We start from the raw sequence: 57671 nt of genomic DNA on the forward strand, positions 1-57671 counted from the left end.
ACGCGGAGGGTAATCCGCTTACCGATCAGAAGCGCTGGGAGCGCGATGTTGAAGTCAAATACGTGGTGCAAAGCGGCTCGATGAAAGACCTGTCACTGCGTTTGCGTCAGGCCACGACCCGCGCCACAGCGTTCGAGTCCGATCTGGAAGAAGTGCGGGTGATCGTCGAATACCCACTGGCGATTCTCTGAGTTTCATGAGCGATCAGATTCACCTTTAGAAGCTCCTTGCTCCTTTGGAAAGAGGTGAATTTTTTGGCGTCCTTCGGGGCGCCTTTTTTTATTCTGTGAAACACGAAAAACCTGTAGGAGCTGCCGAAGGCTGCGATCTTTTGATCTTGAAAGACACAACCAAAAGATCGCAGCCTGCGGCAGCTCCTACAAGTTTTGGCGATAGATCGGTTATCTGTTGAGCGAATTTGATCTAAGAAAACTGCACCACCCTGTCAGGTCTGACAGGTTACACCGCCAGTCTTTACCGCTAGCGTTAACCCGCCGGGCATCCTATCGATGCCACCCATCTGGCAGGGAGATTCACTGATATGGCCGTCGCCACCTCCATCATCGCTTACATACGTTTCACGGCCAGACGCAACGGCGGTTCGCTATGAGTGAGCAACCGCAGCAACAGTCAACGATGCAGATCAACACTCCCTCCCTGCCCAAAATGGGCGGAGCCATTCAAAGCATCGGCAAGGGTTGGGGCGGCGTCGGCACCACCGGCGCGGCATCGCTTGAATTGCCCCTGCCGATTTCCCCCGGCCGTGGTTTTGCCCCGGCGCTGGGGCTGGGTTACAGCAGTGATGTCGGCAACAGCCCGTTCGGCATCGGCTGGCACCTGACGGCCAACGCCATCACCTTGCGCACAACCAAGGGTGTTCCGGCCTACACCGGCAACGATATTGTCACCGGCCCCGGCGGCGATATGTGGATGCCCGAGCGCAGTGACGGCGACGGCAGCGTCATCTCCAGAAACGTCATGCGCTACATCGGCATCGATCTGGGCGTACAGCATAAGGTGGTGCGCTATTGGCCGAGAGTTGAAGGGGCTTTCAGCCTCATCGAGCACTGGTCAACCGCCACCGACGCCAGCGGGTTCTGGCTGATTCACGGTGCCGATGGCAGCCTGCATATCTACGGCAAAACTCCCGACTCACGCCGAGCCGACCCGGCCGATCCATTGCGCGTGGGCGCGTGGATGATCGACGAAAGCCTTAACCCTCGCGGCGAGCACCTCGTCTACCAATACAAAGCGGAAACTGACGCCCCCGCCCCGCCGCAACTGCGCGACTACCGTGCGCAGCGCTACCTCAAGTGCGTGTATTACGGCAACGCCAAGGCCCATCCGCACCTGTACGCTTGGGTCACCGACAGCTGGAAAGCCGAGCAATGGCACTTCCATTTACTGTTCGATTACGGCGAACGCAGCACTACCCTGGAAACCGCCCCCACCTACGCAGAAACACAGCCGTGGCCCGTACGCAGCGATCCCTTCTGGAATTACAGCTACGGCTTTGAACTGGGCACCCAGCGCCTGTGCCGGCAAGTGCTGATGTTTCATCACTTCCCCAAAGAACTCGGCGATACGCCCGTGCTGGTGCAGCGCCTGTTGCTCGAGCACCGGGCCAACCCGCTCGGCTACAACCATCTGACCGCCGCGCACATTCAAGCGTATGACGCACTCGGTCAGGTCGAAAGTCGCCCGCCCATGGAGTTCGGCTACAACGCTTGCGAGCTCGACCCCAAACATCCGGGCTGGACACAGTTTCCCGACATGCCCGGACTCAATGACGGCCAGTTCTATCAACTGGTCGACTTGTATGGCGAAGGCCTGCCGGGGGTGCTGTGTCGTTATGATCAAGCGTGGTATTACCGCGAACCATTGCGCTGCGGCAGTGGCGGCGACGACGTCTGCTACAGCGACTGGAAACGGCTGGAAAACATTCCGGTGGCCGACAGCAGCAAAGCGATTCACCAATCGCTGACCGACCTGACGGGCGACGGCAAGCTCGACTGGGTGATCGCCATGCCCGGTATGCACGGCTTTTTCACCCTTGGCCCGGATCGCGACTGGTCAAACTACGTTCCCTTCAAGGCGTTCCCCAACGAATTCCTGCATTCAATGTCACGCCTGACTGATCTGGTCGGCGACGGCCTCAGCGACCTCGCACTGATCGGCACCAACAGCGTGCGTCTGTATGCCAATCGCCGCGAGCACGGGTTCGCCGACGGCGTCGACGTGCCTCATCGTTATAAATTGCCCGACGGTGACGACGATGAGCTGCCGTCATTGCTGCATACGCAAACCGAAGTGGTCGCGTTCGCCGACATGCTCGGCAGTGGCCAGCAGCATCTGGTGCGCATTCGCCACAACGAAGTCAAAGTCTGGCCGAATCTGGGGCGCGGGCGCTTCGGCAAAGGTTTCGTGCTGTGCGCGCTGCCGTTCACCTACACCGAGTTCAATGCGGCACAGGTTCTGTTGGCCGATCTCGACGGCTCCGGCGCGGCGGATCTGATCTACCTGGAACCCAAGCGTCTGCGTGTGTTCATGAACCACGCCGGTAGTGGATTCGAGCAAAGCAGTGTCGACCTGCCGTGGCCCGAAGGCGTGCTTTACGACCGACTTACCCAGGTCAGCACCGCCGACCTGCAAGGGCTGGGTTGCTCAAGCCTGATCGTGACGGTGCCGTACATGGCCCCTCGACACTGGCGCTACGATTTCGTCAAAGCCAAGCCGTATCTGGTCAACCGCACCTGCAACAACATGGGTTCCAGCAGCGGCGTCACTTACCGCAGTTCGGCGCAGGAATGGCTGGATGAAAAAAACCAGCAACACGCGGCGGGCATCGGAAACCCGATCTCTCAATTGCCCATGGCGCTGCATGTGGTCAAGCAGCAGACCCAGCACGATGACATCACCGGCAACACGCTGACGCAGGGTTTCAGTTATCGCGGCGGTTATTACGACCGCTTCGAGCGCGAGTTTCGTGGCTTTCGCCTGCTCATGCAGACCGATACCGAAGCGACGCAAGCCGAACGCGCAACCGCCGGTTTCACCGCACCGATCCTGAGCAAAACCTGGTTCCACACCGGCGAGGATATCGACCCTTCCCGCGACGGTTATTACACGGGCGACCCGTCTGCGGTGGCCCTGCAACCCACGCTGCTACACGATCACGCGGCGCAACCCATCGAGCCACCAGACGAAGACCTCCAGCGCGAAATTGCTCGCTGCCTGAGCGGCAGAGTCCTGCGCTCGGAGGTCTACGCCGCAGACGACGATCCCGCCACTGCCGTGCCTTACGCTGTTCAGGAAAGCCGCGTCGCCGTGCGCGTGTTGCGGCCCAAAGGTGAGCACAATCCTTACGCGGTGGTGCAGCCGCTTGACCTGGAATCGATCAGTTATCAATACGAGCCAGACATCGCCGATGACCCGCTATGTCAGCACACACTGAACCTGGAATGGGATGAGTACGGCAGCGTCATTCATGGCTTTACCGTGCACTACGCACGGCGCAAAACCTTGAGCGATACACCGCCGTTCAGCGACGAATATCACCAAACCTGGTGGAAGGATGCCCACGACGATGCCCAACAAAAGTGGTACCTGACGCAAACCAAAGCGCTGCACCTTCACCTGCCAAATCCAGAAGCCTGGCGCCTTGGCCTGCCCTATCAGGCGCGCGGCAACGCACTGGTGCTCGACAAATCGGCACTCACCGCCGCCAACATCACCCATGAGTATTTTCTGCGACAAAGCGCCGACGACGGCGCGTGGGCGAAACAATCAGTGCTCACAGGCTTGTCGATGCAGCTCTACATGAACCCCGTCAACAACCTGCCCTTTGCACCCGGCCAAGCGACGTTCGAAGGTTTGCCCGCGCACATAGAAACGGCGGAGCTGGATGCCATCGCCCTTAGCGCCTACGACAAACTCAAGGACGCCGAGGGCAACATGCCCTTCAACCTGAAAGAAAAACTCGAGTCGCCGGAAGTCGGTTACCACATCATGGATCTGTTCCTGCCTGAAGTGAAAAACACCCCACCGACCGATCCGGACGATGCAAAAAATTACCTGTGGTCGGTACGTAAAGGCTTCCCCACCTATCACGCGCTGGATGGTTTTTTTAACATCCAGAAGTATCGCGAAACCCTTAGCCACGGTGAGACCCAGGTCTTTTACGACGACTATTGGTGCCTGACCAATGCCGTCACCCTGCCCGATGGCTGCACCACCCGCACGCTCGATGTGGATTACCGCAGCTTTCTGCCGGCCGCTATAGAAGACGCCAACCGCAATATTCAGGAGGCGCGTTACGACGCATTAGGCCAAGTGTTGGTCACCAGTTTCCACGGCACGGAATTAGGCCTGCCGGTGGGTTTTGATCGACTGGAAACCTACGTCCCGCCTGCCGACCGCGACCCGGCGATCGCCATTGCCGACCCGAAAAAAGCCATCGGCAATTTCGCCAGTGTCGGTTTCAGCGATCCGTTCAGCTGGATGGGGCGCATCTCACGCACCGCACCGCCCTCCCCTGAATGGCAGGCATGGGCCAGACGTGAAGGATTCATCCTGCCCAGCGGCCACTTCTGCGACAGAGCGCGGCAGCATCTCGCCGACGTGCACACCCCAGACGCAAACGAAAAAATCCTCAAGCAACAACTCGACGCCACCCAGCGCGAACCGATACACGCCGTTACGATGTTGGCCGACCGCTACCCCGGTGATCCGGAGATGCAAGTGCGGATCAGCATTGTCTGCTGGGATGGTTTTGGTCGAACGTTGCAAACCAAACAGGAAGTCGAGCCGGGGAAATCGTGGCAAGTCGACGACAACGGTGAATTGATCCTCGACTCGGACGGCAAGCCTGTAGAAGCCGAGGTGCCACGACGCTGGCGTGTCAGTGAGCCGGTTGAATACAACAACAAGGGCGAGACCGTGCGGATCTATCGCCCCTACTTTGCCGATCAGCCGCGCTACATCAATGATCATTCAATGCGCGTGCATGCCTTCCATGATCAGCAGTTTTACGATGCGGCCGGTCGCCCGACCGAAACCATACTGGCGAAAAACATGCTCCAGGGTATTCCGCCGCAAATGAAGCCGTTACGGCGGGAGACGTGGTACTGGATCTGGTGCAACGTGGCGTTTGATGAAAACGATCTGTTTGAGCCGCCGCCGGAACAACCGCGCAAGAAGTTTCCATTCATATGAGTTCAGGGATTGATGCATTTACCCCGAATCTCACTGCCACCGATAGCCGTGGTTTGCCAGTACGGCAGATTGCCTATTGGCGGCAGGATGTCAGCCAGCGTGAAGCGCGAGCCACGATTCAGCAGCATGACGCTGTTGGTCGCCTGGTGGCGCAGCGGGATCCGCGGTTGATGGCGGATGCTTCGGCACCGGCCAATCTTGTGTCGATTTATTCGCTGTCCGGGAAGGTATTGAGCACGGTCAGTGTGGATGCCGGCTGGCGGCTCAGCTTGTCGGGTGAAGCGGATCAAGCGTTGTTGGGATGGGATGTTCGGGGGAGTCAGCGCTGGACGGAGTATGACGACCAAATCCGGCCAATCGCGGCGTTTGAGCACGCAGTTGATGCTGGTTTTTTGTGTGCCGAGCGTTTTGCCTATGGCAGCGACAATCCGGCATTTTCCGCGCGAAACCAGTGCGGGCAACTGATTCGCCACGACGATCCCTCAGGTACGCAATTGTTCGAGCAGTTCGGTTTGGCGGGTGAAGTTTTACAGCAGACACGTCATTTTTTGCAGACGCTGGAATCCCCCGACTGGCCGGAGCCCTTTGCCGAGCGTGACACGTTGCTTGAACCCGGTGCCGGGTTCACGGCCCGCGCACGGTTTAACCCGCTGGGCGAGGCCATCGGACAAACCGACGCCAAAGGTAACCGGCAGATGATCAGCCACGCTGTCGACGGCCTGTTGCACGAGGTTCGTTTGCAACTGGCAAAGGACGTCGCGCCGAAGGTATTGGTCAGCGCTATCCAGTACAACGCCCTCGGTCAGACTGTGCGGGAAACGGCCGGCAACGGCGTGATCACCTCGCTGGAATACGCCGCTGAGGATGGTCGTCTGAACCGGCTTCAAAGCAAACGTGGTAACGACGCTCTGCAAGATTTGCGTTACGTCTACGACCCAGTCGGCAACGTGCTCAGCATCGAAGACGCCGCCCTGCCCGTTCGCTACTTTGCTAATCAGCGGGTTGAGCCGGTTAATCGCTACGTTTACGACAGCCTCTTTCAGCTGATCAACGCGACGGGATGGGAGGCTGGCGGTTCTAATCAAGGCCCGACATTTTCGCGGTTTGACGATCCGGCGTCGTCCGCCAACTACACCCAAAACTACCGCTATGACCGTGGCGGTAATTTGCTGGAGTTGACTCATGACGGTTCGCAAAGTCACGGTCATCGACTGGTGGCGGCTGCGCAGAGCAATCGGTGTTTGCCGGTGATCAATGGCGTGGAACCGAGCGAAGAGGACTTTCGCAACAGCTTTGATAGCAGCGGCAATTTGCTCAACCTGCGACCGGGGCAATCTCTACGCTGGGATCTGCGCAACCAATTGCGCGAAGTCAGACCCGTGGCGAATGACCGTGAGCGTTACGTTTACGGCGCCGACGGTATGCGCGTTCGTAAAGTGCGCTCTGTGCAAACTAACGCCCGAACGCTGATTTCGGAAGTTCGTTATCTGCCAGGTCTGGAGTTACGCACCCACAGCGGAACGGGGGAAGCGTTGCAGGTGATCACCGTTCAAGCCGGACGCAGCAGCGTGCGGGTTTTGCATTGGGAATCCGAGCCGCCGAAAGACATCGGCAACGATCAATACCGCTACAGCCTCAATGATCATCTCGGTTCCTGCGCCCTCGAACTGGACAGCTCAGGCGACATCATCAGCCAGGAGCGCTATCACCCGTTTGGCACGACCGCGTGGTTTGCCGGGCGCGGTGAAGTTGAGGCGAGTTACAAAACCGTGCGTTATTCGGGGCAAGAGCGGGATACCACGGGGCTTTATTATTATGGTTTCAGGTGTTACGCGCCGTGGTTGCAGCGATGGCTGAATCCGGATCCAGCAAAAACAGTTGACGGGCTGAATCTTTATTTATTCGCAAAGAGCAATCCCTCCAGCGGGTATGACTATCAGGGACTGGTGTATATCGGAAAAGGCGACGATATTGAAAACGAGGTACTCAAAGAAGGATCCTATTCAATCAAATACAGAGGAAACAGTGACGCGCTTAAATCAGGCAATACAGAGTTCGCGCAAACGAATGAAGCCGCGATGGAGCTGAGCATTCATCTTATACAAAGAAGCATCAACGAGTTAGAGGCAAAACAAACACAAAAGCTAACTCGTTTTTTAAGAGGAAAAAATGCAAAAGACCACCCAAATTATTTAATCAAAGAAACGGCAAATACAGCTCTAAATATCTACAGAACTACGCATCAAGAAGCACTCCGGTACCAGAAAACAGGAGATCGACACGACCAAATCGTGTACCTGGCAGGCGAGTCGGATCAATTGAAACCTAGTGCACTCACCAACCCCCGAGATCCACATGGACGAATTTTCGTGACAGAAGAGTTTGCGCAGAGGAACATAATCGGAAAGGCCTTTACTTTCATCCACGAGCTAACTCATCTTGCCGAAGATACACCGGATCATTTCCCCTACCCTGTCCACTTCAGTAAATTTGTTTCAAACAAAGAAGCACAGCTTGAGATCGCCAACCTGAAAAAAGTGTCTGACAGCGTTCATAACATTAAAAGAAATGACTTCAACACCCTTGAAGATTTTGAGCCTCACCAGATAACTAATGCCGACACATTAGCAATGTATCCACTTCTACAACTGAAAGACTCCGAAGTTAAACGCATCCTCGAAAAACCCACTTTTTCTCATAGTGGCAAGCCAACGATAATTCAAACCATCAAGAAAAACCTGAAACTGTAAACCACCGATTCGATTTTCAATCACCTCAACCTTAGTATGCCGCGCCTCCCGGCCTTGTCGTCGGCTGTACTAACGTCTTGTTACTACAGAAGCTGCAATCTGACTGCAGTTGAAGTCTGGTAGCAAGGATGCTCGCGAATGTTTCGCACAGGCGACATCTTCATCGCCTGACGCATAGCCATCGCGAGCAGGCTCACTCCTACAGGAGTTAGGCAGCGGGATCGACGTTATCGAGGGCTTTATTTACCGCCAGTTCACCGAGCATGACCACTTGCGCAATACCCAGCAGGGTCTTGCGATGCGTGCCTTCGAGCATGGCTGCGAAATCGCCGAGCATGACGGTGGCGGAGGCGAGGGATTCGCAGGCGTTGGCCAGCAGGGATTCGGTGTCGGCTTTGGGATTGACGTAGAACATGTCGTTTGGTGTGTAGGGCGTGGACATGATCTGGGCCGCAGGATTGAGGTAGAAATCGAGCGCGCGTTCGGCGGCGGCGTGGAGCTTTTTGGTGTCGACGGCGGCGTAGGGGGATGTTGAGTTTGCATCCGGAACGGGATCGGTTTCGGGCGGGTTTGGTGTTGGTTTTATCATGATGTTTTTCTCCTTCGGAACATTGAAGCTGCCCCATTCGGTTCCACGCGAAGGGGTGGCAGCTGTACGCAGGTTGGAACCCGGGGAACGGAGAAACCCGGCAGACTCGAAAGTCTCCCGCGCACAGCCGCCATAACAAGCTGCACACCATGAAAGTGCGCAAGCATACGTCATGAAAGACGCGATGGCGCTGATACGTTCTCCGGGGTTCCAATCCCGATCGCTGAATTGGCAGCGACCGACACAGGCTAGAGGGCCGACGTCCGACGGACAACCTGAAAACAGTGTGGGAAGGTTCGACTTTTCCCAAACAGGTTTTAAACATCACGAATTGAAATACGCACCGTGATTGTGAAATCAGTCACTGTAGGAGCTGCCGAAGGCTGCGATCTTTTGATCTTGAAAACCAAGATCAAAAGATCGCAGCCTTCGGCAGCTCCTACAGGGAATCGTGGGTTTTTTTCAGGTTCCGCCGTTGCGACACACGCCCGCCACGCTGTATTTGATTGTGTTGAGCTGTCCTTTCGAATCTTCGTATGTCATCGCCGTCGGCACCACGGCGCACGCCGCCTCGGGCTTGACCACGCTCACCACTTTGACCACGTCCAGCTTCATCCCGTACGCGTAATCCTTTACCACCGGCGGCGCTTTGCCCTGGCTGGCGGCGTACTGTTCCATGGCTTTGCTGTTGGCGCTGAGTGCGCGTTCGAAGGTGCGATCACCGCCGCCCTCGGCCAGTGCACTCACCGACACTGCCATCGCTGCAGCGAACGCCATCCGTTTAAAAATCTTCATGTCCATTGCCTCATCGAAAAGCCCGGCATCGGCAGTCGATGACAGGCTTGCTCATTTTCCGAACGCTTACAGCGCTTTGGTTTTCTCGTCTTTTTTCTCGTTCAACACGACAGGGTCGCGGGCCTGTTCCTTGGCGACGAAGAGTTCGACGGAACGGTCGTTGGCGGCCATCATTTTTGCGAACGTGCGGTCACCGCCACCTTCGGCCATGACCAGGGAAGACACCGCGAGCGCGGCTGCGAAGGCACTGAGTTGGGCAAGCTTCATGGTTGATTCCTCGTTTAAGTAGCTGACGGGATCAAGGTAACAAGGTGAACCTTTCGTGACGGTGGCGGGGAAATTACAGATCCGTTATCTGCCGAAACAGCCTTTTAAGTCCGCACACAAAACCAATGTGGGAGCGGGCTTGCTCGCGAATGCGGTGGGTCATTCAAATAATGTTTTGACTGATACACCGCTTTCGCGAGCAAGCCCGCTCCCACAGGGGGATTACCTATTTAGTTGGAACGTCGTCCTCATCCCGGCGATGGGCGAGTTGGTAGAGAGCCGGCAAGATCAGCAGCGTGAGGATCGTCGAGGAGAGAATTCCGCCGATGACGACGGTCGCCAGCGGACGCTGCACTTCAGCACCGGTGCCAGTCGCGAGCGCCATCGGAATAAACCCCAGCGACGCCACCAGCGCTGTCATCAACACTGGCCGCAAGCGTGTCAGTGCGCCTTCGTTAATGGCATCGGAAAGCGAACGCCCCTCCTCGCGCAGATTGCGAATAAACGCAATCATCACCAAGCCATTCAACACCGCCACACCCGACAACGCGATAAACCCGACCCCCGCCGAAATCGACAGCGGAATATCCCGCAGCCACAGCGCCATCACGCCGCCGGTCAGCGCAAACGGGATCCCGGTAAACACCAGCAGTCCATCCTTCAGGTTGTTGAACATCATGAACAACAACCCAAACACCAACAGCAACGCCACTGGCACGACAATCTGCAAACGCTTGGCCGCCGATTGCAGTTGTTCGAACTGCCCACCCCAACTCGTCCAGTAACCAGCGGGCACCTGCACGTCACGCTCAATCACTGCGCCAGCCTCGCTGACAAATGAACCGATATCACGCCCACGCACATTGGCGCTGACGATCACCAGGCGTTTACCGTTTTCGCGACTGACCTGATTCGGCCCAAGCACCAGATCGAGGCTGGCGACTTCCTTGAGGGCGATAAAACCAATCTGACTCGCCGTGCCATTCACAGAAGGCACCGGAATCAGCAGCGCCGAGAGCCCGTCGATGTCCTTGCGCATGGCATCGGACAAACGCACGACCATGTCGAAACGCCGATCGCCCTCATACAAAATCCCCGCCTGCCGCCCGCCCACCGCAACGGCAATCGTGTCCTGCACATCCCCCACATTCAGCCCATAACGAGCGGCCTTGTCGCGATCGATATTGATGGTCAGCACCGGCAGCCCGGAGGTTTGCTCGACCTTCACTTCAGAGGCGCCGTTGACCTTTTGCATGGCTGCGGCAATCTTCGCCGCCGTGGCGTTGAGCACGTCCATGTCATCGCCAAACACCTTCACCGCGACATCGCTGCGCACCCCGGAAATCAGTTCATTGAAGCGCAACTGAATCGGCTGCGACAGCTCATAGTTGCTGCCCGGCAAGGTCGCGGCAGCGGCTTGCAACTCGGCCATCAAGGTTTCGCGCGACTTGCGCGGATCCGGCCACTGCTCTTTCGGCTTGAGCATCACGTAGCTGTCGGAGATGTTCGGCGGCATCGGATCGGAAGCGATTTCGGCAGTACCGGTACGGGCAAAGACGCGTTCGACTTCCGGCACTTTCGCCAGAATCAACGTCTCCAGTCGCTGCTGCATATCCACCGATTGCGTCAGGCTGGTGCCCGGCACGCGCAACGCTTGCAGAGCAAAATCCCCTTCGCTGAGGCTTGGCACAAACTCGCTGCCCATGCGACTGGTGAGCACGCCGCTGAGCAGGATCACACCCAGCGCCGCACCAACAGCAACGGCGCGATGGGACATCACCCAGGCCAGCGCCGGCGCATAAACGCGACGTGCACCGCGCATCACCGCGCCCTCTTCTTCCTTGACTTTGCCGGTCACGAACAACGCAATCGCCGCCGGCACAAAGGTCACCGACAACAGCATCGCGCCGAGCAAAGCGATGACCACAGTGAACGCCATCGGATGGAACATTTTCCCTTCGACGCCGCTCAGCGCGAAGATCGGCAGGTACACGACCATGATGATTAACTGCCCGAAAATCAGCGGTCGCCGCGCCTCTTTCGCCGCCGCAAACACTTCCTTGAAACGCTCGGCGCGGGTCAACAAACGCCCATGATGCTGCTGCGCATGGGCCAATCGCCGCAGGGTGTTTTCAACGATTACCACCGCACCGTCGACAATAATCCCGAAGTCCAGTGCGCCGAGGCTCATCAGGTTGGCGCTGACCTTGTTGCTGAACATCCCGGTGAAGGTGAACAGCATCGACAACGGAATCACCATCGCGGTAATCAGCGCCGCGCGGATATTACCGAGGAACAAAAACAGAATCGCGATCACCAGAATCGCGCCTTCGATGAGGTTCTTTTTCACCGTGGCGATGGCTTTGTCGACCAGGTGTGTACGGTCGTAAACCGGCACGGCGATCACGCCTTGGGGCAAGGATTTATTGATCTGTTCAAGCTTGCTGGCCACCGCCTGCGAGACCGTTCGACTGTTCTCGCCGATCAGCATGAACACCGTGCCGAGCACCACTTCGCGACCGTTTTCTGTGGCCGCGCCGCTGCGCAATTCGCGACCGATTTCTACCGTCGCCACGTTCTTCACGCGGATCGGCGTGCCGTCGACGTTGGCCATGACGATGTTGGCGATGTCCTCGGTGCTCGCCACTTGCCCCGGTGCGCGAATCAGCAACTGCTCGCCGCTGCGCTCGATGTACCCGGCGCCGACGTTGGCGTTGTTGCGCTCCAGCGCCGTAACCAGATCAGTGAGCGTCAACTTGTACGCCGCCAGCCGTTTCGGATCCGGCGCAATCTGATATTCCTTGGCGAAACCGCCGATGGTGTTGATCTCGGCCACGCCCGGCACGTTGCGCAATTGCGGCTTGATGATCCAGTCCTGAATCACCCGCAAATCGGTCGGCGTGTAGCTTGTGCCGTCGTCCTTGAGCGCGCCCTCCTTGGCTTCAACCGTCCACAGAAAAATCTCGCCGAGCCCGGTGGAAATCGGCCCCATCATCGCTTCCGCGCCTTCGGGCAATTGCTCCTTGGCGATCTGCAAACGCTCGTTGACCAACTGACGGGCGAAGAACAGGTCGGTGCCGTCCTTGAAGATCACCGTCACCTGCGACAGGCCCGAACGTGACAGCGAACGGGTCTGTTCCAGTGCCGGCAAACCGGCCATTGCGGTTTCAATCGGGAAGGTGATGCGCTGCTCGGTTTCCAGCGGCGAGAACCCGGCAGCGCCGGTGTTGATTTGCACTTGGACGTTGGTGATGTCGGGCACGGCGTCGATCGGCAGTTTTTGATAACTGGCGATACCGAGGCCGGCCATAAGCAGAACGGCGAGCAGCACGATAATGCGCTGCTCGATGGCAAACTGGATCAGGCGTTCGAACATGGGTGTCTTCCGGATCAGTGGCTGTGCTCGGCTGAGGCTTTGCCCAGTTCCGATTTGAGGACGAAGCTACCGGCGCTGGCGACTTGCGCGCCCGGCTCCAGCCCTTGGGTGATTTCCACCTGGCCCGCCGCGCGACTGCCCAACTCCACCGGGCGCGCTTCGAAACCATCGTCGGTGCGCACGAACACCGTGGGTTTGTCCTCGATGGTCTGGATCGCGGTTTCCGGCACAGCGACTTTTGCTTCGCGGCTGTCGGTAGCGACCAGCGCGGTGACGAACAACCCGGGACGCCATGAGCCTTGCGGGTTTTCCAGGGTCACGCGCACGGTTGCAGTGCGGGTTTGTTCGCCGAGCAAACTGCCAACATAGGCCACGCTGCCGACGACTTCCGCGTTCAATTCCGGCGCACTGACGGTGACCGCTTTACCCACTTGCACCTTGGTCAAATCCTTCGGTGAAACGCCGAATGTCACCCACACCCGCGACAGATCCGAGAGCGTGAACGCTGCCGTGGTTTCATCGACCACTTCACCCGGCGTCAGGTGTTTTTCCACCACCACGCCGTCAAACGGCGCACGCAATTCGTAGCGATTGCCGCCGGTGGCGACCACGCTGCCGCTGAGCACGCTGATCTTTTGCCGCGCATTGCTTACGGCGATTTCGGCTTCTTGCAGAGCCTGACGCGCCTGGAGGAAATCCTGTTCGGCCGAGATCTTGTCCTGCCAGAGTTTTTTCTCCCGCTCATAGGTCGTGCGCGCCAACGCCAAACGCCGTTGCGCCGCCGCTTGTTCGCTGCGCTGATCGGAGATCTGCTGACTGGCGATCACCGCGAGCAGCTGGCCCTTCTTCACCGTCTGCCCAAGGTTGACCGAGACCGCCTCGACCACCCCCGGCACACGCGGCACCACGTGGGCGGTGCGGTCTTCGTCGAAACGCACTTCGCCGGGGAACGGCAAGCCGAGGCTGATGTTTTGCGGTTTCGCTTCAGCCAATTGAATGCCGGCAGCGGTGATTTGCTCGGCGCTCAATTCGATGTGCCCTTCTTCGCCATGCTCAGCCGCAGCGCCTTCTTCAGCGTGATCGGCGTGATCCGCCGCTTCATCGGCATGCGCGTCGATGGAGGCAGTGCCCGACCACATCGAGCCCACACCAATGCCCAACGCCAATGTCGCCGCAGCGACCACAATCAATTTTTTATCCATGGAAACTCCTCTGCGCCGTGCCATCGCGCAGTGCTCAAAAAGATGAAATTCAAGGGCTGACGGCGAGCTCGCCGAAGATCCGTTCGATGCGTACGCGGGCGTCGGTGGCTTCGCTGACGGCCTGGATGTATTGGCTGCGCGCGGCGATCAAGGTGCGCTGCGCATCTAGCACATCGAGGAAGCCGAACTTGCCCATTTCAAAGCCGCGCGTGGCGCTGTCGACCGCACGTTGCGCGGCGGGCAGGATGGTCTGGTTGAAGGCTGTGACTTCGCCGTTGGCGGTCTGCCATTGCTCAAGACTGGTCTGGACTTCGGTGCGCAAACGCAGTTCGGTGGCGTTGCGCAGATCCCGTGCCTGATCGGTGCGGCGCGCGGCGGCGAGCACGTTGCCTTGATTGCGATTGAACAGCGGAATCGGCATCGACAGCCCGACCACGTTGACCCGTTCGCGCTCCGTTTCGCTGTATTGGCTGCCAATGCTCACGGTCAGGTCGGGGATGCGCTGGGACTTCTCCAATCCCAATGAGGCTTCGCGCTGATCGATCTGCAACTTGGCCAGACGCAGCTCAGCGGTTTCGTTCAGACGCTCTAGCAATCTTGTCGGCGGTGGAACAGCCATCAGGCTTTTCGTCGGTGCCTGCACCTTGGTCGATGCCGGCAAAGGCGCGCCCATCACCTGCGCCAATTTTTGATAAGCGTTGGCCTGATCACGCTCGGCGCGGCTCACTTCTAGGCGCACTTCCGAGAGCTGCACTTGCGCCCGCGTGCCTTCAACCGGCGACGATTTACCGGCCTCAATGCGCCCGTCAGCCACGCGCAAACCCTTCTCGGCGAGTTGCAGCGATTGCCGAGACAGATCCAGGCGCTGCTGTGCGGTTTGCGCACTGTTGAACGTTTGAATCACATCGGCGCGCAAGGCATTGCGCTTGCGCTCCAGCTCGATGCCGGCGGCGCCCTGCGCGCGGCTGGCGACGTCGATCCGTGCACCGCGTTTGCCGCCCAGTTCAATCGGCTGGCTGAGCATGATCGTCGTGGTGCGCGAATCGCGGCGAGTGTCTTCGGCCTCCCAGGAAACTTCGGGATTGGGGATCAAACCAGCCTGCACACGATCACCTTCGGCAATGCCGATTTCCCACTGCGCGGCGGCCAGATCGGGGTTACCGGCGAAGGCGCTTTGCAGGGCTTGATCCAGCGTCAGCGTCGAGGCATTCGCCAGGCTGGCACTGGCCAGTAACAGCAGGCCGCCGAGTGTTTTTTGCAGGCGTGATCGCGCCGTCAGTTCAATTAAACCGGGCAATGGCAGACTTCCTTTATTCAAGAATCTTTGATGCCGCCACGGTAGGGTTTTGAACTTATCGACAAGGTGACTGGAACATTACAAATCCGTTATCCACGGTTTGAACTAGTTGTTTTGTTCTAGGATGCGAAGTGCGAACGCTGTTGTCGTAATACATGGAAACAAATGCGATTTAGATATCTGCTGAACAGCACTTGTGTAAATCAATGTCATGGGGGTTTTGCAGTTTGTGCTGCGACAGGCTGTCGCAGAGGGCCGTTTTAAAGCGCTTGGCGGTTGACCCTGTAGCCACTACAACCTTTATTGTGCGACTTCCCCTCACCCCAGCCCTCTCCCGGAGGTAGAGGGAGCAGACCGAGTTGTCTGGCGTTCTTTAACGACCTGTTACATCAAGTCGATTATGGATTCATCAAAGCTTTTTCACGTCGGCGTAGTTCTGAAATATCCCCCATTCAATCCCCTCTACCTCTGGGAGAGGGCTAGGGTGAGGGCCCTTTGTAATTAAATACCCATTAAATATAAGTGGTGAAAGATCATGCGAATCCTTGTCGTCGAGGACGAGCTTAAAGCTGCCGAATACTTGCATCAGGGATTGACCGAAAGTGGATATGTGGTTGACCACGCCGCCACCGGCGCCGATGGTTTGCACCTGGCGCAACAACAAGCCTATGACCTGATTATTCTCGATGTGAACCTGCCAGAACTGGACGGCTGGGGCGTGCTGGAACAACTGCGCAAAACCCACGCCACGCGGGTGATGATGCTCACCGCGCGCGGACGTCTGGCCGACAAGATTCGCGGCCTCGATCTGGGTGCCGACGACTATCTGGTCAAACCGTTCGAATTCCCCGAACTGCTCGCGCGGGTACGCACCTTGATGCGTCGCAGCGAAAACATTCCGCTGCCGCAGGTGCTGAAAGTCGCCGATCTGGAACTCGACCCGGGCCGCCATCGCGCATTCCGTGGCGAGCAACGCATCGACCTGACCACCAAGGAATTCGCCCTGCTGCACCTGCTGATGCGCCAGTCCGGCGAAGTGCTGACGCGCACGCAAATCATCTCGCTGGTGTGGGACATGAATTTCGACTGCGACACCAATGTGGTCGAAGTGTCGATCCGCCGCTTGCGCGCAAAAATCGACGACCCGTTCGACAGCAAACTGATCCACACCCTGCGCGGTGTCGGCTACGTGCTGGAGGCGCGCGAATGAAACCGGCCAGCCTGTCGATGCGCCTCGGTTTGACGGTGAGCATTCTCGGCGCGCTGCTGGTGGTGTTTCTGGCGATCCTTGCTTACTTCGCCCTGACCCATGAGCTGAATGCGCTTTCCAGAGACAGTCTGGAAAAGAAGATGCAACAGGTCGAGCACAGCCTGTCGTTGTACGTCGACGCCAATGAAATCAGCGGTAAACCACATATTTTGCTCGATCAGGTGATGGGCCATGACAACCTCACGCTGACGATTTATGACCGCTTGAATCAGCGTTCTCCGCTGCTCAAATCCGGCTCGGGACTGGCCGAGCCACGGGTTGAATTGAAGGCGGTTCGCGCCACCACAGATCAGTTGACCTACAGCGACAGCACCGACGCGGAAGGGAAGAAATTCCTCACTGCCTCGAAACTGATTCGCCTCAAGGACGGCAACAGCGTGCCCGTGCTGCTGTCGGTGGATAACGCCCACGATGAGGCGTTGCTCAGCGCCTATCTGCGCTCGACGCTGATTGCCTTGCCGCTGTTGCTGGTATTCATCGGCCTCACGGCGTGGGGCGCGGTACAACGCGGACTGGCGCCGATGCGCGAATTTCGCAAAGTCGCGGCGATGGTCTCGACTCAGGATCTCGATCATCGACTGTCGGTGGTGAACATGCCGCAGGAGCTGAGTGAATTGGCACAGGGCATCAACTTCATGCTGCATCGACTGGATGCCGGGGTACAGCAGCTGTCGCAGTTCTCCGACGATCTGGCGCATGAATTGCGCACGCCGATCAACAACCTGATGGGCAAGGCGCAAGTGACGCTCTCACGCGAACGCAGCGTGGAGGAATACAAGGATGTGCTGGTGTCGTGCACCGAAGAACTGGAGCGCGTGGCGCGGATTGTTTCCGACATGTTGTTTCTGGCGCAAGTGAGTCATCCGTCGGCGCTGGCGCCGTTTGAATCGGTGGCGCTGGAGGTTGAAGTGACGAAGGTGGCGGAGATGTTTTCGTTGTCGGCGCAGGATAAGGGCATTCATTTGAACGTGGTCGGGAGCGCGACGGTGCTGGGTGATCGGCTGATGATTCAACGGGCGATTTCGAATTTGTTGTCGAATGCTTTGCGGCACTGCCCGAACGGGAAAACCGTCACGTTGTTGATAGAACAAGGTGCGACGCAGACGTCGTTGCTAGTGAGCAATCCCGGCGCCGGGATCGAGGCGCAGCATTTGCCGTATCTGTTTGACCGCTTCTACCGAGTCGATAGCAGCCGCTCAAGAACGCAGGGCAGCACCGGGCTGGGGTTGGCGATCGTGCGCTCGATCATGAGCCTGCATCAGGGGGTGGCGGAGGTGAAGAGCTTGCCGGGGGTGATGACCGTTTTCCGCCTGGGCTTCCCCACCACCGAATCATCCCTGTAGGAGCTGCCGCAGGCTGCGATCTTTTGCTCTTGTTTTTTAGATCAAGATCAAAAGATCGCAGCCTGCGGCAGCTCCTACATAGATTTTCGGAGGTCGTGTCGGTCGATATTTTCGTACGACTTTTTACCGGTTTGCTCCCGTCCCTACGCAAACACCGAAAGCTTTCGCCGCAACCTCCGTTTTGTCCTACAGCCAGATTTGAGTAGGTAGTTCTATGGTGGCGGCCTTGGCAGATGGAATATCGACGAGAGGCAAAAAATGAACAGGGATATCGTTTGTGAATGGGCTGAAGAAGTCTATGAATTGGCAGTGCTGAAATATTCTGGCTATATTTGTCCAGAATACAGGGGTGAGCCGATGATCATCGTTCCGCTGGCTGAAGCAAAAAACAATTTATCCAAACTCGTCGATGATGCCGCTGCTGGCCAAGTCATCACGATTGCCAAGCATGGGCGGGCGATGGCTCGCCTCGTTCCCGTAGGAAAACCCAGCGCTCAGCGTATTGGCGCAATGAAAGGCAAACTGGTGTTGCCCGACGATTTCGACTCACCACTGCCCGATGACATGCTTGATACATTTGAGGGCACTCAAGCATGAGGCTTCTGCTCGACACGCACATTTTGCTCTGGACGCTCAGTGATGACGCCAGATTGTCCGGCAAAGCCAGAAAACTGATTGAGAACGCTGCCGATGTCTACATCAGCGCCGCCACCTTTTGGGAAATGGCGATCAAGGTCGGGCTCGGCAAGCTGAATGTTGATCTGGAAGAAGTCCGCCAATCTTGCCTTGATAGCGGCTTCATCGAACTGCCGGTGACTGCAGAACACGCCATCGCCGTGAAGGATCTTGAGCACCATCACCGGGATCCGTTTGACCGCATTATCGTGGCCACAGCAATGACCGAACCGATGAAGTTGCTCACGGCTGATCCTTTGGTTGCTCGGTACACCGACCTGGCTGTTTTGGTTTGACCTGATACCCCAGAAGCCTCAGGGCAGATGGCTTGCAAGCGATAGCGGTGGGTCAGTTGATTTCGATGGTGAATGGTAGGCCGTAATTGCTTGCAGGCAAGCTCCCACAGTGGTTTGCGGCGTGCGCGGAGTCTGTGGTCATCGCAGAAAAATGTGGGAGCCAGCCTGCTGGCGAAAGCGGTGGGTCAGTTGATTTCGTCGTTGAATGGCAGACCGCCTTCGCGAGCAAGCCCGCTCCCACAGTGGTTTGTGGCGTACCCAAATTTTGTGAACACTGCAAAAACCTGTGGGAGCCGGCTTGCCAGCGATGGCGGTGGGTCAGTTGATTTCGATGTTGAATGGCAGACCGCAATCGCTTGCAGGCAAGCTCCCACAGTGATTTGCGGCGTGCGCGGAGTCTGTGGTCATCGCAGAAAAATGTGGGAGCCAGTCTGCTGGCGAAAGCGGTGGGTCAGTCAATTTTGATGTTGGATGGTAGACCGCATTCGCGAGCAAGCCCGCTCCCACAGTGGTTTGTGGCGTACCCAAATTTTGTGAACACTGCAAAAACCTGTGGGAGCGGGCTTGCCAGCGATGGCGGTGGGTCAGTTGATTTCGATGTTGAATGGCAGACCGCAATCGCTTGCAGGCAAGCTCCCACAGTGATTTGCGGCGTGCGCGGAGTCTGTGGTCATCGCAGAAAAATGTGGGAGCCAGCCTGCTGGCGAAAGCGGTGGGTCAGTCAATTTTGATGTTGGATGGTAGACCGGATTCGCGAGCAAGCCCGCTCCCACAATGGTTTGTGGCGTACCCAAATTTTGTGAACACTGCAAAAACCTGTGGGAGCGGGCTTGCTCGCGAATGCGGTGGGTCAGTTGATTTCGTTGTTGAATGTGAGGCCGCTTTCGCGAGCAAGCTCAGCTCCTACAAAAGCAAGATCAACAGATCGCAGCCTTCGGCAGCTCCTACACAGGATGAGCGCAAGCTCGACAAGCTTTTGATTTTGATCTTAGAGCCCGTCGGGAGGCTGAGTGGAGGGATTCATACGGGGAAAGCATCGAGAGGAGGTGCAGCGAAGCAAACCGTAGGCGATGCCCCCGGATGAACCCGGAGCGAAGGAACCCGAGCCTTAGCGAGGGCCGGACGTCAGGGCACAGACTTTTTGGTTACTTTTGGGGCGTTTGCCAAAAGTGACCCGCCGTAAGGGCGGAACCCTAACCAGCCACCCCCGCAGCAACGGATATGCACACCACCAGCCAAAAAAAAACGGCACCTCCCAGTGCCGTTTTCCAGCTTCAATGTTTACTTCCGCGCATCCGCCCAGGATTTCAGCAGCTCGTTATAACTCACCGTCTCCCCCTTAGGCTTCTCATTCGCCAACTTAGGCTTCGGCGCCCCCGGCTGATCAAACCAATACTGCGCATCCCGCTCCGGATTCATCTTCGGCGCACACACCGCCTGCGCCTTCGAACGCTCCAGACGCGTCATGATCGCATCCTGATCCTTGGCCAACCCATCCAGCGCCTGCTGCGGCGTCTTCTCACCACTCGCCGCCTCAGCAATATGACTCCACCACAACTGCGCCAGACGCGGATAGTCCGGCACGTTAGTCCCGGTCGGCGTCCACTGCACCCGCGCCGGGCTGCGATAAAACTCAACCAGACCACCGAGCTTCGGCGCCAGATCGGTCATCGCCTGCGAGTTGATGTCCGACTCACGAATCGGCGTCAGCCCGACAATGGTTTTCTTCAGCGACACCGTTTTCGACGTCACAAACTGCGCATACAACCACGCCGCGAGTTTCTGCTTCTCAGGCGTCGACTTCATGAACGTCCACGAACCCACGTCCTGATACCCGAGCTTCATGCCCTCCTCCCAATACGGCCCGCGTGGCGACGGCGCCATCCGCCATTTCGGCGTGCCGTCGGCGTTGACCACCGGCAGGCCCGGTTTGGTCATGTCGGCGGTAAACGCGGTGTACCAGAAAATCTGCTGGGCGATATTGCCCTGAGACGGCACCGGCCCCGACTCGGAGAACGTCATGCCGGCCGCTTCCGGTGGCGCATAAGCCTTCAACCAATCGACATATTTTTGCGTAGCGAATACAGCGGCCGGGCCGTTGGTGTCGCCGCCACGGGTCACGCTGGAACCGACCGGGTGGCAGTCCTCGACGCGAATCCCCCACTCGTCCACCGGCAAACCGTTGGGCAAGCCCTTGTCGCCGCCACCGGCCATGGAGAACCAGGCATCGGTGAAGCGCCAGCCCAGCGACGGGTCTTTCTTGCCGTAATCCATGTGCCCGTAAACGCGCTTGCCGTCGATTTCCTTGACGTCTTCGCTGAAGAATTTGGCGATGTCTTCATAGGCCGACCAGTTCACCGGCACGCCCAGTTCATAGCCGTACTTTTCCTTGAATTTGGCTTTCAGATCGGCGCGCTCGAACCAGTCAGCGCGGAACCAGTAAAGGTTGGCGAATTGCTGGTCAGGCAGTTGATAGATCTTGCCGTCCGGCGCAGTGGTGAACGAGATGCCGATGAAGTCCTTGATGTCGAGGGTTGGCGAAGTGAAGTTCTTGCCTTCGTTGGCCATCAGGTCGGTGATCGATTCGGTTTTGCCGTAGCGAAAATGCGTACCGATCAGGTCCGAGTCGTTGACCCAGCCGTCATAGATATTTTTGTCGGACTGCATCACCGTCTGCATTTTCTCGACCACGTCGCCTTCTTGCAGCAGGTCGTGGGTGAGCTTGATCCCGGTGATTTCGGTGAAAGCCTTGGCGAGCACTTTCGACTCGTATTCGTGGGTGGTCAGGGTCTCGGAAACGACCTTGATTTCCATGCCGCGAAACGGCTCGGCAGCCTTGATGAACCACTTCAATTCTTCGAGCTGCTGTTCAGCCGTCAGGGTCGACGGTTTGAATTCACTGCCGATCCATTTTTTCGCCGCGTCTTCGTAGGCATCGGCCCACGCGGCGGCGCTCAAACCGCTGAGTGCCAGCATGGCAGCCAATGAAATGCTATGTCGCAGCTTATTGTTTTTGTCGAACATAGAGACCTCCTGTTTAGGATTTCGGAGCACGGTTGCCGATTGACTCGACTAGCCCCAACGCATCACAGCCAACAGCCACACCAGGGACAACGCGGACGCCACCCAGATGCTCCAGTCGGTGGCGCCAATCACCAGCAAATGCAGGTAGGCGCTGCCGAGAAGACCGATAAACAAACGATCGCCACGGGTGGTGGCAATCGGTAGAAAACCTCGCCGCAAGATGCTCGGCGAACGCAATTCCCACGTGGTCATGCCGACCAGCAGCAGACCGATGACGATGAAAAATGCTGCGGTGGGTGTGGTCCAACTCATCCATTCCATCATCAGCTCCTCAGACCCGACCGAGGGCAAAGCCCTTGGCCACGTGGTTGCGAACAAACCAGATCACCAGCATGCCCGGCAGAATGGTCAACACCCCCGCCGCCGCCAGCACGCCCCAATCGATACCCGATGCTGAAACCGTACGCGTCATCACCGCCGCAATCGGCTTGGCGTTTACCGAGGTCAACGTGCGCGCCAGCAGCAACTCGACCCAGGAAAACATGAAGCAGAAAAACGCCGTGACACCGATACCGGAGCCGATCAGCGGGATGAAAATCTTCACGAAAAACTTGGGGAAACTGTAGCCGTCGATGTAGGCGGTTTCATCGATTTCCTTGGGCACGCCAGACATGAAACCTTCGAGAATCCACACCGCCAGCGGCACGTTGAACAGGCAGTGCGCCAAGGCCACGGCGATGTGCGTGTCGAACAGCCCAATCGACGAATACAACTGGAAGAACGGCAGCAAAAACACCGCCGGTGGCGCCATACGGTTGGTCAGTAGCCAGAAGAACAGATGCTTGTCACCGAGAAAACGGTAGCGCGAAAACGCATACGCCGCCGGCAATGCCACACTCAACGAGATCACCGTGTTCAGGCTCACGTAATACAGCGAATTGAGATAGCCGTTGTACCAACTCGGATCGGTGAAGATCACTTTGTAGTTCGCCAGCGTAAAGTCCTGTGGGAAAAGCGTCAGACCGCCGAGGATTTCGGTGTTGCTCTTGAAGGACATGTTCAGCAGCCAGTAGATCGGCACCAGCAGGAACAGGATGTACACCAGCAATGGGATCACTTTTTTCATAGGGGTAAGACGTTTGCTCATGGCCGGGCCTCAGCGGTTGGCGTCGGAGTGCGTCATGGCGGTGTAGAACAGCCAGGACACCAACAGGATGATCAGGAAGTACACCAGCGAAAACGCCGCTGCCGGACCGAGGTCGAATTGCCCTACAGCCATCTGGGTCAACGTCTGACTCAAGAAGGTCGTGGCATTACCCGGCCCGCCGCCGGTGAGCACGAACGGCTCGGTGTAAATCATGAAACTGTCCATGAAGCGCAGCATCACCGCGATCAGCAACACGCTTTTCAGCTTGGGCAATTGGATGTGCCTGAACACCGCCCAGGCCGAAGCGCGGTCGATGCGTGCGGCTTGGTAATACACGTCGGGAATAGCGCGCAGACCGGAGAAACACAGCAGCGCTACCAATGAAGTCCAGTGCCAAACGTCCATCACCAGCACCGTCACCCAGGCGTCCATGGTGTTGGCCGCGTAGTTGTAGCTGATGCCCATCGCGTTGAGGCTTGAACCCAATAGACCAATGTCGGCGCGGCCGAAAATCTGCCAGATGGTGCCGACCACGTTCCACGGGATCAGCAACGGAATCGCCAGAATGATCAGCACCACCGACGACCAGCGGCCCTTGGTCGGCATGGTCAGCGCGACGGCAATGCCCAGCGGAATTTCAATCAACAACACGCACGCCGAATAGATGAACTGACGCAGCAACGAGTCGTGCAGACGCGGATCGAGCAGCACTTGCTTGTACCAGTCAGCGCCGACGAAGTAGCGGCTGGACTGGTCGAAGATGTCCTGCACCGAATAGTTGACCACGGTCATCATCGGGATCACCGCACTGAACGCCACCAGCAGGAACACCGGCAACACCAGCCACCAGGCCTTGTTGTTCTGCACCTTGTTCATGGCTGCACCTCGCCGCTGTCGGCTTCAAGCAGAAACTCATCGGCATAAACCATCAGCCACTGCGCCGGAAAACTGATGTAGGCAGTGCCCTGCGGCACCGGTTTGTCTTCGGCCAGACGCACTTTCAACGGTGCGCCGTCGAGGTCGAGGGTCATGATCTTGTAGGTGCCGAGGTCTTCGACGTGTACGACGTTTGCCTGCATCGCGTCATCAAACGGTTCGTCCCACACGTGAATGAATTCAGGTCGGATGCCGACCTTCAGATTTTTCCACTGGCCGTGTTCGATATGTCGCTGCATGGCGTCGGACAACGGCAAGTGCGTCGAGGCGAAACCGACGCCACCGGGTTGTGGCTGCACCTCGATCAGGTTCATGCCGGGGCTGCCAATGAAATAGCCGACAAAGGTGTGGCTCGGCCGCTCGAACAATTCCCGTGGCGTACCGAACTGGACGATCTGGCCGCCGTACATCACCGCGATCTTGTCGGCGAAGGTCGAGGCCTCCAGTTGATCGTGGGTGACGTAGACCATGGTGATGTTGAACTGCTCGTGGATCTGCTTGAGCTTGCGCCGCAGTTTCCATTTCAGGTGCGGGTCGATCACCGTCAGCGGCTCATCGAAGAGGATCGCGGAAACGTCATCGCGCACCAGACCACGGCCCATCGAGACTTTCTGTTTTTCGTCGGCGGTGAGGTTGCGCGCCTTTTTGCTCAGGAGGTTTTGCAGGTCGAGCACTTCGGCAATTTCCTGCACCTTGCTGTGCACTTTCGCCTCGGCCATGCCCTGATTTCGCAGGGGGAAAGCCAAGTTATCGAACACGGTCATGGTGTCGTAGACCACCGGAAACTGGAAAACCTGAGCGATGTTGCGCTTCTCTGGCGTCAGGTCGTTGACCGCTTTGCCGTCGAACAAGACGTGGCCCTGCGAGGGGCTGAGCAATCCGGAAATGATGTTGAGCAAGGTCGACTTGCCGCAACCCGACGGCCCGAGCAAGGCATAGGCGCCGCCCTGCTCCCAGACGTGATCCATCTCGCGGATCGCGTAATCCTCCGCGCCGCCCGGGGTTTTGCTGTAGCTGTGGGCGAGGTGCTGCAAACGGATTTCGGCCATCAGGCAACCCTCGCGACACGCCGGCCCGGTGCTTGCACCAGACGGCCCTGCGCATCGAAAACGAACAGTTTGTGGGTCGGGATGTAAATGCGGATCGGCGCATCGACGTCGTATTCGTGAACGCCGGGCAGGTGCAGCACCAACAGGAAATGCTCGTTGCGCACGTGCAGAAAAGTTTCCGAACCGCTGATCTCGGCGACTTCAACGGTGACGGCCAGTTCGAGGTCATCATCGTTGCTCGGCACCAGTGAGATGTGGCTGGGGCGCACACCGAATCGGAACTCGCCCTCGCCTACTGGACGCAGATCGACGTTAAGCGGGAAGTGCACAAAATTGGCGAAGCTGACTTCGTTGCCGGCGATGCGCCCCGGCATCAGGTTGATCGGTGGCTCGGAGAACAATTCGGCAGCGAGCACGGTTTGTGGCTGGTGATACACCGACGTGGACGGGCCGCTCTGAATCACCCGGCCTTCGTGGAGGATGGTCGTGGTGCCGCCGAGGGCCAGCGCTTCGTTGGGTTCGGTGGTGGCGTAAATCGCAATGGTGTGGCGCGCCTTGAACAGCTCGCGCATTTCCTGGCGCAGCTCTTCGCGCAGTTTGTAGTCGAGGTTGACCAGCGGTTCGTCGAACAGGATCAGCTCGGCGTCTTTGACCAGTGCGCGGGCCATGGCGGTGCGCTGCTGCTGGCCGCCGGAGAGTTCCAGAGGAAAGCGCTGCAGAAACTTCTCGATGCGCAGCATCCGCGCGGTTTCCTGCACTTTGCTGTGGATGATCTCTTTCGACACACCGGCCTGGCGCAGCGGCGAGGCGATGTTCTCGAACACGGTCATGGTCGGGTAATTGATGAACTGCTGATAGACCATCGACACGTTGCGCAGGCGCACCGGGCGTTGGGTGACGTCAACGCCGTTCATCAGGATGCGACCGCTGTCGGGCTTGTCCAGACCAGCCATCAAGCGCATGAGGCTGGTTTTGCCGGACAGGGTGCGACCGAGCAAAACGTTGAACGAACCGGCTTCGAATTTCAGGCAGGCATCGTCGATCCAGGTCTGGCCCTCGACGGTGCGGCTGACGTGCTCCAGGGTGAGTGACATGGCTCGGCCTTTTTATTATTGGAGTCAAGCGACCTGTGCACGGGAGCGAGTTTCGTGCCAAAAATGGCAAGTGATTGATTAGTCGTGAAAATCGTTGAAAACGTGGCGAATGGGCGTTCATTGCTGAACACATTTGAACAGTCGGGCGATTGACAATGAACAATAGTGAACAACACTCTATGAACGCTTTTTGCGAACCGATCCCCCTGTAGGAGCTGCCGCAGGCTGCGATCTTTTGATCCTGTTTTTTTACCATCAAGATCAAAAGATCGCAGCCTGCGGCAGCTCCTACAGGGGATCGCATAACAATAATAAGAATGCTACATCAGAGGCTGACTGCCATGGCCGCACCTGCCCCGCCGCTGTCCCACGACGCGATCGTCCAGACCTCCTGGCAACGTTGCCGCGCGTTTGGTCTTGATCACCAAAGCACCCCGGCCTTCGACCAGCTCCCCGCCGCCGGCATTACGCACCTGCTCGACCGCCATCACTCACTGGTGCAGACCACGCATCAGGAAGTCCTGCCCTATTACGAAAACATCCTGAGCAACTCCAACTGCCTGATCATGCTCGCCGACAATCAGGGCCAGGTGCTGACGTCGTGGGGCACGCAGCGCTTTATCGAACCGAATCTGGCCCGGGGTTTTCAGGCCGGCGCGAGCTGGATGGAGCGATGCAGCGGCACCAACGCGATCGGCACGGCACTGGCGTGCGAACAAGCGGTACACATCGAACACGATGAACACTTCCTCAAGGCCAACCGCTTTATGACCGGTTCCGCCGCGCCGATTTTCGACGCCGAGCGCAAGGTGATTGCCGTGCTCGATGTGTCCAGCGACAGTTATCTACCGCCGTCGCACACCTTGGGCATGGTCAAGATGATGAGCCAGACCGTGGAAAACCGGCTGATCCTCAACCTGTTCCATGGTCAGCATTTTCAACTGACTTTCAATACCGGGCTGAACAACCTCGACAGCCAGTGGGCCGGGTTGTTGATTTTTGATGAGAGCGGGCAAGTGCTGTCGGCCAATCGTCGGGCGGATAATCTGCTCGGTGTGCGCTTGTCGCGGGTCAGTGTTGAAAGTTTGTTTAATGTGTCGCTGCTGGAATTGCTCAATCAGCCGGATGATCTGCCGTTTGCCTTGCAGACTTCTGGGCGCAACCGCTTTCAGTGTCTATTGAAACGGCCGAAGCAGGCGTTGGTTCAGCCACGGGTGTTTATCGCGGAGGCCAAAGCGGCCGCACCGTCGGGCATCAGCCTCAACACCTTGCACTTCGGTGACAGTCGCGTTGAAAAAGCCGTGCGTCAGGCGGAACGGCTGTTGGAGAAAGACATTCCACTGCTGATCCACGGCGAAACCGGCGTCGGCAAGGAAGTCTTCGTCAAAGCCCTGCATCAAGCCAGTTCGCGCAGCAAACAGGCATTCATCGCCGTCAACTGCGCAGCGATCCCCGCCGAACTGGTCGAATCCGAACTATTCGGCTACGAGAAAGGCGCGTTCACTGGAGCCAATCAAAAAGGCAGCATCGGCCTGATTCGCAAGGCTGACAAAGGCACGCTGTTCCTTGATGAAATCGGTGACATGCCGCTGCCGACGCAGGCGCGGTTGTTGCGGGTTTTGCAGGAGCGTTGTGTGCAACCGGTGGGCAGCAGCGAGTTGTTTGCGGTGGATTTGCGGATTATCTCGGCGACTAATCGCTCTTTACGCGAACAAGTGCAATTGGGCCGGTTCAGGGAGGATTTGTATTACCGCATTGGTGGGCTGACGCTGGAACTGCCGCCGCTTCGGGAGCGCAGTGATAAAGAGGCGTTGTTTAAACGCTTGTGGGAGCAGCATCGCGAGCCGACGCAATGGGCGGGATTGAGTCAGGAAGTGCTTGAGTTGTTCGATCGGCATCCGTGGCCGGGGAACTTGCGTCAGGTCAGCAGTGTGATGCAGGTGGCGCTGGCCATGGCCGAGGAGCAGCCAGTAAGACCGGAGCATTTGCCGGATGATTTTTTTGTCGATCTGGAGATGGAGCCGGTGGAGAGCTGCGCCCCGTTAGGGGTTGATCTGAACGACGTCGAGGCGTTGAACCGGGAGCTGAAGGCTTCCGGGGGCAATATTTCGCATTTGGCACGGCGGTTGGGGGTGAGTCGCAATACGCTTTACAAGCGGTTGCGGCAATTGGGGGGTTAGCAGCGCAGATCAAAAGATCGCAGCCTTCGGCAGCTCCTACAGGGATCGTATGTAGGAGCTGCCGAAGGCTGCGATCTTTTGACTTTAAACGGCTGGCTCAACCTGCACAGCCGAAACCGCCGCCAATGTGCGCAACCCCACCCGCACAACGACCACCATCATCAAACCCGCACCAATAGCCACCGCAAATCCCGCTCGCGCGCCAAAGGTATCGATCACCATCCCCGCCAGCATGCCGCCGAGTGCAACACCCACGCTGATACCGGTAGTCATCCACGTCAGCCCCTCGGTGATCCGCGACGGAGGAATAATGATCGTGCCCATTTTCATCACCACCACCATCGTCGGCGCAAACGAGATGCCGGCGATAAACAGCGCTGCGGTCAGCACATAAACGTCCGTCGCAAAAACCGGCAGCACACCGGTAAACGCCGTGACCAATATCCCGATCAGGAACTGTTTTTCAATCGCCAGGGAAACCCTCATCGCCCCGAACGTCAGGCCTGCCACCAGCGAACCAAAGGCATAAGCCGCGAGAATGAATGTCGCCGACGCTGGCCAGCCTTGCGCATTGGCGAACGCAACGACGGCGACATCGATTGCCCCGCCGATAACGCCCATCGCCAGCAGCGCCAAAACAATGGTGCGCACGCCGGGGATCAGCAAGGTTGAGCCGGCATGACTGCTGTGACCCACGACAACCTTGGGTTCGGTCTGGCGTTGCAGCACAAACGCCGTGACCCCGATGGCCAGCAATCCGACCGCGACCAGCGGCCCCGCTTCGGCGAAAAAGCTCACGCTCAGTCCGATCGCCAGTGGCGGGCCGACGATGTAGGCCATTTCGGTGAGGACGGTGTCCAGCGAGAACGCCGTGTGTAACTGCGGTTTGCCCCGGAATAGCTGCGTCCATCGGGCGCGGATCATCGACGGCATGCTCGGCATTGTCCCCGCCAGTGCCGCCAGAATAAACAGCCATGCGGCGGGCGCGCGAATGTACACGGCGATGATCAGCGCCAGCAGCATCACGATGCTGAAAACCGTCACGACCGGCAGCACGCGGCTCTGGCCGCGCTGGTCAACGAGTTTCGAGATATACGGGCCGAGCAGTGCATTGGCCAGGGTGAACGTGCCGGCGACTGCTCCGGCCAACCAGTAGACACCGGTTTGCTGAACCAGCATGGTGATGATGCCAATGCCGATCATCGCCTGCGGCAACCGCGCGATGGTGCTCGCGAGCACTAACCCGGTGGCGCCAGGGGTCGCGAACAGTTCGCGGTAGTGATTGGCCATGATTCCTCCCTTCCATGAACGTCGTTGTTCAGCATCCGGCTGCGTCAGACATCAAGACCTACGCGCAGAGCAAAAGCAACCTCGGCTAAAAACACAGATCAAAAGATTGCAGCCTTCGGCAGCTCCTACAGGAATCGCATCTCATGTAGGAGCTGCCGAAGGCTGCGATCTTGATCGTTCCCACGCTCCGCGTGGGCATGCAGCCGGGGACGCTCTGCGTCCCTGCAACGCCGAACGCGGAGCGTCCGAAGAGGCATTCCCACGCAGAGCGTGGGAACGATCAAAACCAGTCGATTACGGATTCGGTACAGCACGTTCACGTCGGCGTATCTCGTGAGCATCCCCCACTCAGTCCCCTCTCCCTCCGGGAGAGGGTTAGGGTGAGGGGCTTTTCAATCTCCTAAGACCGACCATTCGTCGCCACTGTCAGATCTGACAGTAGCCGCCCCGCCCTCCTTTCCCGCCTGATACCCCCACAGCCAATACCGGCCACGTCGTTCGCTGATGGACCATCCCATGACCACTCAACCCGATCAAACCGCGCAGGATGAAACCCCACTCGCCAATCGCCCGCCGACGATCGTGGCCAGAACCGAGATGACCCACCCCGAAAATTACGACGGCGGCATCTCCATTGCTGCACTCGCCCATGGTCTGCGAGTGGCCATCAATCCGTGGCTCAACATTGCCTACGACGATCTGGTCGAAATGTTCTGGGGCAACAGCGCGCATCCGGTCTGGAAAAAAGTCATCGACCGCGCCGAAGAATTGACCGAAGGCGTGCGATTCAATATCCCCAGCGGCTTCATCATCGATGGCGAGGCCACGCCGGTGTTCTATCGCGTGACCAAACTGCATCAGACGCCGGAGGACTCTACACCGCTATCGATTTACCTGGTCAAACTGACCCGCCCCGGCGGCGTGGACGATGACGGCGAAGGCAACGGCAATCCGGGGCTCAAGTATTCGTTTACGCCCGACATCTCCGGCGGCGTCACCAGCAACATCGCCAATCGCGGCGTGCAGATGCACATCGTGCCTTACCAAAATATCACCCGCTTTGATCGCATCGTCGCCCGCTGGGGTGATCAGGAAGTGGTGCATTATCCGGTGACGCAGGAGCAAATCACTGACCCGAACAACCATCCGATCGTGCTGAATTTCACCAAAGCGGTTATCGAGAAAGCAGGCAACGGCGAACGACTGCCGGTTTCCTATCAAGTGATTGACCGCTGCGGCAACTACCCGGACGAGCAGGATCCGTGGGCCAAAATTACGCAAGTGTTTGTCGATCTGGACGATCACCGTCTCGATGCGCCGGTTGCGCTCGTCGCCGGTCAACCGGTTGAGCTGATCGAACTCGATGCCTTGGGCGAGGCCGATGTCACCGTGCGTGTCAATGCTCTTTCCCCGGATTTCGCAGCAAACGACTTAATCCGTATGACCTGGACTGGCACACCGGCAGAAGGCGATCCGGTGATCGTCGGCCCACTGGATAAAACCGTGGGCGCGTTGCCCGGCGATTATGATTTCACCATCCCTAACGTCATGGTCAAAGCGATAGCCAAGGGCTGGGCAACCGTGGGTTATCTGCGTATTCGTGCCGGCGTGGCTGATCTACCGTCCAAAACTGCCAGCCTTAACGTCAAGGGTGAGATCCCTCAGTTAGTGGCGCCGAGTGTGAAGGAAGCCAACGGTACGCAACTTGACCCGATGAAGGTGCAGCAAAAACTGGTTGTGATGTTGCCGCTGGGGACGCTGCTGCCGACAGATAAAGTCAGTGTGAGTTGGCTCGCGGCAGACGGTTCGCCGGCGGCGGCTTCACACACCACCCTGACTCGTCCGGTGAGTGAAAGCGGCATCGAGATCGAAATTCCTGTTTCGGTGATTGCCTACAACCTGGGTAAACCGGTGACGGTGATTTACAGCGTGACGCGCGGTACTGCGGCGCCCAAGGATTCGTTGCCGTTGTTGCTGAACGTACTGCCAATTGCGGCGAGTGAGTTCAAGCGACCGACGATTCTGGTGGCAGATAACAATGGCGAAGGCCCGGTTCTGGATGTCACTGACCTCACGGACGGAGCAGCAGTGCGTATTGGTGTATGGCCGCATATCGCGGTGGGTCAATACGTTTGGCTGACTCTGAAAGGCAAAAATGCTAATGGCGAACAGCATGACTTGTCGCTGTGGCTGCAACCTTCGGACGTTAGCGTCAACGCACGGTGGATCGCCGACGGGTTCATTGATAAACCGGTGCCTTACAACTATTTGAAGAGTCTTGGGCACAACACTGAACTGAAAATTGAGTTCAAGGCATCGTTGAGCAAAAGCCAGGAAGAAAGTACGGCGCAGGCCTTCGTTGTACGGACTTACACGATCAAGTCGACGCCGACGATCACTTGGCTTAGAGGCTCGCCGAGTGGTCAGGATATTGCGCCGGACGGCTTTACCCGGGAGACCAGCGTGACGCTGAGCGGCACGGCGAGCAAAGGGCAGCAGGTCGACGTATTGGATGGAGAGGATACTAAGGGACAGCCCATTGCTGATGCAGTGACAGGGATCTGGACTCAAACCATTGATGAACTGTCTGTGGCGCGGCACAGCTTAACCGCCAGAGCGATGGACGCTGGTGGAGCGACATCCAAGGCATGGGTATTTACTGTTATTGGTGAGCTGAGCATTGATCGCCAACAGATGAACCTGAACGGGCTCTCCGTGAAAATGCCGGACTGGCCGAAGACAGGTGAGGATTCAATTGGTAATACCCAAGTCCGTCAGCCAACGGGTGGGTTAGCACCGTACTTTTATGCCTCTAGTAATCAAGATATTGCTTCGGTCAGTTCAGAAGGGAAAGTGACGGGAAACAGGAATGGCGTTGTCACTATTACTGTTTCTGACTCAGCTGGAGCCGCTGTGAGTTATACCGTCGCGGTGACTAATGTCTATCGTTTGAGGTTGAATGAAACCCCCATGACTGCACGGCAGGCTGTTGAGTGGAGAGAGAGTCTGGCCAACGCGATCCCCTGCACTGATACAGCATTGTTTGATTTAGACCTTGTACATGGGAAACCTCTACCAATTTCCACCGATCTCTGGCAGTGCACATTAAGCGGCTGTCCCGATCCATATTTTCCGGCATTTAGAAACCCAGGGAGTGTAGGTTGCCGTTATGGATTATATGAATTTGCAGCATGGTGCATGCAGTCAACGTGATCGGGTAACATTTAATAATTAGTCAGGTGTAATTGCCAAAAAAACAAAACCCGCACAAGGCGGGTTTTGTTTTGCAGCAATAAAGCAATCAGTCAGCCAAACGCCAGGTAGTCCCACCCTTGCCGTCTTCCAACACCACACCCATCGCCGTCAACTGATCACTAATCCGGTCCGACTCAGCCCAATCCTTCCCGGCCCGAGCCGCCAGACGCGCAGCAATCAGCGCATCAACTTCAGCCGCATCAACCCGCAGACAGTCCTTGTCCCCCGACCATTCGTCGCCACTGTCAGATCTGACAGTAGCCGCCCCGCCCTCCTTTCCCGCCTGATACCCCCACAGCCAATACCGGCCACGTCGTTCGCTGATGGACCATCCCATGACCACTCAACCCGATCAAACCGCGCAGGATGAAACCCCACTCGCCAATCGCCCGCCGACGATCGTGGCCAGAACCGAGATGACCCACCCCGAAAATTACGACGGTGGCATCTCCATTGCTGCACTCGCCCACGGTCTGCGAGTGGCCATCAATCCGTGGCTCAACATTGCCTACGACGATCTGGTCGAAATGTTCTGGGGCAACAGCGCGCATCCGGTCTGGAAAAAAGTCATCGACCGCGCCGAAGAATTGACCGAAGGCGTGCGATTCAATATCCCCAGCGGCTTCATCATCGATGGCGAGGCCACGCCGGTGTTCTACCGCGTGACCAAACTGCATCAGACGCCGGAGGACTCTACACCGCTATCGATTTACCTGGTCAAACTGACCCGCCCCGGCGGCGTGGACGACGACGGCGAGGGCAATGGAAATCCGGGGCTCAGGTATTCGTTTACGCCCGACATCTCCGGCGGGGTCACCAGCAACATCGCCAATCGTGGCGTGCAGATGCTCATTTCTCCGTATGAGAACATCACACGCTTCGACCGTATCGTCGCGCGTTGGGGCGATCAAGAGGTGATTCACTACCCTGTGACACAGGAGCAAATTACAGATCCGGTCAAGCACCCCATCGTGCTGACCTTCACCAAGGAGATTATTGAAAAGGCCGGTAACGGTGCGCGGCTGCCGGTTTCCTATCAAGTGATTGACCGCTGCGGCAACTACCCCGATGAGCGAGATCCGTGGGCCAAAATTACGCAAGTGTTTGTCGATCTGGACGATCACCGTCTCGATGCGCCGGTTGCGCTCGTCGCCGGTCAACCCGTTGAGCTGATCGAACTCGATGCCTTGGGCGAGGCCGATGTCACTGTGCGGGTGCACGTCCTTAGCCCGGATTTCGTGGCGGGCGACACGGTTCGTCTGACCTGGACAGGCACGCCCGCTGAGGGGGATCCGGTGATCGTCGGGCCACTGGACAAACGTGTCGACGGGTTGCCCGCGTCTCTGGACTTCACCATCCCTAACGTCATGGTCAAAGCGATCGCCAAGGGTTGGGCAACCGTGGGTTATCTGCGTATTCGCACGGGCGTGGCTGATCTGCCGTCCAAAACTGCCAGCCTTAACGTCAAGGGTGAGATTCCTCAGTTAGTGGCGCCGAGCGTGAAGGAAGCCAGCGGTACGCAACTTGATCCGATGAAGGTGCAGCAAAAGCTGGTTGTGATGTTGCCACTGGGGACGTTGCTGCCGACAGATAAAGTCAGTGTGAGTTGGCTCGCGGCAGACGGTTCGCCGGCGGCCGGCTCGCACACCACCCTGACTCGTCCGGTGAGTGAAAGCGGGATCGAGATCGAAATTCCTGTTTCGGTGATTGCCTACAACCTGGGCAAACCGGTGACGGTGATTTACAGCGTGACGCGGGGTTCGGCGGCGCCCAAGGACTCGCTGCCGTTGATCCTGAATGTGTTGCCGATTGCGGCGACTGAATTTAAACGCCCAATGATTCGTGAAGCAGATAACAACGGTGAAGGGCCGGTGCTGGATTTGACGAAGGGCGCGACCGTTCGAATAGGCGTATGGCCTCACATCGCTGTAGGCCAATACGCCTGGTTGGCATTGAAAGGCAAGAACGCTTCCGGGGGAAGTCACGATCTGACAATGTGGAGCCAACCCTCTATCGCCAGCGTCAATCAGCAGTGGATCAACAGAGGTTATTACGACGAGACCGTGCGTAATGATTATTTGATCGGTCTTGGAAACAACACCGAATTGCACGTTCATTTCAAAGCGTCGCTGAGCAAAAGCCAGGAAGAAAGTACAGCTCAGACATTTGAGATCCGTACTTACACGGTAAAGGCGATTGAGCTGATAAAACCGACAATTACCTCGGTTAGAGGGACATCAAGCGGGCAGGAGATTCCGTCCGGCAGTTTTACGACTGAAACCAGCGTGACATTGACCGGTATGGCGAGCGCCAGACAACAGGTCGATGTTCGTGACGGAGAAATCTCGAAAGGTAAGCCAACAGCAGATCCGCTGACACGGATCTGGACGCAGACCATTGATAACCTTGCACTGGCCCCACACAGTTTAACGGCACGAGCCCTTTATGGTTCTGGAGAAGTGTCGGCACAGAGGAATTTCACGGTTATGGAGGCACTGGTCATTGATCGTCAGCCGATGATCTTGAATGGGCTGTCGGTAAAAATGCCGGAGTGGCCAACGACGGGTCAGGATTCCATTGGTAATACTCAGGTGCGCCAACCGTCTAAAGGGTTGTCGCCCTATTCTTATGCGTCTAGTGATTCGACTGTTGCTTCGGTTTCGAGCGATGGGAAGGTGACGGGGAATAACAATGGTAGTGCGTTTATTGTCGTGCTTGATTCAGGCGGGCAGTCTGCGACTTATAGTGTCTCGGTTAGCAATGTGTATCGTTTGAGGATCAATGAGCAACCCATGAATGCGCTGCAAGCTGTTGAATGGAGGGAGAGCTTGGCTGACGCTGTACCCTGCAGGGATGCGGCAATCTTTGATTTGGTGCGTGTACATGGTAAACCTCTCCCAACTTCAACAGCTCTCTGGCAATGCGTAACAGGCGGCTGTCCCGAACCATATTTTCCAGGTTACGATAATAGTTGGGGACATATAACATGTATTAAAGGGGCATATGAGCTTGCAGCTTGGTGTATTCAACCAACTTAGTTCTGATGTGACTAAAAGCTGAGTCAGACACTATTTAACCCTCAAAAAAACAAAACCCGCACAAGGCGGGTTTTGTTTTGCAGCAATAAAGCAATCAGTCAGCCAAACGCCAAGTAGTCCCACCCTTGCCGTCTTCCAACACAACACCCATCGCCGTCAACTGATCACGAATCCGATCCGACTCAGCCCAATCCTTCCCGGCCCGAGCCGCCAGACGCGCAGCAATCAGCGCATCAACTTCAGCCGCATCGACACGCCCTTCAGCGCCCGCCTGCAGGAAGTCATCGGCTTCCAATTGCAACACACCCAACACGCTCGCCAGCTCTTTCAGACGCGCCGCCAGACCCGCCGCTGCATCGAGATCGCTCTCACGCAGGCGGTTGATCTCACGCACCATCTCAAACAGCACCGCGCACGCTTCCGGGGTACCGAAGTCGTCGTTCATCACGGTAGTGAAGCGTTCAACAAACGCTTCGCCGCCCGCCGGTGCAACGGTCGGCAAGCCTTTGAGCGCGTGGTAGAAACGCTCGAGTGCGCCTTTGGCGTCCTTGAGGTTGTCTTCCGAGTAGTTGATCGCGCTGCGGTAGTGGCTCGACACCAGCAGGTAACGCACGACTTCCGGGTGGTATTTTTCCAGCACGTCGCGAATGGTGAAGAAGTTGTTCAAGGACTTGGACATCTTCTCGCCATTGATGCGAATCATGCCGCAATGCATCCACGCGTTGGCGTAGGTCTTGCCGGTGGCCGCTTCGCTCTGGGCGATTTCGTTTTCGTGGTGCGGGAACTCGAGGTCGCTGCCGCCGCCATGAATGTCGAAGGTCTCGCCGAGGCAGCAGGTGGACATCACCGAGCACTCGATGTGCCAGCCCGGACGCCCGGCGCCCCACGGCGATTCCCAGCTTGGCTCGCCCGGTTTGGTGGCTTTCCACAGCACGAAGTCCAACGGATCCTGCTTGGCTTCGTCGACTTCAATACGCGCGCCGATGCGCAGGTCTTCGATTTTCTTGCGCGACAGTTTGCCGTAGCCCATGAACTTGGCGACGCGGTAGTACACGTCGCCATTGCCCGGGGCGTAGGCGTAACCCTTGTCGATCAAGGTCTGGATCATGCTCAGCATGCCCGGAATATGATCGGTGGCACGCGGCTCCATGTCCGGTTTGAGGATGTTGAGACGCGCCTCGTCCTCGTGCATCGCGGTGATCATGCGCTCGGTCAGCGCGTCGTACGGCTCGCCGTTTTCGCGGGCACGATTGATGATCTTGTCTTCAATGTCGGTGATGTTGCGCACGTACGTCAGGTTGTAACCGCTGAAGCGCAACCAGCGGGTCACCAGGTCGAACGCGACCATGCTGCGGCCGTGGCCGATGTGGCAGTAGTCATACACGGTCATCCCGCAGACGTACATGCGCACATTGTTGCCATCCAGCGGTTTGAAGACTTGTTTGCTCTTGGTGAGCGTGTTGTAAATCGTCAGCACTTTTAATTTCCTTGACGCTGAATCACTGGCCCCACGAATCACGCAGGGTCACGGTACGGTTGAATACCGGCTGACCTGGTTTCGAGTCCTTCAAATCGGCGACGAAGTAGCCTTCGCGCTCGAACTGGAAACGGTCTTCCGGCTGTGCATTGCCAAGCGATGGCTCCGCACGACAACCGGTGAGTACCTGCAGCGAATCAGGGTTGATGTTGTCGAGGAAACTTGCGCTGTCTTCGGCCTTCTCAGGGTTGGCCGAACGGAACAGACGATCGTACAGACGCACTTCGCACTCGACGCTGGCCGCAGCCGGTACCCAGTGGATCACGCCCTTGACCTTGCGGCCTTCAGGGTTTTTACCGAGGGTTTCCGGATCGTACGAGCAACGCAGTTCGACGATGTTGCCGTCGGCGTCCTTGATCGCTTCGTCGGCACGGATCACGTAGCTGCCGCGCAGACGCACTTCGCCGGCCGGTTCCAGGCGCTTGTAGCCCTTTGGCGGCTCTTCCATGAAGTCGTCACGGTCGATGTAGATTTCCCGGGCGAACGGCAGCGCGCGTACGCCCATGTCTTCTTTCGGGTGGCGCGGCAGTTCGAGGTTTTCGACCTGGCCTTCCGGGTAGTTAGTGATCACGACTTTCAGTGGACGCAGGACGCACATGGCGCGCGGCGCAGTGTGGTCGAGGTCATCACGGATGCTGAATTCGAGCATGCCGAAGTCAACCACGCCGTCGGAACGGTTGGTGCCGACCATTTCGCAGAAGTTGCGGATCGATTTCGGCGTGTAGCCACGGCGACGGAAACCCGACAGCGTGGACATGCGCGGGTCGTCCCAGCCATGCACGTGCTTTTCATCGACCAGTTGCTTGAGCTTGCGCTTGCTGGTGATGGTGTAGTTGAGGTTCAGACGGCTGAACTCGTACTGACGCGGGTGCGCCGGCACTGGCAGCGCGTCGAGGAACCACTCGTACAGCGGACGGTGGCTTTCGAACTCCAGGGTGCAGATCGAGTGGGTGATGCCTTCGATGGCGTCCGACTGACCGTGGGTGAAGTCGTAGTTCGGGTAGATGCACCACTTGTCGCCCGTCTGGTGGTGATGCGCATGACGGATGCGGTACATGATCGGGTCGCGCAGGTTCATGTTCGGCGAGGCCATGTCGATCTTCGCACGCAGCACGCGGGCGCCGTCCGGGAACTCACCGGCGCGCATGCGGGCGAACCAGTCGAGGTTCTCTTCGACGGAGCGGTCGCGGAACGGGCTGTTTTTGCCCGGTTCGGTCAGGCTGCCACGGTATTCCTTGGCTTGCTCCGGCGTCAGGTCGTCGACGTAGGCCTTGCCGGCCTTGATCAGCTCAACGGCCCAATCGTGCAACTGGTCGAAATACTGCGAGGCGTAGCGCACTTCGCCGGACCATTCAAAGCCCAGCCATTTGACGTCGGCTTCGATCGCGTCAATGTATTCCTGGTCTTCCTTGGCCGGGTTGGTGTCGTCGAAACGCAGGTGCGTGACGCCGCCGAACTCCTGGGCAAGGCCAAAGTTCACGCAGATCGACTTGGCGTGGCCGATGTGCAGGTAGCCGTTGGGCTCAGGCGGGAAACGCGTGACGATCTGGGTGTGCTTGCCCGAGTCCAGGTCTGCCTGGATGATCGGCCGCAGGAAATTGACCGGCACGGCGGGGCCGGACTTGGCATTCGAGGTAGGGTCGACAGTGGGCTTGCTCATAGGATCCTTGACTTACAGGTGCGCGGCCGCAGTGGGGGCCAGACAAAACAAAGCCGCTATCATAGCCGATGCTGTCAAGGGGCTGACAGAGCAGGCCCTATAAAGGCATGCATTTAATCGCCGGGATTTGAAAAACTGCCTCGAAATTCGCGCCTGTCACGCTAAACTGCGCACCTTGGCCCACGCTGGCTGAACCGGTTTGGGGGCTCGATGTCCCAAAACCACGAATTCCTCTAAAGAGAAGCGATCATGACTCAAGTCAAACTGACCACCAACCATGGCGACATCGTCATCGAACTGAACGCTGACAAGGCGCCGATCACCGTCGCCAACTTCATCGAGTACGTGAAAGCCGGTCACTACGAAAACACTGTTTTCCACCGTGTCATCGGTAACTTCATGATCCAGGGCGGCGGTTTCGAGCCAGGCATGAAAGAAAAGAAAGACAAGCGTCCAAGCATCCAGAACGAAGCTGACAACGGTCTTTCCAATGACAAGTACACCGTTGCCATGGCCCGCACCATGGAGCCGCATTCGGCTTCCGCGCAGTTCTTCATTAACGTTGCCGACAACTCTTTCCTCAACCACAGCGGCAAGAACACTCAGGGCTGGGGTTACGCGGTATTCGGTAAAGTGACCGCCGGCACCGACGTTGTCGACAAGATCAAAGGCGTGTCGACCACCATGAAGTCCGGCCACCAGGACGTACCAGCAGACGACGTGATCATCGAGAAAGCCGAGATCATCGAAGCGTGATATTGCTGATTTCAGACTTGCATCTGGAAGAGGAGCGCCCGGACATTACCCGGGCGTTTCTGGATTTGCTCGCCGGACGCGCCCGCTCGGCGAGTGCGTTGTACATTCTTGGCGACTTCTTTGAAGCGTGGATTGGCGACGACGCCATGACGCCCTTCCAGCGTTCCATCTGCCAGGCCCTGCGCCAATTGAGCGACAGCGGCACGGCGATTTTTCTGATGCACGGCAATCGCGACTTCATGCTCGGCAAGGCGTTCTGCAAAGAAGCCGGCTGCACGCTGCTGAAAGACCCGAGTGTCGTGCAGTTTTACGGCGAGCCGGTGCTGTTGATGCACGGCGACAGCCTCTGCACCCGCGACGTCGGCTATATGAAGCTGCGCCGCTACCTGCGCAACCCGCTCACGCTGTTTATCCTGCGCAATCTACCGCTGAGCAGCCGCCATAAACTGGCGCGCAAACTGCGCAGCGAGAGCAAGGCGCAGACGCGGATGAAGGCCAATGACATTGTTGATGTTACGCCGGAGGAGATTCCGCGGATCATGCAGGAGTTTGGCGTGAAAACCCTGATCCACGGCCACACCCATCGCCCGGCGATTCACAAGTTGCAGATCGGTGATGAAGCGGCGAAGCGGATTGTGCTGGGGGATTGGGATCGTCAGGGTTGGGCGTTGCAGGTGGATGAGAGCGGCTATGCGCTGGCGCCGTTCGATTTCGCCCCACCGCTGGCATTGCCGCACGGCTGAAGATCGCCACCCCCTCACCCCAGCCCTCTCCCGAGGGAGAGGGAGCCGATTTGTGGGCTTTTCAAAACCTGAGTTCGACTCGGTATTGCAAGTCGGTGTAGTTCAAACATCCATCTCGGTCAGTCCCCTCTCCCTCCGGGAGAGGGTTAGGGTGAGGGGCTTTTGACCTCAGTGCCCCGAAGCGGCAGGCCCTGCCTTCGCGGCAAACGGCGGCTTCGCCAGCCACACAATCAAAATCAACCCCATAAACCCCCACCCCAGCAGCGTGAAGTAATCCACGGTCGACAGCATGTACGCCTGACTGGTCAGCACATGATCCAGTTGCGCATACGCCGGGTTGCTCGCCCCGCCCAACTGGTTCAGCGCCTCCCGCGTCGCCGGTTCATACGTACTGATGCTCTCGCTCATATACGCATGATGCTGGTCAGCCCGACGAATCCAGATCCAGGTAGTCAGCGAAGCCGCGAAGCTGCCGCCCAACGTCCGCAGGAATGTGGCAAGACCGGCGCCGTCGGCGATCTGGTTTGGTGGCAAGTCCGACATCAGAATGCTCAGGGTCGGCATGAAGAACAGCGCCACGCCAATGCCCATGAACAGTTGCACCAGCGCGATATGCTGGAAATCGACTTCGTTGGTGAACTCGGCGCGCATAAAGCAGCTCAAGCCAATCGCCAAAAACGCGATGCCGGCCAGTAATCGCAAGTCGAACTTGTGCGCGTACTTGCCGACAAACGGCGACAGCAGCACCGGCAGAATCCCGATCGGCGCCACGGCCAGACCGGCCCAGGTCGCGGTGTAGCCCATTTGCGTCTGCAACCACTGCGGCAGGATCAGGTTGATACCGAAGAAGCCGGCGTAACCCAACACCAGCACCAGCGTGCCGATGCGGAAGTTGCGGTAAGCGAACAGCCGCAGATTCACCACCGGGTGGCGGTCGGTCATTTCCCAGATCACGAACACCGCCAGCGCCACCACGGAAATCGCCGCGCCGATAATGATGAAATTCGACTCAAACCAGTCGAGGTCGTTGCCCTTGTCGAGGATCACCTGCAACGCGCCGACGCCGATGATCAGCGTGATCAGACCGACGTAGTCCATCGGCTGACGGCTGGTTTCCACCGGACGTTTGGCCAGTTGCGAACGCACCACCATCACCGCAAAAATCCCGATTGGCACGTTAATGAAGAAGATCCACGGCCAGCTGTAGCTGTCAGTAATCCAGCCACCGAGAATGGGGCCTGCAATCGGCGCGACCACCGTGACCATCGCCAATAACGCGAGGGCCATGCCTCGCTTCGCGGGGGGATAGACCGCGATCAACAGGGTTTGCGTCATCGGATAGAGCGGCCCGGCGACCAGGCCTTGCAGAACGCGGAAGCCGATCAGTTCTGGCATCGACGTCGAGATACCGCAGAGAAACGAGGCCAGCACGAACAGAATCGTGGCCCAGAGAAACAGTTTCACCTCACCGAAACGCCGACTGAGCCAACCGGTCAACGGCAGCGCAATCGCGTTACTCACGGCAAACGAAGTGATCACCCAAGTGCCCTGCTCCGAACTCACTCCGAGGTTGCCGGAAATCGTCGGCAACGCCACGTTGGCGATGGTGGTGTCGAGCACTTGCATGAACGTCGCCAGCGACAGACCGATGGTGCTGAGCAACAGGCTGGGCGGCGTGAAAGAAGCGTTATTGCTCATCGCGAATCCTTTGAAACCGGGTTGACGCTGCGTCTGTTACAGACGCGGCTGCCCATGCGGAAAACAATCTATGGGATAAGGAAAACTACTGTGGCGAGGGGATTTATCCCCGTTGGACTGCGCAGCAGTCCCGTCTTTTCCTGATCCAAAGAGGGGTCGCTGCGCGACCCAACGGGGATAAACCCCCTCGCCACAAGGAATTCCTTTTCCCAGATCAATCCCTGTACCTCAGATAAATCCCCTGACCACAGGTGCGATCTCAGCGTTGCGCGGTCTTGCTCGCCGCAGCGCTGTTGTCGTGGATCAGTTGCGCGATCATCGCGTCGGCGTCGGCCAGTTGCTGATCGTAGATATTGGTGGTGAACGAGGCCTTTTGCGGTGGCTGCTGGGCCAGCATCGGGCCGCTCTGGTCGTGCAGGTTCACTTCAACGTTGGTCGACAGACCGACCCGTAGCGGGTGCTTGGCCAGTTCTTCGGCGTTGATGTGAATCCGTACCGGTACACGCTGAACGATCTTGATCCAGTTACCCGTGGCGTTCTGCGCAGGCAGTAGCGCAAACGCACTACCGGTACCCGCGCCGAGGCTGTCGACGGTGCCGCTGTATTTCACATCGCTGCCGTACACATCGGATTCGATGTCCACCGGCTGACCGATACGCATGTCGCGCAGTTGGGTTTCCTTGAAGTTGGCGTCGATCCACAGTTGATCCAGCGGAATCACCGCCATCAGCGCAGTACCCGGTTGCACACGCTGACCGAGTTGCACGGTGCGCTTGGCCACGTAACCAGTGACCGGCGCGATCAAGGTGCTGCGCGCATTGGTCAGGTAAGCCTGACGCAATTCAGCGGCGGCTTGCATCACGTCCGGGTGCGAGGAGACCACGGTGTCATCGACCAGCGCGCTGGTGGTTTTCAATTGCTGTTTGGCATTGGCCAAGGCGTTTTGCGCCGAGGTCAGGTCGTCGCGAGCGTGGGACAGTTCTTCCTGAGAAATCGCACCGCCAGCGGCAAGATTCTTCCGGCGATTGAAGTTGTCCTGGGCTTTCTGCACTTCGGCCTGTTGCGCGTTGACCTGGGCTTTCATGCCATCCACGTTGCTGTACAGACCGCGCACCTGACGCACGGTGCGCGCCAGTTTCGCCTGGGCACTTTGCAGGCCGACTTCGGCATCGTTCGGGTCGAAGTTGATCAGCACCTGACCTTCGTGAACCAGATCACCATCGTCAGCACCGATGCTGACCACAGTGCCGGTGACCAGCGGGGTGATTTCCACGACGTTGCCATTCACGTAGGCGTCGTCGGTGCTTTCGTTAAAGCGCCCGATGAATTCGTGATACGCCCACACGCCAGCGCAGGCGAGCAGGACGACAACGGCCAGCACCACCAGCATCACTTTGCGTTTGCGCGGGTTGCCGTTGTCCGGGGTGTTGTCTTGAGCTTGAGTGTTTTCGGCAGTGGCCATGACAATTACCTTGAATTAGTTGTGCGGCGTGGCTGGGGTGGCGTTGGCTGCGGTCAGGGTCTGCCCCTGGAAGCCGCCGCCCAGCGCTTGCATCAGTTGAATCGACAGGTCGATCTGCTCGGCATTGAGGTTGGCCAGTTGACGCTGGGCCTGCAGCAATTGCTGCTCGATGCTGAGCACGTCCAGGTAGTTGCCGATGCCGGAACCGTAACGCTGGACGACGGTGTTGTAAGAATCCTGAGCAATCTCGGTGGCGTGTTGCTGCGCGCCGATCTGCCGGCCGATATCACGCAACTGGTTGATCGTGTCGCTGACATCGCCCAGTGCTTGCACCAGATTTTTGTTGTACTGCGCCACTGCCAGATCGTAATCGGCGTCGCGCGCGTCGAGGTTGGCGCGCAGGCGTCCGCCGTCGAAGATCGGCACCGAAATGGTCGGAGCAATGTTGAAGAAGCGACTGGCCGAACCAAACATCGCGTCACCCAACAAAGATTCGGCACCGGCCGAGGCCGACAGGTTCAAGTTGGGATAGAAGCGGGTTTTCGTCGAGTCGATGTCTTTGCTCGCCGCTTCTACACGCCAGCGTGCGGCGACCAGATCCGGACGACGACCCAGCAGCTCGGCGGGCAATACCGACGGCACCGCGACAGCACTGGCTTGCAGGACTTTCGGCCGGGCAATTTCATTGCCGCGATCCGGGCCTTTGCCGAGCAGTACGGCCAGCGCAATTTTGGCGCTGTTCAGGCGCTTTTCCGCGTCGATCAGGTTGGCCTCAGACGTGGCTTCCAGACTTTGCGTTTGTTGGTATTGATACTGGCTGTCGATCCCGGCGCTCAGGCGACGCTGGCTCAGGTCGAGCATTTGTTTGGTGCGTTTGAGGTCGTCGTTGGACAGGTCATAAACGATGTGCGCCTGACCGAGATCGCTGTAAGCGCGAGCGACGTCGGCAGCGAGGGTCAACTGTGCCGCCTGACGATCGACTTCGGCGGCGCGGGCCTGACCGAGTGCAGCTTCCCAGGCATCACGCTGGCCGCCCCACAGATCGAAGTTGTAATTGAAACCGGCACTGACGTTACGCACGGTGGCGTAGGCATCGCCCTGCCCCAGCGGATCCTGATCCTTGGCCAGGCGCGAACGGCTGATGCCGGCGCTGGCGTCGAGGGTCGGATAGCGTTCGGCATCGGCGGCATAGGCGGCGGCGCTGGCTTGATGGGCGCGCGCGGCGGCGATTTGCATGTCCGGGCTGTCGTGCAGGGCTTCGCGGATCAAGCCGTCGAGTTGCGGATCGCCGAGGCTGGTCCACCAATCGCTTTTCGGCCATGCGGCTGGCGACAGGGTCACGCCGTTGAGGGACTGGCCGACTTTCAGGTTTTTCGCATCAAGGTTCTGGCCTTGAGTGTCGAGGCCGCTGTAGTTGGCGCAACCGGCGAGGATCATCGCCGACAGCACCAGCGTCAGGCTGCTGCGCAAGGTTTTACCGCTCATTGTGTTCACCTAACCGCTGGATAGTGATCGGGTCACCGGCTGCCAGCAGGATTTTCTTGAGGATGTATTCCAGGGTCTTCAACTCGTCCGGAGTGACGGCGCCCGCCAGTTCATTCATCGCGTTGGCGCCGATGTGCGGCAGGCGATCGGCCAGTAACTGGCCTTGCTCGGTCAGGGTCAGTTGCACCTGACGGCGGTCGCCTTCGCTGCGTTGGCGAGCCAGAAAATCTTTCTGCTCCAGACGATCGAGCATGCGCGTCATCGAACCGCTGTCGAGCGACAGATGCCGGCACAGTTCGGCCGGGGTATCGACGCCGTACTGGGCCATGATGATCAACACCTTGAACTGCGCGGCGGTGATGCCGTGGGGTTCCATGTGGGTGTCGATGATCCGGTCTTTGAGCAGCGCAGCACGGCCAAGCAACAGGCCGAGATGGCAGTGTTTGAATTCGTCCGGGGTGAAATGCTTCATTTGCTCACCTAATAACTGCCTAGGCAGTGAATGTATGTCGAGATGTTACTGCCTAGGCAGCGAATGTCAACGCAATAGTTAGGTTGCTTAGCAATTAGTTGACCAGTGGAGTGGGTTTTTTTGTTGCACGCACGGACGCCATCGCGAGCAGGCTCACTCCTACAAGGGAACGCATTCCAAATGTAGGAGTGAGCCTGCTCGCGATTGAAGCGACTCGGTTTTGGAGGGCGCGCGGTCTAGAAATCGCGCTTGTAGAAGATATCCAGCGAACTCGCGGCTTGGTTTTTGTGTTGCCCGCGCGGACGCCTTCGCGAGCAGGCTCACTCCTACAAGGGAACGCATTCCAAATGTAGGAGCGAGCCTGCTCGCGATTGAAGCGACTCGGTTTTGGAGGGGAGCGCGGTCTAGAAATCGCGCTTGTAGAAGATATCCAGCGAACTCGCGACGCCGCTCGCCGCTTCGACGTAGACCTTTTTGCTCAGCTTGTAGCGCAAGGCAATGGTGCTGGCCGGTTCAAACACGCCAACGCCATAACGCAAACTGAGCTTCTCGGTAATGTTGCCGCTGGCCACCACGCTAGTGGCATCGCCGCTGCCCGCCGTGTCGAGCTGGAAGTCCTGAATCCCGAGATCCTTGGCCAGACTACTGGTCACCCCGGCACTGCCCATCAAGCCCAACCCCAACGCCGCTTGCGCGAGCATGTTGTTGTCTTCGCCGTTGGTGCTCAGCGGACGGCCGAGTACCAGATAGGACAGCGCCTGCTCCTGGCTCATCGCCGGTTCGGAGAAGATCTGCGTGGTCGGCTGTTCGGCGCTGCCGCTGAGGCGGATACCGGCGATCACGTCGTCGGTCTGGCGAATCGCTTCGATGTCCAGATACGGCTGATCGATGGGCCCGGCGAACAGCAGGCGCGCACGCCGCACAGACAAGCGCTGACCGTAAGCACTGTATTTGCCATCGTTGAGCCACAGCTCGCCACGGGTGTCCATGTTGTCGCCGATGTGCACATGCCCCTGCACATTAGCGGTCAGGCCAAATCCGGCGAAGGCGAGTTTGTCGTCGCCAACCTCCACGTCGATGTCCATTTTCATGGCCATCGGCGGTTTACCCTCTTCGGTCTGGGCGCCGACGATGATCGTGTCGTCAGAGACTTTCACCGTCGATGGCGGCAGTTCACGCACGGTGATTTCGCCTTTCGGCACCCGCACTTTACCGGCGATTTTCAGCTCATCGCCGGCCATGGAAATTTTCAGATCCGGCGCCATTTCAAGCTTGGCGTACGGTTCGACGGTGACCGGCAACTGCGTGCCTTTCAACGCCAGATCGACCACCAGCGCCTGCCCCCAGGCGACGTTACCGTTCAAGCTGCCCTGCCCGCTCTTGCCGCTTTTCCAGCCGCCGTCCAGACGCACCGATTCACCGGCGATCAATGCGGTGAGTTGCAGATCCTGCAGCTCCATCGGCAACTCGGCGCCGGACACTTCGCCGTCACTGAGTTGCACCGTGCCGTTGACCAGCGGCGTCAGCAGGCCACCGGAAATCGTGCCGCTGCCGTTCAGGCGCCCAGTGAGTTTCTCGACCATCGGCACAAACGGCCGCGCCACCGACAGATCCAGACCGGTGAGGCGGAACGAGCCGCTCAGCGGTTTGTTTTTCGGCAGCGGGTTGAGCTGCGCCTGCACCATCAGTTCGCCGAGCTTGCCGCCGACGAAATTGAGGTCGGTGTCGACGCGCTTCGGCGTGAGTTTGCTGGTGAGCTTGAGCGTCTGGTACGGGAAGTCCAGCCACTGATCCTTTTCTTTCATGCGCAAAGTGCCGCCGCTGGCGTCGATGCTGACCACGCCGTTCGGGCCGCTGGCCGGCAAGTCCAGTTGCAGATCGGCATTGAGCTTGCCCTGCCAGGCGAAGTCTTTTGGCAACCATTGCGCGAGGCTTTCAATCGGGAATTGCTTGAGGTGATAGCGCAGTTTCGGCTCCGGCATCAGCCGTTGGTCTTCACCGCACAGGCTGGCATTGCCGGACAGCCAGCAATGCGCGCCGAAGTTGATTTTGCCGTCAGCCAGACGTTCGAGTTTGGCCGGGTTTTGCAGCTTCCAGTCCTGGCCACCGGCCTGAATATCACCACTGGCCAAACGGCCGCGCCAGTTGCCCTTATCCAGATTGCCGTCGAGACCGAGGGCCAGTTTCAGCTTCGGCCCGAGCAGGTCGAGGCTGAGTTTCTGGCTCTTGATGTCGCCTTGAGCGCTGGCGGTCAGCGTGCCCAAAGACGTATCACCGGCCTGAATGCCGCTGCCCTTGAGGTCGATTTTCGCCCGTTGCGCACTGTCGAGGGAGGCGTCGAGGTTGAGGCTTTGCAGGCGATTATCCTGGAACGCCAGTTGTGAACCTTGCAGACCGAGTTTGCCCTGCGGGGCTTTCAGCGTGCCGGCGACATCGACGCGGCCGTTGATCTGCCCGCGCAACTCTGGCCAAAGCTGAGCCAGACGCGCCAGTTTGATGTCGATCTGTCCGGTGAGTTTCTGTTGCAGACTGCCCTTGCCGTTGATGCTGTTGTCGCCGAGGCGGATTTGCAGGGCATTCAGGTTCCATTGCTCGCCAGCGCCGTCGGCCTTGGCTTGCAGGATCGCCGGTTGCCCACGCAGTTTGCCTTTGAGGTCGAGGTCAGCGGTCAGGCTCAGGCGTTCGTTTTTCATCTCGCCTTTGCTTTTCAGCGGCCCGGCCAAGGTGCCCGGCAACTCAGCGACCCAATACGCCGGGTTCAGCGCCGAGAGATCGAGCGCCGTGTCCCAGGCGATGCCGTCGGCGAACTGCACGTTGACGTGCCCTTCAGCCTTGCCCTGCCCGGCTTCCATTTTCAATTGCGGCAAAGCGATCTGCTTGAGGTTGCCGCTGAACGGACTGCTCAGAGTGAACGCGCCCGCCGGGCCATCGAGTGCGGCAGCGAAGTTGCCGAGGTATTGACCGTCGGTGTAGGAGACTTCGCCAGTGAAGGTACGCAACGCAACTTGTGGCTCGTCGATTTCGTTATAGAGCCGGTGCCACGGAAAGTCCTGCCAATTGATGTTGGCTTGCGCCGTGAGGCCTTTGCTCCAGTCGACGCTGCCGGTGAGCTTGAGGCTTTGCTTGTCGTTGGCGCTCAGGTCGAGGCCGGCGATTTGCGCGCCACTGGCGTCAACTTTGCCTTTCAGCAACAACGCGACCGGGCCTTGATCGGCGGGCAGCGCAGCGTTGCCGTTTAACTGGTAACCGTTTTTCAGGTCGCCTTCGGCGGTCAGCAGCAGTTGATTGAGTTGAAGGGTGTCCGGCAGATCGGCGCTCGGTTTGAACGCGTCGCTGGTGATGCGCAGCTTGGCCGGCAGGTTTTCCACCAGTGGTTGCAACTCGCCGTTCAATTGGCCGTCGAGGTAGCCACGACTGTCGGCGTGCAGGTTGAGGGTTTTCAGCAGGTCGCCGTCGATTTTTAGCGCCAGCGTCCATGGGCCCTTATCCGGCGATGGCAACGTCAGGTCACCGGCGATGTTCAGCGGCCAGTTACCGCTCGGCGCGAGGGTGCCGGACAGGTTCAGGCTGAGGTCGTCGCGCTGCAATTTGATGCTTTCAATCTGCATGCCCTGCGCCGTCCAGTGCGCCGCCAGTTGCAAGCCCTTGAGTTGCTCGCTGCCGTTGAACAGCAGGCTACCAACTTGCACGTCGCCCAGCTCGATGGCCACCGGCAATTGCAGATCCGGCAGTTTGATCGGGCCGCTTTCAGTGGTTTCTTCACTCGGCGGAAATTGCAGGATGACCTGATCAGCCTTGAGCTGTTCGATGCACAACGTCATGCGCGTCAGGCACAGCGGCGACCAGGCGAAGATCGCCTTGTTCAGCTCGACGCGGCTGGTGTCTTGCTGCCAGAGCAGATGATCGGCGCTCCACTGACCGCCGAGGCGACCCTGAAAATTCTCGACGCTGAGGCCCGGCACCAGACCCAACACCCAACGGCTGCCGGCCTGCGTGCCGAGCACCGTGGCGACGCTCAATACAATCAACAACACCAGCGCCAATAGCGTGAGTGCCGTTATTTTCAAACCACGCTTCACAGCTCAGGCCCCATGGAAAAGTGCAGCCGGATGCCGCCATCGTCGTCGAGTGCATGGGCCAGATCGAGGCGGATAGGCCCGACCGGCGAGACCCAGCGCACACCAATACCGACCCCGGTCTTGAGGTTCGGCAGTTCGAGTTTATTGAAAGAGTTGCCCTGATCGACGAAGGTCGCCACCCGCCATTTCTCGGCGATCGAGTATTGGTATTCGACGCTGCCGGCGACCATGTAACGGCCACCGATGCGATCGCCCTCGGAGTTTTCCGGGGACAGGCTCTGGTAGTCGTAACCGCGCACGCTCTGATCGCCACCGGCGAAGAAGCGCAGCGATGGCGGCACCGATTTATAGCCGTTGGTGGCGCTGCCGCCGACCTGCACGCGACCGAGCAAGCGGTGTTTGTCGAACACCGTGGTCAGGCCTTTGACCAGCGCGGTGCCATATAGAAGGTTGTTATCGGAACCGAGGCCTTCTTTCGCCACTTTGCTTTCGAAGCTCAGGCGATAGCCGTTGTGCGGGTCGATGCGGTTGTCGCTTTTCAGGTACGAGTAGCTGATGCCGGGCATCAGCAAAGTACTCAGGCCTGAGTCGTCACCGAGTTCGTACTCTTCGCGCTGCCATTTCAGCGAGATCACCCGCTGCCAGCCGCTCGGCAATTTGCTGTGCCATTCCGGGCCGAAGGTCAGCAGCTTGCTCAACGTGTCGGAGCCGTCGATGTCTTCAAATTGATAACCGCCGGCCCAGCGCAGTTTGTCGGTCAGTGGCGGGTCGAGCGGGATGTCGTAGAACAGCCCGACGTTTTGCCGTGGCGCCGAGAGTTCGGCCTCCCAGCCATAACTGTCGCCCTGCGGGTTGACCCAGTGGCGCGTCCAGTTGGCTTTGATACGTGGGCCGACGTCGGTCGAGTAACCGAGGCCAAGGCCCATGGTGCGCGGTTTGCGTGTGTCGAGTTTGACGTCGACCGGGATCACATCATTCTTCGCGGCAGTCGGTGCGGCATCGACGCGCACGCCTTCGAAATAGCCGCTCGATTGCAGGTCGCGGTTGAGTTCGGCGATCAGCTCCGAGTCGTACGGCTCGCCTTCCTTGAACGGCACCATGCGTTGCAGCAGGTCTTCGTCGAACGGCGTGTCGCCTTCGAATTTGACTTTGCCCAGCGCGTAACGCGGGCCGCTGTCGTAGATCAACTCAACGTCGGCCACACCCGCGCGCGGGTCGACCAAGATTTTTTGACTGGTGAAGTGGCCGCTAAAGAAGCCGAAGCGTGAAGCCTGATTCTGAATAATTCTTTTGGCGTCTTCATAACGCCCATGATTGAGCACCGCGCCGGACTTGAGCACGTCGCTTTTCGGTACACGAAAGGATTTGAGGGAGGCAGCCGGGCCGTCGACACGGATGGTGACGTTGCGCAGACGAATCGGTTCGCCGGGATCGATGTTCAGCACCAGGCGCGGTTTTTCGCCGCCCTTCACGTCACTATCAATCTGCGGCTGGTAGTAGCCCAACGCCTGGGCCGCTTTGCGCGCCTGCTCTTCGGCACCGCGACTGAAGCGCAGCAAGGCTTCTTCGTCACGGTCACCGAGGCTGCCGATATAGCCTTCTATATTGGCCTTCAGTTCATCGTTGGACGGTTTGATCCGCACATCCAATTCACTTTGCGCCAGCGCCGCGCAGCTGGATAACAGCATGAGCACGCCACTGGTAAATCTTCCTGGAAACTTCATAGGCGCGGATGCTATCACGAGCTTGGGAGCGTGATAGATCAAGACTTGTCCCGAAAAGTTCGACGCTCAAGCAGTCGCCGTTTGTAACACTTGTGGATTGGCGTGGAAAAATACGTGTTCTCGCACCGGGCCGACGGCAACCTCGCCGATCTCCTCGTAACCCTGCCTTTTATAGAATTCCAGATAACGTGGATTGCCGGTGTCGAGCACCACGCCTTGCGAGGTTTCATCGACGGCGCACCAGTTGTGCACGGCGGTCAGCAGTTGCTCGCCAAAGTGTTTGCCCTGGAACTGCGGATGAATGCCCAGCAGCGGCAGCATGTGCACTGACTCGGTCGGCACGCACGCGGAAACGGCGTCGTGGTATTCGAGATAGCGGCGGGTGCAGCGGAAACCGGTGCTGAGCACCATGCGCAGGCGCCAGGCCCAACTTTCGGTGATGCCCAAGCGTCGTTGCGGTGGCGCGATCAGAGCGATGCCGATCAAGCGGTCGTTGACCAACAGGCCGATGGCCGGCAAGTCCTGGAGGAAATGCTGTTTGACCAATTCGCGCACGGTGGCGCGAACCCGTTGTTCGTAGCCTGGGCGCTCGGCTTCGAACAGGTAGCCGAAGGTCGGCTCGTGGCGATAGGCCTGATAGAGCAGCGATCGGGCTTCGCGGGAATAACCGCGGTCGAGCATATGAATGTCGGCGATGGCGGTCTGGGTTTCAGGCATGACAGTGATTCTCCCCGGGGCGCGTCAAATGGCGGCGCTCTTGTTGGTACGAACCTTTTGGCGTTGGCACAGTTCCCCACAGGTATAGACCAACCTTGGATCTTCATCGACCGGGCGGGCCCTATCGCGAGCAGGCTCACTCCTACATTTGGAATGAGTTCCCCTGTAGGAGTGAGCCTGCTCGCGATGGCGCCATTGCAGACACCAAAAATCCCACAGCCCAAAATGATTTCTCCCACCCCACACTGGCCCATCTCCCCCATGTCAGCTAGCATCGCCCTTTTGCCAGGACTGCCGACCATGAAGATCGTTTCCTTCAACATCAACGGACTGCGCGCCCGTCCGCATCAGCTGGCAGCGCTGATCGAAAAACACCAGCCGGACGTGATCGGCCTGCAGGAAACCAAAGTCCACGACGACCAGTTCCCGCTGGAAGAAGTCCGCGCCCTCGGCTACCACGTGTACTTCCACGGGCAGAAAGGCCATTACGGCGTAGCGATGTTGTCGCGTCAGGAACCGATCGCCATTCACAAGGGATTCGCCACCGACGACGAAGACGCCCAGCGCCGCTTTATCTGGGGCACCTTCGCCGACGCCAATGGCGTGCCGGTGACGATCATGAACGGCTATTTCCCACAGGGCGAAAGCCGCGACCACCCGACCAAATTCCCCGCCAAGCAGCGTTTCTACAGCGATCTGCAAGCACTGCTGGAAAGCCAGTTCCACAACGAACAACCGGTTGTGGTGATGGGCGATGTGAACATTTCCCCGGAAGACTGCGACATCGGCATCGGCCCGGACAACATGAAGCGCTGGCTGAAAACCGGCAAATGCAGCTTCCTGCCGGAAGAGCGCGAGTGGATGGCGCGCCTGAAGAACTGGGGCCTGACCGACAGCTATCGCCACCTGAACCCGGACGTGACCGATATGTTCAGCTGGTTCGATTACCGCAGCCGTGGTTTTGAAGATGAGCCGAAGCGCGGGTTGCGCATTGACGTGATTCTGGCGTCGCATGGTTTGCTGCCGCGAGTGAAGGCGGCGGGCGTGGATTATGAATTGCGCGGGATGGAAAAACCGTCCGACCATGCGCCGATCTGGCTGGAATTGAGCTAAAAATCAAAAGATCGCAGCCTGCGGCAGCTCCTACAATTGGAATGCGTTCCCCTGTAGGAACTGCCGAAGGCTGCGATCTTTTGATCTGTCATCTTTTGGTCATGCGCCTGACTTAATCTCCCCGGCAATCCCCTTGGCTTGATTCGGTGCCGGCATGACCCTGCGTGTTCTGTGCGTCTTTCTCTTGAGTGCGTGGCTGACGGTGTCGGCCGCCGGTTTGCCGGTGCCCGACGACGGCCCGGCGTTGCGCATTCAGGGTTCCAACACCATCGGCGCCGAACTCGGCCCGGCGCTGGTCGAAGGTCTGCTGCAACAGCAAGGCCTGCTGAAGATCCACCGCGAAACCCCGGGCACCGCTAACGAACTGCGCATTGTTGGCCAGACGGCTGAAGGCAAACGCGTGCTCATCGACGTCGCCGCTCACGGCTCCAGCACCGGTTTCACCGCCCTGAAAAACGCCAGCGCCGACCTCGCCGCCTCCTCCCGCGAGATCAAGGACAGCGAGCTGCTCAGCCTGCAATCCCTCGGCGATCTGAAAAGCGCCGCCGCCGAGCAAGTCATCGCCATCGATGGCCTGGCGATCATCCTTCACCCCGAAAACCCGTTGCAGCAACTCGACACCGAGCAACTGGCGCGGATCTTCGCCGGCGAAGTGAAAAGCTGGGAAGACCTCGGTGGTCGCGGCGGTGCGATTCATTTATATGCACGGGATGATCAGTCCGGCACCTACGACACGTTCAAGGAATTGGTGCTCAGTCGTCGTGGGAAAACGCTGAGCAGTGCGGCGAAACGTTTCGAATCCAGCGAGGAATTATCCGACGCAGTGAGTAGTGATCCGCAGGGCATTGGATTTATCGGTTTGCCTTACGTGCGTCAGGCCAAAGCCGTGGCGATTGCCGATGGCGCGTCGCAATCGATGCTGCCGCTCAATAGTCTGATCGCCACCGAGGACTATCCGCTGTCTCGGCGACTGTTCTTTTATCTGCCGCCGGACAGCAGCAATCCATGGGCAAAAGCGCTGGTGGCGTTTGCGCAAAGTCGTCAGGGCCAGGAGATTGTTGCGCGCAACGGTTTTATCAGTCAGACCGTGCACGCCATGACGGTCGCGCCGAATGCGCTGATGCCCGAGGGTTATCAATCCCTCAGCCGTCACGCCCAACGTCTGACGGTGAACTTCCGTTTTGAAGAAGGCAGCGCGAGTCTGGACAACAAGGCCCGTCAGGATCTGGCGCGGGTGTTCGACTATATAAAGCGCCATGACAAGACCGATCGTGCGGTGACGCTGGTGGGTTTTGGTGATGTAAAGGACGACCCGGCGCGCGCGGATTTGCTGTCGAAGTTGCGGGCGATGGCGGTGCGACGGGAGTTGGTGAAGAGCGGCGTGGTGTTGCGCGAGGTGCGCGGGTTTGGCGCGCAGATGCCGGTGGCGACCAACAGTGCGGATGAGGGAAGGATCAAGAATCGGCGGGTTGAGGTTTGGGTGTATTGATATCCGCCAAATCGTTCCCACGCTCCGCGTGGTAATTCCGCCATGGACGCTCAGCGTCCACTGTGACGCGGAGCGTCACGGGATGCATTCCCACGCAGAGCGTGGGAACGATCAAATGTTCAGGCCCTTTCGCGAGCAAGCCCGCTCCCACAGGATCTGTGACGTTCACAAATCCAATGTGGGAGCGGGCTTGCTCGCGAAGGGGGCGACGCGGTCTTACTGACCGCTACGCAACATTTCCTTCGGCACGTATTTGCCGATCTCAAACTTGCCAATCGCCGCACGGTGCACTTCGTCCGGGCCATCAGCCAAACGCAATGTCCGTTGCATCGCATACATATAAGCCAGCGGGAAATCGTTCGACACCCCTGCCCCGCCATGCATCTGGATCGCCCGATCAATCACGCGCAGCGCGACATTCGGCGCAACCACCTTGATCTGCGCGATCTCGCTTTTCGCGATTTTGTTACCCACGGTGTCCATCATGTACGCCGCTTTCAGCGTCAGCAGACGCGCCATGTCGATCTCCATGCGCGAGTCGGCGATCTTGTCGACGTTACCGCCCAGACGCGCCAGCGGTTTGCCGAAAGCAGTACGGCTTACCGAACGTTTGCACATCAATTCCAGCGCACGCTCAGCCATGCCGACCGAACGCATGCAGTGGTGAATCCGGCCTGGGCCAAGACGACCTTGCGCAATTTCAAACCCGCGTCCTTCACCCAACAGTACGTTTTCGTACGGCACACGCACGTTGTCGAACAGCACTTCGGCGTGACCGTGCGGCGCATCGTCGTAGCCGAACACTGGCAACGGACGAACGATTTTTACGCCCGGCGTATCGACCGGCACGAGAATCATCGAATGCTGCGCATGGCGCGGTGCATCGGGATTGCTCAGGCCCATGAAGATCAGAATCTTGCAGCGCGGATCGCAAGCACCGGACGTCCACCATTTTTTGCCGTTGATCACCCACTCGTCGCCATCACGCACGGCGCGGGCGGCCATGTTGGTGGCGTCGGAGGAGGCAACATCGGGTTCGGTCATGGCGAACGCCGAGCGGATCTCGCCGCGCAGCAGCGGTTCCAGCCAGCGTTGTTTTTGCTCTTCGTTGGCGTAACGCACCAGCACTTCCATGTTGCCGGTGTCCGGCGCCGAGCAGTTGAACGGCTCCGGGCCGAGCAGTGAGCGGCCCATGATTTCCGCCAGTGGCGCGTATTCGAGGTTGGTCAGGCCGGCACCCAGTTCCGATTCAGGCAGAAACAGATTCCACAGGCCTTCGGCTTTGGCCTTGGCTTTGAGTTCTTCCATGATCGCGGTCGGCTGCCAGCGATCGCCTTCGGCAACCTGGCGCTCGAACACGGCTTCGGCCGGGTAAACGTAAGTGTCCATGAACGCGGTTACGCGCTCACGCAGTTCTTGCACCTTGGGCGAATAAGCGAAATCCATGAGCAGCTCCCGATGGTTAAGGCAGTTCTTCAGCAGAGGTTGTTTAGGTCATGCAATCGATGCTAGAACAGCGCTGATAATTTACCTAGCCTATTCTCGGCGTGTATAAACATTCATCACCGATATATGATCGGCTGATTGCCAGCCCCCCAAACACCGCACTAAATAACAAGAGAAGCCGCGTTATGAATCTGAGCAAGGTCGACCTCAACCTTTTCATCGTCTTCGACGCGATCTACACCGAAGCCAACCTGACCCGCGCCGGGCAGATTGTCGGCATCACCCAGCCGGCGGTGTCCAACGCGCTGGCACGGCTGCGCGAAACCTTCAACGACCCGCTCTTCGTGCGCACCGCCCAAGGCATGGTGCCGACGCCGATGGCGCAGAACATCATCGGTCCGGTGCGTAACGCGCTGTCGCTGCTGCGCGTGTCGGTTCAGGAAAGTCGTATTTTCAACCCGGCGCAAGCGGTCAAGACCTACCGCATCAGCATGACCGACCTCACCGAGGCAGTGATTTTGCCGCCGCTGTTCCAGCGCCTGCGCCGTCTGGCGCCGACCGTGATTATCGAAAGTTTCCTGTCGAAACGCCGTGAGACCACCAAGGAACTGGCGGCCGGGCGTCTGGATTTCGCTGTGGACGCGCCGCTCAACACCGACCCGCAGGTGCGCCACGTCAAGCTGATGGAAGACCGTTATGTGTGTGCGATGCGCAAGGGGCATCCGATGGCGGGCAAAGAAAAGCTGTCGCTGGATGATTATTTGTCGCTGACCCATATCCATATTTCCAGCCGCCGCAGCGGTCTGGGCTATGTCGATCTGGCACTGGGCAAAATGGGCATTCAGCGCAAGATCGCCCTGCGCTCGCAGCATTATTTGATGGCGTCGCAGGTGATGCAGCAGACGGACATGGTCATGACCGTGCCGGAACGCTTTGCCCGTCGGCATGAACTGCAGGCGTTTAATCTGCCGGTGAATGATGTGCCGCCGGTGGAGACGCATCTGTATTGGCATGAAAGCACTGACCAGGATCCGGCGAATCGCTGGATGCGCGAGCAGATGATTGAGTTGTGCCAGCAGGTGACGGCGCAGGAGAAGAAGCTGGATAAGCAGGTGGTTTGAGGAAAGATCAAAAGATCGCAGCCTTCGGCAGCTCCTACATTTGGAATGCGTTTTACTGTAGGAGCTGCCGAAGGCTGCGATC

38 protein-coding genes and 1 pseudogene (1 of these 39 cut by a window edge) are annotated in these 57671 nt (G+C 58.4%); 15 read left to right on the forward strand and 24 right to left on the reverse strand.

Translation table 11 applies throughout. The annotated features are described in order from the left end of the window. The 3 genes from KFS80_RS10045 to KFS80_RS10055 form a co-directional block, all read left to right on the forward strand. Positions 1–191 carry the final stretch of an OprD family porin gene (locus KFS80_RS10045; protein ID WP_212544701.1) on the forward strand. The gene continues 1135 nt to the left of window position 1, outside the view, so the window shows 191 of its 1326 coding nt (coding positions 1136–1326); its start codon lies beyond the left edge, outside the window; it ends in the stop codon at positions 189–191. Positions 192–606: 415 nt separating this feature from the next. Beyond that, on the forward strand, positions 607–5214 hold the full coding sequence (locus KFS80_RS10050) for a SpvB/TcaC N-terminal domain-containing protein (protein ID WP_212544702.1): 4608 nt from the start codon (positions 607–609) through the stop codon (positions 5212–5214). After that, positions 5211–7964: an RHS repeat-associated core domain-containing protein gene (locus KFS80_RS10055; RefSeq protein ID WP_212544703.1), complete on the forward strand. Its 2754-nt coding sequence runs from the start codon at positions 5211–5213 to the stop codon at positions 7962–7964. Before KFS80_RS10050 ends, KFS80_RS10055 begins: the two co-directional genes overlap by 4 nt. 208 nt (positions 7965–8172) lie before the next feature. Here KFS80_RS10055 and KFS80_RS10060 read toward each other — a convergent pair whose 3' ends face one another. The 6 genes from KFS80_RS10060 to KFS80_RS10085 form a co-directional block, all read right to left on the reverse strand. Next, the gene (locus KFS80_RS10060; protein WP_212544704.1) at positions 8173–8553 is read right to left on the reverse strand and encodes a DUF6124 family protein; all 381 of its coding nucleotides are present in this window, start codon (positions 8551–8553) and stop codon (positions 8173–8175) included. A 462-nt stretch (positions 8554–9015) separates the two neighbouring features. Next, positions 9016–9348, reverse strand: coding sequence for a DUF2790 domain-containing protein (locus tag KFS80_RS10065; RefSeq protein WP_159777056.1), 333 nt, complete (start codon positions 9346–9348; stop codon positions 9016–9018). Positions 9349–9414: 66 nt separating this feature from the next. Next, entirely contained in the window at positions 9415–9615 is a 201-nt protein-coding gene (locus KFS80_RS10070) for a co-regulatory protein PtrA N-terminal domain-containing protein (RefSeq protein WP_212544705.1), read from the reverse strand. A 226-nt stretch (positions 9616–9841) separates the two neighbouring features. Then, a complete protein-coding gene (locus KFS80_RS10075) occupies positions 9842–12991 on the reverse strand; it encodes a CusA/CzcA family heavy metal efflux RND transporter (protein WP_212544706.1) in 3150 nt (1049 codons plus the stop codon). Between the two features lie 14 nt (positions 12992–13005). Further along, positions 13006–14193: an efflux RND transporter periplasmic adaptor subunit gene (locus KFS80_RS10080; RefSeq protein WP_212544707.1), complete on the reverse strand. Its 1188-nt coding sequence runs from the start codon at positions 14191–14193 to the stop codon at positions 13006–13008. 49 nt (positions 14194–14242) lie between these two features. After that, a complete protein-coding gene (locus KFS80_RS10085) occupies positions 14243–15490 on the reverse strand; it encodes a TolC family protein (RefSeq protein ID WP_212544708.1) in 1248 nt (415 codons plus the stop codon). Between the two features lie 535 nt (positions 15491–16025). On the opposite strand from KFS80_RS10085, the gene KFS80_RS10090 reads away from it, so the two are divergent. From KFS80_RS10090 to KFS80_RS10105, 4 genes are all read left to right on the forward strand, one after another. After that, positions 16026–16700, forward strand: coding sequence for a heavy metal response regulator transcription factor (locus KFS80_RS10090; protein WP_053121655.1), 675 nt, complete (start codon positions 16026–16028; stop codon positions 16698–16700). Further along, positions 16697–18103 carry a heavy metal sensor histidine kinase gene (locus tag KFS80_RS10095; RefSeq protein WP_212544709.1) on the forward strand — a complete coding sequence of 469 codons (1407 nt, stop codon included), beginning with the start codon at positions 16697–16699 and terminating at the stop codon, positions 18101–18103. Before KFS80_RS10090 ends, KFS80_RS10095 begins: the two co-directional genes overlap by 4 nt. Before the next feature lie 258 nt (positions 18104–18361). After that, on the forward strand, positions 18362–18700 hold the full coding sequence (locus KFS80_RS10100; RefSeq protein ID WP_246541763.1) for a type II toxin-antitoxin system Phd/YefM family antitoxin: 339 nt from the start codon (positions 18362–18364) through the stop codon (positions 18698–18700). Then, the gene (locus tag KFS80_RS10105; RefSeq protein WP_053121660.1) at positions 18697–19074 is read left to right on the forward strand and encodes a type II toxin-antitoxin system VapC family toxin; all 378 of its coding nucleotides are present in this window, start codon (positions 18697–18699) and stop codon (positions 19072–19074) included. The genes KFS80_RS10100 and KFS80_RS10105 overlap by 4 nt, the downstream gene beginning before the upstream one ends. A gap of 1281 nt (positions 19075–20355) precedes the next feature. On the opposite strand, the gene KFS80_RS10110 is transcribed toward KFS80_RS10105, so the two are convergent. The 6 genes from KFS80_RS10110 to KFS80_RS10135 are packed head-to-tail and all read right to left on the reverse strand — an operon-like array spanning position 20356 to position 26324. Continuing rightward, the gene (locus KFS80_RS10110; protein WP_053121662.1) at positions 20356–22098 is read right to left on the reverse strand and encodes an ABC transporter substrate-binding protein; all 1743 of its coding nucleotides are present in this window, start codon (positions 22096–22098) and stop codon (positions 20356–20358) included. 48 nt (positions 22099–22146) lie between these two features. Beyond that, positions 22147–22419 (reverse strand): DUF2160 domain-containing protein, encoded by a 273-nt coding sequence (locus tag KFS80_RS10115; RefSeq protein ID WP_053121664.1) that lies wholly within the window; start codon positions 22417–22419, stop codon positions 22147–22149. Between the two features lie 10 nt (positions 22420–22429). After that, a complete protein-coding gene (locus tag KFS80_RS10120; protein WP_371926003.1) occupies positions 22430–23224 on the reverse strand; it encodes a carbohydrate ABC transporter permease in 795 nt (264 codons plus the stop codon). Between the two features lie 30 nt (positions 23225–23254). Further along, a complete protein-coding gene (locus KFS80_RS10125) occupies positions 23255–24121 on the reverse strand; it encodes a carbohydrate ABC transporter permease (RefSeq protein WP_007912484.1) in 867 nt (288 codons plus the stop codon). Next, positions 24118–25230 (reverse strand): ABC transporter ATP-binding protein, encoded by a 1113-nt coding sequence (locus tag KFS80_RS10130; RefSeq protein WP_212544710.1) that lies wholly within the window; start codon positions 25228–25230, stop codon positions 24118–24120. The genes KFS80_RS10125 and KFS80_RS10130 overlap by 4 nt, the downstream gene beginning before the upstream one ends. Then, on the reverse strand, positions 25230–26324 hold the full coding sequence (locus tag KFS80_RS10135) for an ABC transporter ATP-binding protein (protein ID WP_053121668.1): 1095 nt from the start codon (positions 26322–26324) through the stop codon (positions 25230–25232). Before KFS80_RS10135 ends, KFS80_RS10130 begins: the two co-directional genes overlap by 1 nt. Before the next feature lie 341 nt (positions 26325–26665). On the opposite strand from KFS80_RS10135, the gene KFS80_RS10140 reads away from it, so the two are divergent. Next, positions 26666–28504 (forward strand): sigma-54-dependent Fis family transcriptional regulator, encoded by a 1839-nt coding sequence (locus KFS80_RS10140; RefSeq protein ID WP_212544711.1) that lies wholly within the window; start codon positions 26666–26668, stop codon positions 28502–28504. An 84-nt stretch (positions 28505–28588) separates the two neighbouring features. Here KFS80_RS10140 and KFS80_RS10145 read toward each other — a convergent pair whose 3' ends face one another. Next, positions 28589–29794 carry an MFS transporter gene (locus KFS80_RS10145; RefSeq protein WP_212544712.1) on the reverse strand — a complete coding sequence of 402 codons (1206 nt, stop codon included), beginning with the start codon at positions 29792–29794 and terminating at the stop codon, positions 28589–28591. 516 nt (positions 29795–30310) lie between these two features. Here KFS80_RS10145 and KFS80_RS10150 point away from each other — a divergent pair. Further along, the gene (locus KFS80_RS10150; protein WP_212544713.1) at positions 30311–33007 is read left to right on the forward strand and encodes an Ig-like domain-containing protein; all 2697 of its coding nucleotides are present in this window, start codon (positions 30311–30313) and stop codon (positions 33005–33007) included. Positions 33008–33095: 88 nt separating this feature from the next. Here KFS80_RS10150 and KFS80_RS10155 read toward each other — a convergent pair. Continuing rightward, positions 33096–33257 (reverse strand): annotated as a pseudogene (locus tag KFS80_RS10155) (CysS/YqeB C-terminal domain-containing protein); the annotation flags it as partial. A gap of 127 nt (positions 33258–33384) precedes the next feature. Between KFS80_RS10155 and KFS80_RS10160 the strand changes: the two are divergent. Beyond that, positions 33385–36087, forward strand: a complete 2703-nt coding sequence (locus KFS80_RS10160) for an Ig-like domain-containing protein (RefSeq protein ID WP_212544714.1) — start codon at positions 33385–33387, stop codon at positions 36085–36087. A gap of 94 nt (positions 36088–36181) precedes the next feature. Here KFS80_RS10160 and cysS read toward each other — a convergent pair whose 3' ends face one another. Beyond that, entirely contained in the window at positions 36182–37564 is a 1383-nt protein-coding gene (gene cysS / locus KFS80_RS10165; RefSeq protein WP_159813925.1) for a cysteine--tRNA ligase, read from the reverse strand. A gap of 22 nt (positions 37565–37586) precedes the next feature. Then, positions 37587–39284, reverse strand: coding sequence for a glutamine--tRNA ligase/YqeY domain fusion protein (locus KFS80_RS10170; RefSeq protein WP_008082132.1), 1698 nt, complete (start codon positions 39282–39284; stop codon positions 37587–37589). A gap of 249 nt (positions 39285–39533) precedes the next feature. On the opposite strand from KFS80_RS10170, the gene KFS80_RS10175 reads away from it, so the two are divergent. Next, positions 39534–40040: a peptidylprolyl isomerase gene (locus tag KFS80_RS10175; protein WP_053121679.1), complete on the forward strand. Its 507-nt coding sequence runs from the start codon at positions 39534–39536 to the stop codon at positions 40038–40040. Continuing rightward, positions 40037–40783, forward strand: a complete 747-nt coding sequence (gene lpxH, locus KFS80_RS10180; protein ID WP_159813927.1) for a UDP-2,3-diacylglucosamine diphosphatase — start codon at positions 40037–40039, stop codon at positions 40781–40783. Before KFS80_RS10175 ends, lpxH begins: the two co-directional genes overlap by 4 nt. A 168-nt stretch (positions 40784–40951) precedes the next feature. Here the strand turns inward: lpxH and KFS80_RS10185 are convergent, their stop codons facing one another. The 7 genes from KFS80_RS10185 to KFS80_RS10215 form a co-directional block, all read right to left on the reverse strand. After that, positions 40952–42481 (reverse strand): DHA2 family efflux MFS transporter permease subunit, encoded by a 1530-nt coding sequence (locus KFS80_RS10185; RefSeq protein WP_053121684.1) that lies wholly within the window; start codon positions 42479–42481, stop codon positions 40952–40954. A gap of 259 nt (positions 42482–42740) precedes the next feature. Further along, positions 42741–43943, reverse strand: a complete 1203-nt coding sequence (locus KFS80_RS10190) for an HlyD/EmrA/EmrK family protein (RefSeq protein ID WP_212544715.1) — start codon at positions 43941–43943, stop codon at positions 42741–42743. A gap of 15 nt (positions 43944–43958) precedes the next feature. Continuing rightward, the gene (locus KFS80_RS10195) at positions 43959–45428 is read right to left on the reverse strand and encodes an efflux transporter outer membrane subunit (protein ID WP_212544716.1); all 1470 of its coding nucleotides are present in this window, start codon (positions 45426–45428) and stop codon (positions 43959–43961) included. After that, positions 45418–45900 (reverse strand): MarR family winged helix-turn-helix transcriptional regulator, encoded by a 483-nt coding sequence (locus KFS80_RS10200; RefSeq protein WP_212544717.1) that lies wholly within the window; start codon positions 45898–45900, stop codon positions 45418–45420. Before KFS80_RS10200 ends, KFS80_RS10195 begins: the two co-directional genes overlap by 11 nt. A gap of 404 nt (positions 45901–46304) precedes the next feature. Further along, complete coding sequence (locus KFS80_RS10205) at positions 46305–49979, reverse strand: translocation/assembly module TamB domain-containing protein (protein ID WP_212544718.1); 3675 nt, start codon at positions 49977–49979, stop codon at positions 46305–46307. Then, positions 49976–51703 carry an autotransporter assembly complex protein TamA gene (locus KFS80_RS10210; RefSeq protein ID WP_212544719.1) on the reverse strand — a complete coding sequence of 576 codons (1728 nt, stop codon included), beginning with the start codon at positions 51701–51703 and terminating at the stop codon, positions 49976–49978. The genes KFS80_RS10205 and KFS80_RS10210 overlap by 4 nt, the downstream gene beginning before the upstream one ends. A gap of 66 nt (positions 51704–51769) precedes the next feature. Continuing rightward, positions 51770–52420, reverse strand: a complete 651-nt coding sequence (locus KFS80_RS10215; RefSeq protein ID WP_053121694.1) for a GNAT family N-acetyltransferase — start codon at positions 52418–52420, stop codon at positions 51770–51772. Positions 52421–52720: 300 nt separating this feature from the next. Here KFS80_RS10215 and xthA point away from each other — a divergent pair, with 300 nt between their 5' ends. Beyond that, positions 52721–53533 (forward strand): exodeoxyribonuclease III, encoded by an 813-nt coding sequence (gene xthA, locus KFS80_RS10220; RefSeq protein ID WP_053121696.1) that lies wholly within the window; start codon positions 52721–52723, stop codon positions 53531–53533. Positions 53534–53687: 154 nt separating this feature from the next. Further along, the gene (locus tag KFS80_RS10225) at positions 53688–55022 is read left to right on the forward strand and encodes a substrate-binding domain-containing protein (protein WP_053121698.1); all 1335 of its coding nucleotides are present in this window, start codon (positions 53688–53690) and stop codon (positions 55020–55022) included. Positions 55023–55238: 216 nt separating this feature from the next. On the opposite strand, the gene KFS80_RS10230 is transcribed toward KFS80_RS10225, so the two are convergent. After that, a complete protein-coding gene (locus KFS80_RS10230) occupies positions 55239–56468 on the reverse strand; it encodes an acyl-CoA dehydrogenase (protein WP_053121699.1) in 1230 nt (409 codons plus the stop codon). Positions 56469–56653: 185 nt separating this feature from the next. On the opposite strand from KFS80_RS10230, the gene KFS80_RS10235 reads away from it, so the two are divergent. Further along, on the forward strand, positions 56654–57589 hold the full coding sequence (locus KFS80_RS10235; RefSeq protein WP_007917233.1) for a LysR family transcriptional regulator: 936 nt from the start codon (positions 56654–56656) through the stop codon (positions 57587–57589). Positions 57590–57671 lie beyond the last annotated feature (82 nt).

The sequence above is a fragment of the Pseudomonas rustica genome, assembly GCF_018336155.1.
GTDB lineage: Bacteria > Pseudomonadota > Gammaproteobacteria > Pseudomonadales > Pseudomonadaceae > Aquipseudomonas > Aquipseudomonas rustica.

Bases quoted from the DNA above. Each gene is read 5' to 3' on its own strand.
- KFS80_RS10050 (WP_212544702.1), top strand. From the start codon at position 607: ATGAGTGAGCAACCGCAGCAACAGTCAACGATGCAGATCAACACTCCC.
- KFS80_RS10055 (WP_212544703.1), top strand. From the start codon at position 5,211: ATGAGTTCAGGGATTGATGCATTTACCCCGAATCTCACTGCCACCGAT.
- KFS80_RS10060 (WP_212544704.1), bottom strand. From the start codon at position 8,553: ATGATAAAACCAACACCAAACCCGCCCGAAACCGATCCCGTTCCGGAT.
- KFS80_RS10065 (WP_159777056.1), bottom strand. From the start codon at position 9,348: ATGAAGATTTTTAAACGGATGGCGTTCGCTGCAGCGATGGCAGTGTCG.
- KFS80_RS10070 (WP_212544705.1), bottom strand. From the start codon at position 9,615: ATGAAGCTTGCCCAACTCAGTGCCTTCGCAGCCGCGCTCGCGGTGTCT.
- KFS80_RS10075 (WP_212544706.1), bottom strand. From the start codon at position 12,991: ATGTTCGAACGCCTGATCCAGTTTGCCATCGAGCAGCGCATTATCGTG.
- KFS80_RS10080 (WP_212544707.1), bottom strand. From the start codon at position 14,193: ATGGATAAAAAATTGATTGTGGTCGCTGCGGCGACATTGGCGTTGGGC.
- KFS80_RS10090 (WP_053121655.1), top strand. From the start codon at position 16,026: ATGCGAATCCTTGTCGTCGAGGACGAGCTTAAAGCTGCCGAATACTTG.
- KFS80_RS10095 (WP_212544709.1), top strand. From the start codon at position 16,697: ATGAAACCGGCCAGCCTGTCGATGCGCCTCGGTTTGACGGTGAGCATT.
- KFS80_RS10100 (WP_246541763.1), top strand. From the start codon at position 18,362: ATGAACAGGGATATCGTTTGTGAATGGGCTGAAGAAGTCTATGAATTG.
- KFS80_RS10105 (WP_053121660.1), top strand. From the start codon at position 18,697: ATGAGGCTTCTGCTCGACACGCACATTTTGCTCTGGACGCTCAGTGAT.
- KFS80_RS10110 (WP_053121662.1), bottom strand. From the start codon at position 22,098: ATGTTCGACAAAAACAATAAGCTGCGACATAGCATTTCATTGGCTGCC.
- KFS80_RS10115 (WP_053121664.1), bottom strand. From the start codon at position 22,419: ATGGAATGGATGAGTTGGACCACACCCACCGCAGCATTTTTCATCGTC.
- KFS80_RS10120 (WP_371926003.1), bottom strand. From the start codon at position 23,224: ATGAAAAAAGTGATCCCATTGCTGGTGTACATCCTGTTCCTGCTGGTG.
- KFS80_RS10125 (WP_007912484.1), bottom strand. From the start codon at position 24,121: ATGAACAAGGTGCAGAACAACAAGGCCTGGTGGCTGGTGTTGCCGGTG.
- KFS80_RS10130 (WP_212544710.1), bottom strand. From the start codon at position 25,230: ATGGCCGAAATCCGTTTGCAGCACCTCGCCCACAGCTACAGCAAAACC.
- KFS80_RS10135 (WP_053121668.1), bottom strand. From the start codon at position 26,324: ATGTCACTCACCCTGGAGCACGTCAGCCGCACCGTCGAGGGCCAGACC.
- KFS80_RS10140 (WP_212544711.1), top strand. From the start codon at position 26,666: ATGGCCGCACCTGCCCCGCCGCTGTCCCACGACGCGATCGTCCAGACC.
- KFS80_RS10145 (WP_212544712.1), bottom strand. From the start codon at position 29,794: ATGGCCAATCACTACCGCGAACTGTTCGCGACCCCTGGCGCCACCGGG.
- KFS80_RS10150 (WP_212544713.1), top strand. From the start codon at position 30,311: ATGACCACTCAACCCGATCAAACCGCGCAGGATGAAACCCCACTCGCC.
- KFS80_RS10160 (WP_212544714.1), top strand. From the start codon at position 33,385: ATGACCACTCAACCCGATCAAACCGCGCAGGATGAAACCCCACTCGCC.
- KFS80_RS10170 (WP_008082132.1), bottom strand. From the start codon at position 39,284: ATGAGCAAGCCCACTGTCGACCCTACCTCGAATGCCAAGTCCGGCCCC.
- KFS80_RS10175 (WP_053121679.1), top strand. From the start codon at position 39,534: ATGACTCAAGTCAAACTGACCACCAACCATGGCGACATCGTCATCGAA.
- KFS80_RS10185 (WP_053121684.1), bottom strand. From the start codon at position 42,481: ATGAGCAATAACGCTTCTTTCACGCCGCCCAGCCTGTTGCTCAGCACC.
- KFS80_RS10190 (WP_212544715.1), bottom strand. From the start codon at position 43,943: ATGGCCACTGCCGAAAACACTCAAGCTCAAGACAACACCCCGGACAAC.
- KFS80_RS10195 (WP_212544716.1), bottom strand. From the start codon at position 45,428: ATGAGCGGTAAAACCTTGCGCAGCAGCCTGACGCTGGTGCTGTCGGCG.
- KFS80_RS10200 (WP_212544717.1), bottom strand. From the start codon at position 45,900: ATGAAGCATTTCACCCCGGACGAATTCAAACACTGCCATCTCGGCCTG.
- KFS80_RS10210 (WP_212544719.1), bottom strand. From the start codon at position 51,703: ATGAAGTTTCCAGGAAGATTTACCAGTGGCGTGCTCATGCTGTTATCC.
- KFS80_RS10215 (WP_053121694.1), bottom strand. From the start codon at position 52,420: ATGCCTGAAACCCAGACCGCCATCGCCGACATTCATATGCTCGACCGC.
- xthA (WP_053121696.1), top strand. From the start codon at position 52,721: ATGAAGATCGTTTCCTTCAACATCAACGGACTGCGCGCCCGTCCGCAT.
- KFS80_RS10225 (WP_053121698.1), top strand. From the start codon at position 53,688: ATGACCCTGCGTGTTCTGTGCGTCTTTCTCTTGAGTGCGTGGCTGACG.
- KFS80_RS10230 (WP_053121699.1), bottom strand. From the start codon at position 56,468: ATGGATTTCGCTTATTCGCCCAAGGTGCAAGAACTGCGTGAGCGCGTA.
- KFS80_RS10235 (WP_007917233.1), top strand. From the start codon at position 56,654: ATGAATCTGAGCAAGGTCGACCTCAACCTTTTCATCGTCTTCGACGCG.